49 protein-coding genes and 2 pseudogenes (1 of these 51 cut by a window edge) are annotated in these 57,178 nt (G+C 59.4%); 29 read left to right on the top strand and 22 right to left on the bottom strand.

Features of this window, described 5'->3' with window-relative positions; translation table 11 throughout:
* The 5 genes in view from AACY18_RS18300 to tssA are tightly spaced (at most 46 nt apart) and all read left to right on the top strand, a layout consistent with a single transcriptional unit that may run on beyond the window.
* Positions 1-246, top strand: partial view of a type VI secretion protein gene (locus AACY18_RS18300; protein ID WP_339432710.1) — the 3' portion only. Its footprint begins 201 nt before the window's first position; the window shows 246 of its 447 coding nt (coding positions 202-447); the start codon falls outside the window, past its left edge; it ends in the stop codon at positions 244-246.
* A gap of 46 nt (positions 247-292) precedes the next feature.
* Positions 293-1,624 (top strand): type VI secretion system baseplate subunit TssK, encoded by a 1,332-nt coding sequence (gene tssK, locus AACY18_RS18295; RefSeq protein WP_339432709.1) that lies wholly within the window; start codon positions 293-295, stop codon positions 1,622-1,624.
* Between the two features lie 18 nt (positions 1,625-1,642).
* On the top strand, positions 1,643-2,407 hold the full coding sequence (locus AACY18_RS18290; protein WP_339465612.1) for a DotU/TssL family secretion system protein: 765 nt from the start codon (positions 1,643-1,645) through the stop codon (positions 2,405-2,407).
* Positions 2,404-6,228 carry a type VI secretion system protein gene (locus AACY18_RS18285; RefSeq protein ID WP_339465611.1) on the top strand — a complete coding sequence of 1,275 codons (3,825 nt, stop codon included), beginning with the start codon at positions 2,404-2,406 and terminating at the stop codon, positions 6,226-6,228. Before AACY18_RS18290 ends, AACY18_RS18285 begins: the two co-directional genes overlap by 4 nt.
* Positions 6,225-7,307 (top strand): type VI secretion system protein TssA, encoded by a 1,083-nt coding sequence (tssA, locus tag AACY18_RS18280; protein WP_339432706.1) that lies wholly within the window; start codon positions 6,225-6,227, stop codon positions 7,305-7,307. The genes AACY18_RS18285 and tssA overlap by 4 nt, the downstream gene beginning before the upstream one ends.
* On the opposite strand, the gene AACY18_RS18275 is transcribed toward tssA, so the two are convergent.
* Both AACY18_RS18275 and AACY18_RS18270 read right to left on the bottom strand, forming a co-directional pair.
* Positions 7,304-8,272, bottom strand: coding sequence for a 2-hydroxyacid dehydrogenase (locus tag AACY18_RS18275; protein ID WP_339465610.1), 969 nt, complete (start codon positions 8,270-8,272; stop codon positions 7,304-7,306). The two genes, tssA and AACY18_RS18275, sit on opposite strands and share 4 nt — an antisense overlap.
* A gap of 259 nt (positions 8,273-8,531) precedes the next feature.
* Positions 8,532-9,056, bottom strand: a complete 525-nt coding sequence (locus tag AACY18_RS18270) for a cysteine hydrolase family protein (RefSeq protein ID WP_339465608.1) — start codon at positions 9,054-9,056, stop codon at positions 8,532-8,534.
* Positions 9,057-9,823: 767 nt separating this feature from the next.
* On the opposite strand from AACY18_RS18270, the gene AACY18_RS18265 reads away from it, so the two are divergent.
* The 3 genes from AACY18_RS18265 to AACY18_RS18255 all read left to right on the top strand — a co-directional run bounded on the left by AACY18_RS18265 (position 9,824) and on the right by AACY18_RS18255 (position 13,678).
* Positions 9,824-10,189: a DUF6124 family protein gene (locus AACY18_RS18265; protein ID WP_339465606.1), complete on the top strand. Its 366-nt coding sequence runs from the start codon at positions 9,824-9,826 to the stop codon at positions 10,187-10,189.
* A gap of 487 nt (positions 10,190-10,676) precedes the next feature.
* Positions 10,677-11,954, top strand: coding sequence for an HAAAP family serine/threonine permease (locus tag AACY18_RS18260; RefSeq protein WP_339465642.1), 1,278 nt, complete (start codon positions 10,677-10,679; stop codon positions 11,952-11,954).
* 80 nt (positions 11,955-12,034) lie between these two features.
* The gene (locus tag AACY18_RS18255; protein WP_339465605.1) at positions 12,035-13,678 is read left to right on the top strand and encodes a SulP family inorganic anion transporter; all 1,644 of its coding nucleotides are present in this window, start codon (positions 12,035-12,037) and stop codon (positions 13,676-13,678) included.
* Between the two features lie 77 nt (positions 13,679-13,755).
* Here the strand turns inward: AACY18_RS18255 and acnB are convergent, their stop codons facing one another.
* Positions 13,756-16,365: a bifunctional aconitate hydratase 2/2-methylisocitrate dehydratase gene (gene acnB / locus AACY18_RS18250; RefSeq protein ID WP_339432750.1), complete on the bottom strand. Its 2,610-nt coding sequence runs from the start codon at positions 16,363-16,365 to the stop codon at positions 13,756-13,758.
* 410 nt (positions 16,366-16,775) lie between these two features.
* Here acnB and AACY18_RS18245 point away from each other — a divergent pair, with 410 nt between their 5' ends.
* Positions 16,776-17,246, top strand: a complete 471-nt coding sequence (locus tag AACY18_RS18245; protein ID WP_221732659.1) for a DUF1289 domain-containing protein — start codon at positions 16,776-16,778, stop codon at positions 17,244-17,246.
* Between the two features lie 102 nt (positions 17,247-17,348).
* Here the strand turns inward: AACY18_RS18245 and AACY18_RS18240 are convergent, their stop codons facing one another.
* Positions 17,349-18,212 carry a universal stress protein gene (locus tag AACY18_RS18240; RefSeq protein WP_339432702.1) on the bottom strand — a complete coding sequence of 288 codons (864 nt, stop codon included), beginning with the start codon at positions 18,210-18,212 and terminating at the stop codon, positions 17,349-17,351.
* 158 nt (positions 18,213-18,370) lie between these two features.
* On the opposite strand from AACY18_RS18240, the gene AACY18_RS18235 reads away from it, so the two are divergent.
* From AACY18_RS18235 to AACY18_RS18225, 3 genes are all read left to right on the top strand, one after another.
* A complete protein-coding gene (locus tag AACY18_RS18235) occupies positions 18,371-18,979 on the top strand; it encodes a tRNA-(ms[2]io[6]A)-hydroxylase (protein WP_339432701.1) in 609 nt (202 codons plus the stop codon).
* Between the two features lie 160 nt (positions 18,980-19,139).
* Entirely contained in the window at positions 19,140-20,048 is a 909-nt protein-coding gene (gene glsB, locus AACY18_RS18230) for a glutaminase B (RefSeq protein ID WP_339432700.1), read from the top strand.
* A 96-nt stretch (positions 20,049-20,144) separates the two neighbouring features.
* The gene (locus AACY18_RS18225; RefSeq protein ID WP_339465603.1) at positions 20,145-21,647 is read left to right on the top strand and encodes an aldehyde dehydrogenase family protein; all 1,503 of its coding nucleotides are present in this window, start codon (positions 20,145-20,147) and stop codon (positions 21,645-21,647) included.
* Between the two features lie 52 nt (positions 21,648-21,699).
* Here AACY18_RS18225 and AACY18_RS18220 read toward each other — a convergent pair whose 3' ends face one another.
* Both AACY18_RS18220 and cynS read right to left on the bottom strand, forming a co-directional pair.
* On the bottom strand, positions 21,700-22,359 hold the full coding sequence (locus AACY18_RS18220) for a carbonic anhydrase (RefSeq protein WP_339432698.1): 660 nt from the start codon (positions 22,357-22,359) through the stop codon (positions 21,700-21,702).
* 60 nt (positions 22,360-22,419) lie between these two features.
* Positions 22,420-22,887 (bottom strand): cyanase, encoded by a 468-nt coding sequence (gene cynS, locus AACY18_RS18215; RefSeq protein WP_339432697.1) that lies wholly within the window; start codon positions 22,885-22,887, stop codon positions 22,420-22,422.
* A 122-nt stretch (positions 22,888-23,009) separates the two neighbouring features.
* Here cynS and cynR point away from each other — a divergent pair, with 122 nt between their 5' ends.
* A complete protein-coding gene (gene cynR, locus AACY18_RS18210) occupies positions 23,010-23,888 on the top strand; it encodes a transcriptional regulator CynR (protein ID WP_339465602.1) in 879 nt (292 codons plus the stop codon).
* A 65-nt stretch (positions 23,889-23,953) separates the two neighbouring features.
* Here the strand turns inward: cynR and AACY18_RS18205 are convergent, their stop codons facing one another.
* The 4 genes from AACY18_RS18205 to AACY18_RS18190 form a co-directional block, all read right to left on the bottom strand.
* Positions 23,954-24,283, bottom strand: coding sequence for a hypothetical protein (locus AACY18_RS18205; RefSeq protein ID WP_339465601.1), 330 nt, complete (start codon positions 24,281-24,283; stop codon positions 23,954-23,956).
* 175 nt (positions 24,284-24,458) lie between these two features.
* The gene (locus AACY18_RS18200; RefSeq protein WP_339465600.1) at positions 24,459-24,749 is read right to left on the bottom strand and encodes a hypothetical protein; all 291 of its coding nucleotides are present in this window, start codon (positions 24,747-24,749) and stop codon (positions 24,459-24,461) included.
* A 45-nt stretch (positions 24,750-24,794) separates the two neighbouring features.
* Positions 24,795-25,298, bottom strand: coding sequence for a GNAT family N-acetyltransferase (locus AACY18_RS18195; protein ID WP_339432693.1), 504 nt, complete (start codon positions 25,296-25,298; stop codon positions 24,795-24,797).
* A gap of 48 nt (positions 25,299-25,346) precedes the next feature.
* Positions 25,347-27,293, bottom strand: coding sequence for a DNA topoisomerase III (locus tag AACY18_RS18190; RefSeq protein ID WP_339465599.1), 1,947 nt, complete (start codon positions 27,291-27,293; stop codon positions 25,347-25,349).
* A gap of 281 nt (positions 27,294-27,574) precedes the next feature.
* Between AACY18_RS18190 and AACY18_RS18185 the strand changes: the two genes are divergently transcribed.
* Together AACY18_RS18185 and AACY18_RS18180 are read left to right on the top strand one after the other, a co-directional pair.
* Complete coding sequence (locus AACY18_RS18185) at positions 27,575-28,981, top strand: serralysin family metalloprotease (RefSeq protein ID WP_339465598.1); 1,407 nt, start codon at positions 27,575-27,577, stop codon at positions 28,979-28,981.
* 145 nt (positions 28,982-29,126) lie between these two features.
* The gene (locus AACY18_RS18180; protein ID WP_339432690.1) at positions 29,127-29,495 is read left to right on the top strand and encodes a DUF427 domain-containing protein; all 369 of its coding nucleotides are present in this window, start codon (positions 29,127-29,129) and stop codon (positions 29,493-29,495) included.
* Positions 29,496-29,539: 44 nt separating this feature from the next.
* On the opposite strand, the gene AACY18_RS18175 is transcribed toward AACY18_RS18180, so the two are convergent.
* The 3 genes from AACY18_RS18175 to AACY18_RS18165 all read right to left on the bottom strand — a co-directional run bounded on the left by AACY18_RS18175 (position 29,540) and on the right by AACY18_RS18165 (position 34,514).
* Positions 29,540-30,763 (bottom strand): SGNH/GDSL hydrolase family protein, encoded by a 1,224-nt coding sequence (locus tag AACY18_RS18175; RefSeq protein ID WP_339465597.1) that lies wholly within the window; start codon positions 30,761-30,763, stop codon positions 29,540-29,542.
* Positions 30,764-31,092: 329 nt separating this feature from the next.
* Positions 31,093-32,715: an MFS transporter gene (locus AACY18_RS18170; protein WP_339432688.1), complete on the bottom strand. Its 1,623-nt coding sequence runs from the start codon at positions 32,713-32,715 to the stop codon at positions 31,093-31,095.
* A gap of 149 nt (positions 32,716-32,864) precedes the next feature.
* Positions 32,865-34,514: a GMC family oxidoreductase gene (locus AACY18_RS18165; protein WP_339465595.1), complete on the bottom strand. Its 1,650-nt coding sequence runs from the start codon at positions 34,512-34,514 to the stop codon at positions 32,865-32,867.
* Positions 34,515-34,647: 133 nt separating this feature from the next.
* Here AACY18_RS18165 and AACY18_RS18160 point away from each other — a divergent pair, with 133 nt between their 5' ends.
* From AACY18_RS18160 to arsH, 4 genes are all read left to right on the top strand, one after another.
* On the top strand, positions 34,648-35,532 hold the full coding sequence (locus AACY18_RS18160; protein ID WP_339465594.1) for a LysR family transcriptional regulator: 885 nt from the start codon (positions 34,648-34,650) through the stop codon (positions 35,530-35,532).
* 106 nt (positions 35,533-35,638) lie between these two features.
* On the top strand, positions 35,639-35,986 hold the full coding sequence (locus AACY18_RS18155) for a metalloregulator ArsR/SmtB family transcription factor (protein ID WP_339432685.1): 348 nt from the start codon (positions 35,639-35,641) through the stop codon (positions 35,984-35,986).
* A 26-nt stretch (positions 35,987-36,012) separates the two neighbouring features.
* On the top strand, positions 36,013-36,483 hold the full coding sequence (locus AACY18_RS18150; protein ID WP_339465593.1) for an arsenate reductase ArsC: 471 nt from the start codon (positions 36,013-36,015) through the stop codon (positions 36,481-36,483).
* Between the two features lie 12 nt (positions 36,484-36,495).
* Positions 36,496-37,197 carry an arsenical resistance protein ArsH gene (arsH, locus tag AACY18_RS18145; protein WP_221732639.1) on the top strand — a complete coding sequence of 234 codons (702 nt, stop codon included), beginning with the start codon at positions 36,496-36,498 and terminating at the stop codon, positions 37,195-37,197.
* A 29-nt stretch (positions 37,198-37,226) separates the two neighbouring features.
* Here the strand turns inward: arsH and AACY18_RS18140 are convergent, their stop codons facing one another.
* Complete coding sequence (locus AACY18_RS18140) at positions 37,227-37,790, bottom strand: GNAT family N-acetyltransferase (RefSeq protein WP_339432683.1); 564 nt, start codon at positions 37,788-37,790, stop codon at positions 37,227-37,229.
* A 351-nt stretch (positions 37,791-38,141) separates the two neighbouring features.
* On the opposite strand from AACY18_RS18140, the gene AACY18_RS18135 reads away from it, so the two are divergent.
* The 4 genes from AACY18_RS18135 to AACY18_RS18120 all read left to right on the top strand — a co-directional run bounded on the left by AACY18_RS18135 (position 38,142) and on the right by AACY18_RS18120 (position 46,619).
* Positions 38,142-39,266, top strand: coding sequence for an HDOD domain-containing protein (locus AACY18_RS18135; protein WP_339432682.1), 1,125 nt, complete (start codon positions 38,142-38,144; stop codon positions 39,264-39,266).
* 86 nt (positions 39,267-39,352) lie between these two features.
* Positions 39,353-41,062 carry a two-component system response regulator gene (locus tag AACY18_RS18130; protein ID WP_339432681.1) on the top strand — a complete coding sequence of 570 codons (1,710 nt, stop codon included), beginning with the start codon at positions 39,353-39,355 and terminating at the stop codon, positions 41,060-41,062.
* Between the two features lie 74 nt (positions 41,063-41,136).
* Positions 41,137-45,681 carry a PAS domain-containing hybrid sensor histidine kinase/response regulator gene (locus AACY18_RS18125; RefSeq protein ID WP_339465592.1) on the top strand — a complete coding sequence of 1,515 codons (4,545 nt, stop codon included), beginning with the start codon at positions 41,137-41,139 and terminating at the stop codon, positions 45,679-45,681.
* Positions 45,681-46,619, top strand: a complete 939-nt coding sequence (locus AACY18_RS18120; protein ID WP_339465591.1) for a diguanylate cyclase — start codon at positions 45,681-45,683, stop codon at positions 46,617-46,619. Before AACY18_RS18125 ends, AACY18_RS18120 begins: the two co-directional genes overlap by 1 nt.
* Before the next feature lie 72 nt (positions 46,620-46,691).
* On the opposite strand, the gene AACY18_RS18115 is transcribed toward AACY18_RS18120, so the two are convergent.
* Genes AACY18_RS18115 through AACY18_RS18085 form a run of 7 tightly spaced genes read right to left on the bottom strand, consistent with a single transcriptional unit; the run spans position 46,692 to position 52,989 of the window.
* Positions 46,692-48,062, bottom strand: a complete 1,371-nt coding sequence (locus AACY18_RS18115) for an ATP-binding protein (protein ID WP_339465590.1) — start codon at positions 48,060-48,062, stop codon at positions 46,692-46,694.
* Entirely contained in the window at positions 48,059-48,721 is a 663-nt protein-coding gene (locus AACY18_RS18110) for a response regulator (protein WP_221732632.1), read from the bottom strand. The genes AACY18_RS18115 and AACY18_RS18110 overlap by 4 nt, the downstream gene beginning before the upstream one ends.
* Positions 48,722-48,732: 11 nt before the next feature.
* Complete coding sequence (locus AACY18_RS18105; RefSeq protein WP_221732631.1) at positions 48,733-49,377, bottom strand: tetratricopeptide repeat protein; 645 nt, start codon at positions 49,375-49,377, stop codon at positions 48,733-48,735.
* The gene (locus AACY18_RS18100; protein ID WP_339432677.1) at positions 49,374-50,183 is read right to left on the bottom strand and encodes an SDR family oxidoreductase; all 810 of its coding nucleotides are present in this window, start codon (positions 50,181-50,183) and stop codon (positions 49,374-49,376) included. Before AACY18_RS18100 ends, AACY18_RS18105 begins: the two co-directional genes overlap by 4 nt.
* Entirely contained in the window at positions 50,170-50,844 is a 675-nt protein-coding gene (locus AACY18_RS18095) for a TenA family transcriptional regulator (protein WP_221732629.1), read from the bottom strand. The genes AACY18_RS18100 and AACY18_RS18095 overlap by 14 nt, the downstream gene beginning before the upstream one ends.
* Positions 50,841-52,322, bottom strand: coding sequence for an AMP-binding protein (locus AACY18_RS18090; protein ID WP_339465589.1), 1,482 nt, complete (start codon positions 52,320-52,322; stop codon positions 50,841-50,843). The genes AACY18_RS18095 and AACY18_RS18090 overlap by 4 nt, the downstream gene beginning before the upstream one ends.
* Positions 52,312-52,989, bottom strand: a complete 678-nt coding sequence (locus AACY18_RS18085; protein WP_339432675.1) for a thermostable hemolysin — start codon at positions 52,987-52,989, stop codon at positions 52,312-52,314. Before AACY18_RS18085 ends, AACY18_RS18090 begins: the two co-directional genes overlap by 11 nt.
* A gap of 208 nt (positions 52,990-53,197) precedes the next feature.
* On the opposite strand from AACY18_RS18085, the gene AACY18_RS18080 reads away from it, so the two are divergent.
* The 4 genes and pseudogenes from AACY18_RS18080 (at position 53,198) to dapF (ending at position 55,379) form a co-directional block, all read left to right on the top strand.
* A complete protein-coding gene (locus AACY18_RS18080) occupies positions 53,198-53,752 on the top strand; it encodes a cytochrome b (protein ID WP_339432674.1) in 555 nt (184 codons plus the stop codon).
* 70 nt (positions 53,753-53,822) lie between these two features.
* Positions 53,823-53,924, top strand: a pseudogene (locus AACY18_RS18075) (cytochrome B); the annotation flags it as partial.
* Between the two features lie 230 nt (positions 53,925-54,154).
* Positions 54,155-54,370 carry a DUF4287 domain-containing protein gene (locus AACY18_RS18070; protein WP_339465588.1) on the top strand — a complete coding sequence of 72 codons (216 nt, stop codon included), beginning with the start codon at positions 54,155-54,157 and terminating at the stop codon, positions 54,368-54,370.
* Between the two features lie 187 nt (positions 54,371-54,557).
* Positions 54,558-55,379: a diaminopimelate epimerase gene (gene dapF / locus AACY18_RS18065; RefSeq protein WP_339465587.1), complete on the top strand. Its 822-nt coding sequence runs from the start codon at positions 54,558-54,560 to the stop codon at positions 55,377-55,379.
* Between the two features lie 4 nt (positions 55,380-55,383).
* Here dapF and AACY18_RS18060 read toward each other — a convergent pair whose 3' ends face one another.
* On the bottom strand, positions 55,384-55,923 hold the full coding sequence (locus AACY18_RS18060; protein WP_339432673.1) for an acyl-CoA thioesterase: 540 nt from the start codon (positions 55,921-55,923) through the stop codon (positions 55,384-55,386).
* Between the two features lie 522 nt (positions 55,924-56,445).
* On the opposite strand from AACY18_RS18060, the gene AACY18_RS18055 reads away from it, so the two are divergent.
* Positions 56,446-56,808 carry a DUF6124 family protein gene (locus tag AACY18_RS18055; RefSeq protein ID WP_339432672.1) on the top strand — a complete coding sequence of 121 codons (363 nt, stop codon included), beginning with the start codon at positions 56,446-56,448 and terminating at the stop codon, positions 56,806-56,808.
* A 108-nt stretch (positions 56,809-56,916) separates the two neighbouring features.
* Positions 56,917-57,178: pseudogene (locus tag AACY18_RS28155) on the top strand (hypothetical protein); the annotation flags it as partial.

Raw genomic sequence — 57,178 nt, 5'->3', positions numbered from 1 at the left:
TTTGCCGAGCGCGAACAGTACCAGCGCGACTATCGTCAGTTGATGAGTGTGTGGGGGCTGGAGTTGGTGCCGGGGCAATTTATCGACCACCAACCCTTCCCGCTGGGGGGCAAGAAGGCGGCTGGACTTTTGGTCTTCGCCAGCTATAACACTCCCGGAGCGCACCGCTTGCGCCTCGATGATCAGCGTCGAGCGTGGCTGAAGTTCGACAGTCGCGAGATGAGCCTGGTCAGTCAGGAAAACTGAAACACACCGCCCGCCGCCGGATCGCGGCGAGGTCGAAGGGAGTCGTATGAGTTTGCTACCTGACGCGGTTTGCTGGCATGAAGGCATGCAATTGCTGCCGCAGCATTTTCAGTTGCAGGGGCTGCGGGCCGAAGCACTCGGCGCGCATCTGGCGCATGCGTGTAACCCGTGGTTCTGGGGCGTCAGCCACATGGAGTTTGACCCGTCGGCACTGAGCGCCGGCGTGGTGCGGGTGGTGTCGCTGCAAGGGACGATGCCCGACGGCTTGCCGGTGGATGTGCAGGCGGGTGTGGGCCCAGTGCTGGAACTGGATGTCAGCGCGGCGATCAACGCCACTGACGACGCCACCGTCACTGTGTTCCTGGCGATCAGCCCGATGTGGCGCGCCGGACAATTGCTGCCGCTCAAGGGCCGTTTGCAATCGGTCGTCGGCGAGGCGCTGCCGGATCTCACCAGCGGCCAATTCCCTGAATCGATCACGGTGTGGCGACCCAATCCACGCCTGTGCACACAACTGAACAAAGCCGACTCGATCTGCCTGCCGCTGCTGAAAATCCGCAAGGAGGGCGGAGGCTTCCTGGCGCTGGGTTATACGCCGCCAACGCCGAACCTGTTGCCCGAATCTGTGCTCGGTCGACGCATCGCCGGGCTCTGCGCGCGGGCTCGGGAGAAGTGTCTGTTTCTGGGCGGGCGCTTGCGTCAGGCGCAACAGGCCGGCAATCAGGATGATGCGCTGGAAATCCGTCGGCAGTTGACCGCGCTATGGGCACGCCTGCCGGAAGTCGAAGGTTCACTGAACAGCCGCATTGCCCAGCCGCAAAGGCTCTATGTGCAACTGCTCGGAATGGCCGGTGCATGGTCGGCGCTTGATCCGCTGGCCGGTGTGCCGGCGTTTGCGCCGCTGGATTTTCTCGAATTGCAGCGTGGTTACGACGCGGTGCTTCAGTGGCTGGAAACCACCCTCGAACTGATCCGCGCCGGCTATCGCAGCCTGCCGTTCGAACGCAGCGAGCAGAGTTTTTCCATTCAGTTGCCCGATGAGCAACCGAGCCAGCGTCTGGTCATTGGCTTGCGCATGCCAAACGGCGCCAGCGAGCAAGCCGCGATTGACTGGTTGCGCGGCGCGATCATCGCCTCGGCACCACACATCTCGCTGCTCGGTCGCCAGCGCATGAGCGGTCTGCCCCATCAAGTGATGAACCGCAGCGAGCAGGTGGCCTACAGCGTGGGCGAGGACACGCGCCTGTTTGTCATCACCGCCGAAGGCGCGTGGTTCGACGCGCAACTGCCGCTGGTGATCGCCGCCCCCGCCGCGAAGCTGACCAGCAGTCCATGGCAAGTGGTGCTGTTTGTCGCCCAGAACAGTGAAAGTGCCTGATCACACAAGGAACGCCGTATGTCGCAAGGAAGTGCCGCAAGCCTGGGGTTGCAGGACGCACCGTTGAGCAGCGCGTTCCGGCAGACGTGGCAGCAATGGCAACAGGATTGGGTGCAATTGCCCAAGGACAGCGACGACGAAGCGGCGCTGGTGGAGACGGTGGTCGAGCTGTCGACGCAGGCTTCGCAACGGCTCTGGCGCACGGCGTATTCGCGGGTCGGTGATTCGGCGACGGATCAGGTCAAGGCACTGGTTTACGCGTTTGTTGCACTGGTCGATGAAACCCTGTTGTTTACGCCGTGGCCGGGGCAAGCGGCGTGGCAGGAAAAACCGCTGGAGTCGCGGTTGTACGCCAGCCGTCAGGCGGGCGAGCAAGTGCCGGCGGCCATTCAAACCCTTCTCGATGAACAACAACCGACCACCCGCGATCTGGCCAACGTGTACTTGCAGTGCCTGATTCTCGGCTTCCACGGACGCCTGCGCGGTGAGCACACTCAGGCGCAACGGGAGAAATGGCGGCTGGCCCTGTTCAACTTTGCCTGGCAGGACGAAGCCACGTATGACGATGTCAGCCAGCGACTGGTGCAACCTTCACTGGTGGCGCCGTTGCAGTTGCCCGTGCGCACCGCGCTGCCGGACGGCTTTCGTCTGGCGTTGGGTATTCTCGCGATGGTGTTGTTGCTGACCGGACTTGGCCAGTTCCTGTGGCGTGACATTCGTTCCGAGCTCGATCCGGTGCTGCAAATGACCGATTCAGTGGCCGCGCCGGAGCAAGACTCATGAGCCCCCTGACGATTGTCGCGTGGGTCGTCGCACTGCTGGTGTTGCTGGTCATCATCGCCGTGGCCGTGTGGTGGCTACGGACCCAGAGCGGCGCGGCGATCCGCAGTTTTTATGCGTCCGTGCGCCATATGGAGCAGGAGCAGGGCAGTCACGATCGTTATCAGATGCCGTGGATGTTGATGCTCGGCGATGAAACTCAAGGCACGCAATTGGTCACCGAGTGGCGATTGCAGCCGACCGATAAACCGGCGTGGTTTGGCCGCTGGTGGTCGGACCCCGAAGGCGCTGTGCTGGTGGTGCCGCAGGCATTGTTTCTGCCGGACGACGGCATGCATTTGCAGCGCGGTGGCTGGTGGCGACTGCTTGGGTTGATCCTGCGCATGCGCAGCAAGCGGCCGCTGGACGGCGTGATCTGGACGGTGCCGGTCAGCCACCTGAGCAATCTTGAGCAGGCTGCCAGCCTTGGTCTGGCCGCACGCCGACGCTTTATCGATCTGCTGCAACGCTTTGGCTTGAGCGTGCCGGTGTACGTGATCGTCACCGGACTGGAAGAGTTGCCGGGGTTTCAGGAGCTGATCAGCGCCTTGCCCGAGGAGGCCCGTGAACGCACCTTGGGCTGGTCGTCGCCCTACGCGCGCGATGCCGTGTGGCAAGGGCAGTGGAGTGATCAGGCGCTGGATCGAATCCACCGCGCCATGGCCGAAGCCGTGATCGAAATCGGCACGTTGTCGGGGCAGTTGAGCGCCGACCTGTACGCCTTGCCGGAGCGTCTGGAGACGTTGCGCCGTGGACTTCAGAGCGTGCTCGAACCGGTTTTTCAGGGCAACGCGCAGGGCGAAGCACCGTGTTTTCGCGGTGTGTATTTCACCGCCAATGAAGCTTCAGAGGACGCCAAGGACGGCTTTTGCGCCGATGACAGCGGCTTGCAGCAGAGCGTGTTCGTGCGCCAGTTGTGGCGTCAGCGCCTGGTCGGCGAACACGGACTGGCCCAAGGCGTGCCGCGTCTGTTGCGTTTGCGTCAGCGTTGGCAGCGGCTGACAGCCGGGGTGGCGTTGGTGGTCGCAGTGGTCTGGGCGGTAGCGATGCTGTGGGTCTGGCACCAGTCGGTCAAGGATGCCCACGAACTGGCGCGGCTGATGCAGGGCGCGCAAAAGAGTTACGTGGCGGTCACCGATGAGGCGCATCGAATTGAACCGACCCGGCGCAATGTGCAGGGTTTCTGGCGGGTGCTGGAGCGAGCACCGCAATGGCGCTACGTTTCGCTGGCATTTCCGTCCTCTTGGTTTTCATCCCTGGACACCCTGCTTGAGCAGGAGCTGTTCCGCTCAGCTCAGGGTCAAATGCTCGTGCCGCTGCATGAACTGCTGGTCGCTGAACTGGCGAAAATCAAAACGATCCGCGCCACTGATCGGCGCAGCAGCATTGAAAGTGAAGACCCGGCGCAGTGGAAAAACTATCAAAAGGCCACGGATCTGGTGGACCGGGCATTACGTCTGGAGCAGCAGAACCAATTGTTTGGCGAAGTGCAGAACAATCAGCGGGCACCGCTGGACGATCTGGTGCAACTGAGCAACAGCGCTCTATCACTGAACCTCAATGCCGCGACATTGCCCCATGCCGCGTATTACAACCGGTTGTTGGCGGCGGGTGATGGCGGCAATTTGCAGGCGTTGGATTTGAGCGTCGAGCAGCCGCTGATACTGAGCAACTTCAACGGGTTGATGGAACTCTGGCTCAATCAGTATTTCCTTGCCGACAACTTTGTCAGCAAGGCCGGTTACCTCAAGTTGCACCTGGAACAACTGGAGGCCGGCAGCGGCAACAGCCTCGGTGAACTGGAAGAACTGCGCGCACTGATTGATGGCCTGCAAGCAGCGATTTCCATGACCAACGCGGCGTGGGGACGCGGCAAGGGCCAGGAACTGGTGCCCGGCTATCGCGCTTTTCTCGACAAGGTGCACAAGAGTTCATTGCTGGGGCCAACCGTGGAGCAACAACTGGAAAACCAGGCCAGCAAATTGCAGCAGAGTTTTCGTGACCAATGGATCGCCCGCGCAGGTTCACGGGACAACTTGCTGGTGCAGCAAGGCAGTGGACAACTGGCGCTGCAGGAACACGTGATCAAACTCGATAACGCCCTGCAGTCGCTATTCAAACGCGATTTTCTGGCCGTTGCCTTGCGCGCCAATCAAGACAATGGGGGCATGCAAGGCCAGACCGTGGACGGCGATGACTTCAACCTGTCGTTGAGCTATTTCGCCAGTTACAAAAGCTACGTGGCTGAAGAGCTGCCCCGGATCCCGCCGGCCTATCGCGGCGCGGTGTTGCAAGCCGCCGAAAACGCCGCCGCCCAGGCGATGTGGCTCAGCCTCAGGGATCACGACGACCGGACTCAATCGTACGCAGTGTTCAACGTGCGCGCCGAGCAGGCCATGGCCCTGCAAAAAGCCTTTGTGGAACTGCGTCGCAGTGATCTGGCGGCACGTTTGCAAGGCGGGTTGAACCGTCGGGCGATGGCGCAGATTGTCAGTGGCCTGAATGAAATCAGCGACCAGCCGCTGTTTGGCGGGCGCACTGAAGTCAGTCAGTGGGACGGCTCGAAAAACCTCGGTCTGCAACTGTACGGCGCCAGTGATGTGCAGGACTTGAAACTGAGCCTCAAGCAGCAGTTCAACACCATGCTCGGCATCACCGAACGGCGCACCTCGGCGTTGCAATGGCTGATGACTCAACAGGGCAGTCTGTCGGCGCTGGATTACGAGCGGGTGACACAGTTCAGCGCGCTCAACGACGACTTGCTCAAGTACAAGGATTCGAACCCGGCCAGCTCACCGGCGCAGATCGAGCAACTGGTCAGCCGCGATTTCATCGAGATGGATACCGCCTCGTGCGAACACGTATTACAGACCGCCAATGTTGCTCCCGGACGCAGCACGCTGGCGATGCGTGCCGTGGAACTGCAACAGTCCGCCATGCAGCGTTGCCAGTCCCTGCAACAGCAACAGGCCGCAGCGGCATGGAATGAACTGGCCAACTATTTCAATCAATACCTGGCCGATCGCTTTCCCTTCGCCAATGGCGTGCAAGCGCAGGATGCCGACCCGGCACGGGTTCAGTATTTCCTCGACATCATCGACAAACGCTTGCCGGTGGCGCAGGCCGGACTGGTCCTGAGCCAGACACCGGAACGCTTGGCGGCGGAAGATTTTCTCAATCGCCTGAAGCAGGCGAGCGTCTGGCTCAAGCCGCTGTTCGTGCGCGACAAGAGCGGCATTCTCGGCGTTGAACTGGACGTGCGTTGGCGTACCGATCGCGATGATGAAAAGGGCGCCGATAAGGTGATTGCCTGGAGCCTGCTCGCCGGCCGTCAGGAGATCAACTACCCGGCAGCCGAAGAGCCGAATCTGCGCTGGAGGGTTGGCCAGCCTATTCGCCTGACCCTGCGCTGGGCGCGTAACGGCAAGGAACGTCCGGTCAACGATCCGCTGCAACCGAACCTGGTGGTGCGCGATCTGGAGGCAGGCTGGGAGTACGGCGGGCCGTGGTCGCTGCTGCGCCTGATGCGTGCGCATTTCTCGGTGCAGCGCCAGCCGAGCATGGATTACACCGATTTCCCGCTGGCCCTGCGTTTGCCGGTGACCGGGGCGCCCGACAGCGTTACCAGTGAATTCGCACGGATGTACGTGCGCCTGTCGTTGATGAGTCAGGGCTCGAAACTGCCGCTGTCGATTGCACCGTTGCCCACGCGCGCACCGCACTCACCGTTTCAGTTCATCGGCACGACGACGGCCGCCATTGAATCGCAGAAGGAGGGATTGTGAATCTGCCATCGACCCCGTTGCCGGATCTGATTGATCAGTTGCTTGCGCCGATCAGCGCAGAAGCGCCGTGCGGCGTCGATCTGCGCTATGAACGCGAGTTCGACCAGTTGCGCGACCTGCGCCGCGAAGACGACGCCAGCCTGCCGACCGGCGTGTGGCAGTCGACGCTGAAGCGGGCGAACTGGCCGCAAGTCGAAAAGCTCACGACCACGTTGTTGCTGGAACGCAGCAAGGACCTGATGCTCAGCGCCTGGCTCGGCGAAGCGTGGCTGCACCAACAGGCGCTGGACGGTTTACCCGGTAGCCTGGCGCTGATTGCCGGTTTGTGTGAGCGTTTTCCCGACCAGTTGCACCCGCAAGCCGAGGACGGCGACCAGTCATGGCGGGTTATTCCTCTGGAATGGCTGGTGCGTCGATACAGCGAGGTGTTGCTCACCCGGGTGCCGCTGTTCGGCAGTCGCAACAGCGATTTCGAGGCCTATACCCTTGAAGTCTGGCGGCGTTTGCAGGTTCAGCAGGTGCAGGCCAACGACAGCAAGAATGCCAAGACATCGGCGCAAACCGCGAGCAATGAACAGAAGAAACTCAACGATCAGATCCGCGTTACGCCGCTGGCGTTCTGGCTACGCACCCAAGGCAATCTGCTGCTGAGCCTGCAACACCTGCAACGGCTCGACACCTGGAGCGAGGCTTATCTGGGCGATCAGGGCCCGGGGTTACGCCCGTTGCAGGACATCATTGAAGCGCTGCTGAAGCTGGTTCAGGAGTTTATCGCCATGCACCCACAACAACCGGCGTCGTCCGCGCCAATGCCCGACGTACCCGCCGCCGTGGCGCCATCGACTGAAGAAACCCCAGTGGCTCAGGTGTTTAGCGAACCGGCCAGCCGCGAAGAGGCCTACCGCCAATTGCTGCTGATCGCCGAATACCTGGCGCGCACCGAGCCCCATAGCCCGGTGCCGTATCTCATCCGGCGTGGAGTCGAGTGGGGCAACAAACCGCTGAGCGAGCTGCTTGGCGAGTTGATCTCGGCAGATGCCGAGTCACGACGTTTATGGACGTTGCTCGGGGTGCTTTAGTGCACGCGCTGATTGCCGGTTCTCGACGGCAGTTGAATCGGTGTGAGTACCGGTTGGCCTGAAAAAAACGCCACGAGGTTTTTGCCCACCAACTCGACGGTACCTCGAATGGCTTCCGGTGACAGACCGGCGACGTGTGGCGTGAGCAGCACATTGCTGAGGGCTTTCAGCGCCTCCGGCACTTGTGGTTCGTGGTCGAATACATCCAGCGCGGCACCGGCGATTCGGCGTTGTTCAAGGGCCGTGATCAGGTCCGCGGTGGCGATCACACTCGCCCGCGCAATATTGACGATGAAACCTTTGGGCCCCAGCGCATCAAGTACCGGGCGGGTTACCAGGTGCTGAGTGCCGATGCCGCCGGGTGTGGCGACGATGAGAAAGTCCGACGCCCGAGCCAATTCGGTCGGCGTCGAGCAGAACGCGTAAGGCACGTCATTGCGTACCTGACGGCTGTGATAGCTGATCGGCATGTCGAAGCCCAGGCCTGCGCGTTTGGCAATCGCCATGCCCACAGATCCCAAGCCGAGAATCCCCAAATGTTTGCCGGCCAGCGACGGACGCATGATCTTCGGCCATTCACCCCGACGCACGGCCGCATCGCAACGTGGAATGTCACGCACCAACGCCAGCAGCATGGCCATCGCGTGATCAGCCACCGACGAGGCGTTGACCCCGGCGCCATTGGTCACAGTGATCCCGCGATCACTGGCGGCTTGCAAGTCGACGTGTTCGTAACCGGCACCAATCACGGTGATGATTTTCAGCGTGGGCAGGGCGGCGATTTCGTCGGCGGTCAGGCCTAAGGGGCCACGGGTGAGCACAGCGTCGATGCGGCTGCCATGGGTGGCGATCGCTTGAGCGCGTTCGGCGGGTGTCGGCGCCAGAATCAGGTGGAAGCCCTGATGTTCAAGAATCGGCAAATAGTCATTGATGGTTTCAACCAGTACCAGAACGGATGCGGGCATTGCGCGGCTCCTGTGATCGTCGGTGTCGAGGGCATCAAATGAGTTTCAGAGTGCTGATAGCAAGGCAGCATGGCAATGTTCGACATTCAAGCATGGGTGCTTTGATTCTGGACGGCTTCGCGCAAGAAGCAAGGGCCGCAGCACACCGGCTATCCAGTGCGCTCAAGGTTGGCGACTGATCGTGTTTGAGCGGGACGGTCAGCAGTCTCGTATCGACGCCGCAGTACGGCGCAGCGGCATCGATTCGCGAGGCGCCCCGTCAGAATGTCACATCGGCACTGTTGATTAACCGTGCGAAGGCTGCACCGAGGGTTGCGTTGTGATGGTCGATGATGGCTTGGGCGGCCAACAGCGGAGTGTCCATGCAAGTGTGGGCATCGGCCACCAGCACGGGTTTGAGACCCAGATCGGCGGCGGCGCGACAGGTGCTGTCGATGCAGAACTGAGTCTTCATGCCTACGATGTAAAGCTCTCCGATTTTTTCGGTTTTGAGTTGTTGCGCCAGTTCAGTTCCGTGGAAGGCATTAGGGCGGGATTTGTCAAAGAGAATGTCGATTTCAGCGTCCAGTTCAAGCGCTGGCAGCAATTGCCAGAATGGGCTGCCCGCGGCAATCGGCGAACCTTGTGGGCCAGTGTGGCGCACGGCGAAGATCGGAACGTTTTGTTGACGCGCCTTTTTGATCAAGTGCTGGATGTTGGCGAGCACCCGTTCGCCGTCGTGGGGGGCTTGCGGACCCTGGAACAGACCGACCTGCATATCGATAATCAACAGTGCTGCGCACATGTGTTTCTCCTTGAGTGACAAAAATTGCCGCACGGACGGGAGAAACAACAAGGCCCCGTCCATTGCTGGCGGGGCCTTGGGTTTGCTGCGCTGGGGTTACCTCAGGCACAAACACCACGACCCGCCGGTGGCGGTCGTGGTGGTACGGGTGAGGTGCAGCGCGCGAAGGTTCATGGGGCTGATCATGCTGGCCGTGTTGCCGGGCTGTCAATGACCGAATCAGGTGAAGTATTGAGCGGCGCCGTTCTCTTTTTTGACTTCCACGCGGTTGATGTACACGCCTTTGCGAGCAAGCCCGCGCGCAGTTGTGTGCGATACACCCCACCATTTACTAATAGGTCCAAACCTGAGTCGCACGTTGGTTACCTGCAATCTGTCAGATATTTCGTCAGCTTTTGTAGCTGATAAACGCGATTCTTGGCTTCCGTGTAAAGACATCCGTAGTTACGTGCCAATGCCCACAAATTCTTGCGTCGTTGCCTACGCGTGCGCCAGAATCCGCCGGCTTGTGCGCCTGGAGGGCGGTCGGTAACTTGGTTCGCATCACTGATTTCCAGTGATCGGGCTTAGCGGTCCGAATAAACGACATCGGTTGTACAAGCGACATTCAGTCAGGCACCCCTTCGCCTGCACTCTATGGTGGCTGTGCGCATGGCGCCCTCGGGCGCACCGGTTTTTGTTGCTTATCCGGTCCGCTAACTTGCGCACAGCTGCCACCCTTTCGCTTAGCGGCGAAATCGTTGCGGCCTCTTATAGAGAAAGCGACTATGTTCAAGGTAACGCCAAACCCGCCGAATCCCGATCCGGCATCCCCCTACGAATCCCCTGGCTCCAAGAAATTCCACGAAGCCGCCGAGCGCGCCCTCGACCACTACCTGGATCCGCCAGCCGCCAAAGTCATGGCCGCGCCCTACGCACCCAATCGCCTGTACATGGCCAACCCCGCCGCCGGCAACGAACCCCTGCTGGCCGATGCGAGCGAAACCCTCGGTTCGGCCAACGTCATGCTCAACAACTTCGCCGCCCTGCTGGAAGGCACCCATCGCCAGACCGCATTAGGCATCGCCCAGAACGTGATGCTGGCTGAACTGGCGGTCAATCAGGTGCTCGATAATCTGGTGCCCACGGAATAAGCCAAACGCTGCGGCGGGGTCATTCGCCTCGCCGCAGTCTCTGTCATTGCGTTGTATGAGGCGGCCTGCTCGACTCCCGGATTTTGCCTGCGAAACCCTCGGATCCATCCGCTTTCCGGCAAGCGATGAGCGCGAAATCATGAGGACACAATGCAGTCTGAGCAGCCACTGCCAACAGCCAAGGAAGGCCAGTTTTGCATTTCACTTGGATTCATATTGGGTCGATCGGTCTGATCAAGTTTTTTCGGTCACATGTGGCACTGAAACATGCCTAAAAACGACAGTTAACCTTTCCATGGCCGACATATATTTTGCCAAAAGCGACATTCAATAATCTGATCCGTACAACCATTGCTCAGCTAAGTCTTTGCTTCTGTTGATTTATCACGGAGAATCGTGCCCCTGTTTCGGCCGGAGCATGTCTGTCGGTTTTTTCCGACGCGTCCTGACCGAGTGGCAAGTGACCGGAATGCGGAGATCCGACCGGATGAATGAGCAGGCCAATAGCGTCAACGAACGCTATGAAGCAGCACCAGCCGAGCTGTCGAGCTGGAGTCGCCAGGACACCACCTGGATGTTGGGACTGTTTGGGACGGCGATTGGCGCCGGTACCCTGTTTTTGCCAATCAATGCGGGGCTGGGCGGCTTCTGGCCGCTGGTGATTCTCGCGCTGCTGGCGTTCCCGATGACGTTCTACGCACACCGTGGCCTGACCCGTTTTGTGCTCTCCGGTCGCGAAGGCGCCGACATCACTGAAGTGGTCGAGCAGCATTTCGGCATCAAGGCCGGGGCGCTGATCACATTGCTGTACTTTTTCGCCATTTTCCCGATTCTGCTGATCTATAGCGTGGGCCTGACCAACACGGTTGCCAGTTTCCTCGAACACCAACTGCACATTACGCCGCCACCGCGGGTGATTTTGTCGTTTGTGCTGATCCTCGGTCTGCTGGCGGTGGTACGTTGCGGCGAGCAGGTGATCGTCAAGGCGATGAGCCTGATGGTTTACCCGTTTATCGTCGCGCTGCTGTTTCTGGCGGTGTACCTGATCCCGCACTGGAATGGCGGCATCCTCGCCACCGCTTCGCACGTACCGGCGCCATCCGCGTTGCTGCATACGCTGTGGCTGGCCATTCCGGTGATGGTGTTCTCGTTCAACCACTCGCCGATCATTTCCGCGTTTGCGGTCGATCAGAAGCGTCGTTACGGCGTTCACGCACAAGAGCGCAGTTCGCAGATCCTGTCCCGCGCTCATGCGTTGATGGTGCTGATGGTGCTGTTCTTCGTGTTCAGTTGCGTGCTGACGCTGTCGCCCGCGCAACTGGCTGAAGCGAAGGCGCAGAACCTGTCGATCCTGTCGTACCTGGCCAACCACTTCAGCAACCCGACCATCGCCTTCGCGGCGCCGTTGATTGCATTTGTGGCGATTTCCAAGTCGTTCCTCGGTCATTACATCGGTGCCAGCGAAGGTCTGAAAGGTCTGATCGTCAAGAGCGGCAAGCGTCCGGGGGCGAAAGCGCTGGATCGCATTGTGGCGGCGTTCATGCTGGTCATCTGCTGGATCGTGGCGACGCTGAACCCGAGCATTCTGGGCATGATTGAAACCATCGGCGGCCCGGTGATTGCGGCCATTCTGTTTTTGATGCCGATGTACGCGATTCGTAAAGTGCCGGCGATGGCGCGCTATCGTGGGCAGGCGTCGAACGTGTTTGTCACGGCTGTGGGGCTGGTGGCGATTTCGGCGTTGATTTATTCGCTGACGGCGTAGGCCAAAGCGCCGGATACTCAGCTACAGTGGCCGCTGTGCGTGATGCGCACAGCGGCTTTTTTTCGTCTGGAGACAGTGGATTGTCGAGCGCCCCGCAACCTGTTGAACCCACCCACCGCTGGCAGGACGTACTCGCCGGCCTGTCGATTGCCGGGCTTCTGTTGCCTGAAGCCGTCGCGTATTCGACCATCGCCGCGCTGGCGCCGCAGGCCGGAGTCATCGCGCTGTTTGCCGGTTTGCTCTGTTACGGGTTGTTCGGCACCAGTCGCTTTGCGATTGTTTCGGCCACCTCGTCATCCGCGGCGGTGCTGGCGGCGGCGACGGCGACGCTGGCTCAGGGTGATCCACAATTACGCTCGACCTTGGCGGTCGGCTTGGTGCTGGTCACCGGGGCGCTGTTTTTTCTGGCCGGGATCTTTCGTTTCGGCAGCGTCACCGCGTTCATCGCCAAACCGGTGTTGCGCGGATTTGCCTTTGGTCTGGCGCTGACGATCATTCTCAAACAGGTTGCCAGCGTCGTCGGTGTGCATCTGAGCGACGCCAATCTGGTGCGCTTCGCCCCGCAACTGCTGGAGCAACTGCCGCAATGGAACTGGCCGGCGGCGGGCGTCGCCGCTGTGGCGCTGGTGTTGCTGGGGCTGTTCTCACGCTTTCCACGGGTGCCGGGTGGCTTGCTGGTGGTGGTGATCGGCATTGTGGCCGGGCAATGGCTGAACCTGCCGGCGTATGGCGTGAAGATGATCGGACTCATCGATCTGAGCCTGGAAGTGCCGACTCTGCCAGTGCTGCCATTTGCTGATTGGCTGCGGTTGGGGGAGGTGGGGTTTGCGCTGGTGATGATTCTGTATGCGGAGTCTTTCGGCTCGATCAGTTCGTTTGCGCTCAAGCATGGCGATCGGGTGACTTCCAATCGCGATCTGCTGGCATTGGGGGCGTCGAACCTGTTGTCCGGGTTGTTTCATGGCATGCCGGCAGGGGCAGGGTATTCGGCGACATCGGCGAATGAGGCGGCGGGTGCGACTTCACGCTGGGCGGGTGGGGTTGCGGCGATGGTGGTGTTGCTGATCGTGCTGACGGTGTTGCCATGGATCGCCCTGACGCCGGAGCCGATTCTTGCCGCCATCGTCATGCATGCGCTGGGCAGGGGCTTGAGCTTGCAGCCGCTGGGTCGCTACTTCATTTGGCGCCGGGATCGGGTATTGGTGCTCTGTGCTGTGGGCGCGGTGCTGGTATTGGGCGTGCTGGATGGTTTGCTGGTGTCGGTGGCAATCAGTGTATTGCTGATGCTCAAGCAGATGTCGGCGGCGGATATTCAGGTACTGGGGCGGATTGACGGCGGGCATGATTTCGTCGACTTGCAGCGTCATCCGAGCGCGACAACGGAGTCGGGTGTGTTGATTGTGCGGCCCAGTGAGGCGTTGTTCTTTGCCAATGTCGAACGGATTCTCGGCGCGGCGTTGCATTTGGTCCGCCATTCGCCGGTGCCGGTGCACACGGTGATCCTCAGCCTGGAGGAAACGCCCAACCTGGATGGCACCAGCATCGAGGCCATGCAGGAGTTTTTTCTGCGGGTGGATCAGGAGGGTAAGCGACTGATCCTGGCGCGGCTCAAACATGAGGCCAAGAGTGCCTTGGCGAAGCTGCCGGAGGTTTCTGCCAATGACGTGATTCTCAGCGGGCTAAGTGTCGATGGCGCTGTCCAGCAAGCCCAATCCCACAGGTAATTTGAGTCCGATTGTTTGGGGTATAAAAAAACGCCGCTCATCTCACGATGGGCGGCGTTTTTCATTGCGTTGCAGCGTTAGGCTTGAACGACCGGGATGTTGGCGTTCGCAGCCGCTTCACGGAACTCGGCAATCTGGTCGAAGGACAGGTAGCGGTAGATATCGGCCGCCATGCTGTCGATCTTGCCAGCGTATTCCATGTACTCCTCGACGGTCGGCAGGCGACCCAGGATCGAAGCAACGGACGCCAGCTCGGCCGAAGCCAGGTAGACGTTCGCGCCGTCGCCCAGACGGTTCGGGAAGTTACGGGTGGAGGTCGACACCACGGTGCTGTTCGGCTCAACGCGTGCCTGGTTACCCATGCACAGCGAGCAGCCTGGCATTTCCATGCGAGCACCAGCCTTGCCGTAGATGCCGTAGTAGCCTTCTTCGGTCAGTTGGTGAGCGTCCATTTTGGTCGGCGGCGACAGCCACAGACGGGTTGGCAGCTGACCCTTGACCTGGTCCAGCAGTTTACCGGCAGCGCGGAAGTGACCGATGTTGGTCATGCACGAACCGATGAACACTTCGTCGATCTTCTCGCCAGCAACGCTGGACAGCAGACGGGCGTCGTCCGGATCGTTCGGCGCGCAGAGCACAGGCTCGTTGACGTCGGCCAGATCGATTTCGATGACTTCGGCGTATTCGGCGTCGGCATCGGCTTCCATCAGCTCAGGGTTGGCAACCCAGGCTTCCATTGCTTGCGCGCGACGTTCCAGGGTACGTGCATCGCCGTAGCCTTCGCCGATCATCCAGCGCAGCAGGGTGATGTTGGAGTTCAGGTACTCGGTGATCGACTCTTTCGACAGCTTGATGGTGCAACCGGCAGCCGAACGTTCGGCCGAGGCGTCGGACAGCTCGAAAGCCTGTTCCAGCGTCAGACCTTCCAGGCCTTCGATTTCCAGGATGCGTCCGGAGAAGGCGTTCTTCTTGCCTTTCTTCTCGACGGTCAGCAGACCGTTCTGAATGGCGAAGTAAGGAATGGCATGAACCAGGTCACGCAGGGTGATGCCGGGTTTCATTTTGCCTTTGAAGCGCACCAGGATCGATTCCGGCATGTCCAGCGGCATGACGCCGGTGGCAGCGGCGAACGCGACCAGACCGGAACCGGCCGGGAACGAGATGCCCATCGGGAAACGGGTGTGCGAGTCACCACCGGTACCGACGGTGTCCGGCAGCAGCATGCGGTTGAGCCACGAGTGGATGATGCCGTCGCCCGGACGCAGGGAAACGCCGCCACGGGTCATGATGAAGTCAGGCAGGGTGTGGTGGGTGGTCACGTCGATCGGCTTTGGATAAGCCGCGGTGTGGCAGAAGGACTGCATCACCAGATCAGCGGAGAAGCCCAGGCATGCCAGGTCTTTCAGTTCGTCACGGGTCATTGGACCGGTGGTGTCCTGAGAGCCGACGGTGGTCATCTTCGGTTCGCAGTAGGTGCCAGGACGAACGCCTTGGCCTTCTGCCAGACCGCAAGCCTTGCCGACCATTTTCTGCGCCAGGGTGAAGCCCTTGGTGCTTTCAGCCGGTGCTTCAGGCTTCTTGAACAGGTCGAACGCAGGCAGACCCAGTTCGGCGCGCGCCTTCTCGGTCAGGCCGCGGCCGATGATCAGCGGAATACGACCGCCGGCACGGACTTCGTCCAGCAGCACAGGGGTCTTCATTTCGAAGGTGGTGATGACTTCGTCGGTACCGTGCTTGCAGACTTTGCCGGCGTGCGGGTACAGGTCGATCACGTCGCCCATGTTCATGTTCGAGACGTCGAACTCGATTGGCAGTGCGCCGGCATCTTCCATGGTGTTGTAGAAGATCGGAGCGATTTTGCTGCCGAAGCAGAAACCGCCAGCGCGCTTGTTCGGCACGTAAGGAACGTCGTCACCGAAGAACCACAGCACCGAGTTGGTGGCCGATTTACGCGAGGATCCGGTACCGACCACGTCACCGACGTAGGCGATCGGGAAGCCTTGACCGCGCATTTCTTCGATCTGCTTCATCGGGCCGATGGCGCCCTGCTGATCAGGAACGATGCCGTCGCGAGCCATTTTCAGCATGGCCAGCGCGTGCAGCGGGATGTCTGGACGCGACCAGGCATCAGGGGCAGGGGACAGGTCGTCGGTGTTGGTTTCGCCGGTGACCTTGAACACGCGCAGGCTGATCTTGTCGGCCAGGGTCGGGCGGTTCTTGAACCACTCGCCGTCAGCCCAGGATTGCAGCACGGCTTGGGCGTGAGCATTGCCGTTCTTGGCTTTTTCGGCCACGTCGTGGAACGCATCGAACATCAGCAGGGTGTGCTTGAGTTGCGCGGCAGCGACGGGCGCCAGTTCGGCGTCGTCCAGCAGGTCAACCAGGGTCACGATGTTGTAGCCGCCCTGCATGGTGCCGAGCAGTTCTACAGCGCGTTTTTTGTCCAGCAGAGGGGAGGCAACTTCGCCCTTGGCCAGTGCAGACAGGAAGCCGGCTTTAACGTAAGCCGCTTCGTCCACGCCAGGTGGAATGCGATTGGTGATCAGGTCAACGAGAAATTCTTCTTCGCCAGCCGGAGGGTTCTTCAGCAGCTCGACCAGGCCTGCTGTTTGTTCGGCGTTAAGCGGCTGGGGAACGATACCCAGGGCTGCACGCTCTTCGATATGTTTGCGGTAGGCTTCAAGCACAGTTATTACCCTCATCAGTGGTCCCAAATGGGTGTCCGGGACGCTCATCCCGAAATGGCCGTACTCATGCACCTCGCGACGTTGTGGGTCGCTTGGCCAGAATTACCGGCTATTCCTTACAGAAGCTGCTTTCAAAGTTTTACGCCTGCAGAACGGGGAGCTGATGAGGGTTGGCGTTGAGTTTTTCCCCGCTGGAAAAACCCTTCGCCAACACCGCTCTGAAGGAACGACTGTGCTCGTGACGCTTTGAAAACAGCTTCTAACGGACATTGGCGCCTTAAAAGGCTGGCTGATTCTACGGCAAAAAAAAATTAAAGGTAAGTTAGGCCCTCAAGTTTGAGGGGTGATCAATGTTAGACAAAGGGCTAACATGCCGACCTGTTCCGCGTTTCAGTGCCTTTGCCAACCTTATGCCCAATCAGACCATCAAGACCCCCTGCGTCGGCCTCTGCTCCACTGTTTACGGTGATCTGGTGTGCCGTGGCTGCAAGCGTTTCCATCACGAAGTGATCAACTGGAATGGTTACAACGAGGAGGAAAAACGTGCGGTGTGGCTGCGTCTGGAGCAATTGCTGTCACAAGTGATGGCGGCCAAGGTCGAGATCTTTGATTCGGCGCGTCTGCGTCAGCAACTGGAGCAGCGCAAGATCCGCTTTGTGCCCCATCAGTCCGAGTATTGCTGGGCGTATCAGCTGATTGCCCGAGGGGCGCGGGTGATCATTAATCTGGAAGCCTACGGGATGGTGCTGCTGCCGGAGTTTCGCGACTGGAACCTGCCGGAACTGCGCGATGCCATTGATCGGGAATTCTTCCTGTTATCGGAAGCGCACTATCAGCGCTACATCGCACCGGGCTTTCTCAAAGACGCGTTTGGCGCCTGAAGGTCAAAAGTTTCGCGAGCAAGCCCGCTCCCACACGGGAATGCATTTCAAACCGTGGGAGCGGGCTTGCTCGCGAAGAGGCCCTGTGTGACGCCGCAAAACTTAATGCTTCACCGCCAATTCCAGCAAATGATCCTCAACCTCCTGCGGCTTGAGCACCAACACATCGCTTTCCAGCGTATCGAGCACCACCTCCGCCGTATTGCCGATCAACGCACCTGACAATCCGGTACGCGCCACGGTGCCGATTACGGTCACGGCTGCTTGCAGTTTGTGCGCCATGAACGGAATCAACACATCCGCTGGGCCTTCCTCGATGTGCAGATGCTCGTCATCGACATCGAACTCCGCCTGGAACGCCCTGCATTGCTCGCGATACTTCGCCTCGATTGTCGATTTGAGCTGGAAGGTCGGGTCGGCTGCCGACAGCATCGGCGACGGATGGGCGCTGATCACATGCAGATGCCCTTTGGCCAGGCTGGCAATATCAAACCCATGATCAATGATCGTGGTATGCAGATGGCGGTGTTCACCGTCGGCATTGCCGACATCGACCGCCGCCAGAATGACTCTGTCTTTCCAGGGCGTAGAGGTTTTCACCAGCAGCACCGGGGTCGGGCAGTGGCGCAACAGCTTCCAGTCCGCCGGGGTCAGCAGGGCTTTTTTCAACGAGCTGTCAGGGAAGTGCTGTTTGATCACCAGCCCGCAACCCTCGGCCTGCTGCACGTCGGTGATGGTTTCATGCAGGCTCTCGTTCCAGGCCTGTTCGGTGGTGACGCTGTAACCGTCCGCCAGCAGGGCGGCTTTGAGCACGCCGAGCATGCCGGCATGGTCGTGCTTCTTGTCGCACACCAGCAGGTGCAGATGGGCCTGGGTCACACCTGCGATCAACTTGGCGCGCTTGAGCGCCAGGCTCTCCGAATGTTCGGGTTCGATGACCACCAGAATGCTGCGAATGGCTTGCATGAGCGGAGTCTCCAGCGAGTAAAGGGCACGGCGTTGCACAACTATAGTTGCTGCGCCAGCACCTGCGACTTGATGCATATCAACGCCAGCCGCTGGTGGTCTTCGGGCAGGCCGGTATAATCGGCGCCCTTCGCTCGAACACCTTGACCGTGAGCCCCATGATCCTTCCCGAAATCCACGAATTCCTTGGCTGCCGCACACCCGATGCCTGGGTTCAGGCCGCACTGGCCGATCAGGAAACCCTGCTGATCGACCACAAGAACTGCGAGTTCAAGGCTGCCAGCACCGCGCTGAGCCTGATTGCCAAGTATCACTCCCACGTCGACCTGATCAACATGATGTCGCGTCTGGCCCGGGAAGAACTGGTGCACCACGAGCAAGTCATGCGCCTGATGAAACGCCGCAAGATCGAGTTGCGTCAACTGCATGCCGGCCGATACGCCTCGGGCCTGCGTAAAGTGGTGCGCAGCCACGAGCCAGTGAAACTGGTGGATACGCTGGTGGTCGGTGCATTCATCGAAGCGCGCAGTTGTGAGCGGTTCGAAGCACTGGTGCCACATTTGGACGAAGAACTCGGCAAGTTTTACTTCGGCCTGTTGAAAAGCGAAGCCCGGCATTTTCAAGGGTATCTGAAGCTGGCTTATCAGTATGGTGAGGCCAGGGATGTGGCTCAGGTGATCGATAAGGTGCGTGCGGCCGAACAGGAACTGATCGAATCGCCGGACGCCGAATTCCGTTTCCACAGCGGTGTGCCGGCGCTAGCCTGAAGCTCAAACTGTCGCAGCCTTCGGGGACTCTCCGATTGCCAGGGGTGCGATTGAGCCAAGAATATTCTGCATGATGCCTGCCGGTGTGATTCGATGCATGCCGCCAGCGTCTAGCCTCAGTGTCCCCGCAATCCCACGGGGCGAGACTTCGGAACCCGGCATGCAAGCGCTGTTGAACGAGATCCTTGATGCTGTCCGGCCCCTGATCGGGCAGGGCAAAGTGGCTGACTACATTCCTGCCCTCGGCACCGTGGCGCCCAACCAGTTGGGCATCGCTGTGTACGGTAACGACGGCGAGATGTATTGCGCCGGCGACGCCGAGACGCTGTTCTCGGTGCAGAGTATTTCCAAGGTGTTCAGCCTGGTGCAGGCCATTGAACATTCCGGTGAGGCGATCTGGGAGCGTCTGGGCCATGAGCCGTCCGGTCAGCCGTTCAACTCGTTGGTGCAGCTGGAATTCGAACGCGGTCGCCCGCGCAATCCGTTCATCAACGCCGGCGCGCTGGTGATCTGCGACATCAACCAGTCGCGCTTTGCCGCACCGACCTTGTCGATGCGTGACTTCGTCCGGCGTCTGTCGGGCAATCCGCAGATCATGATCGATGGCAAAGTCGCCGACTCTGAATACCAGCACCGTGCACGCAACGCGGCAATGGCGTACCTGATGCAATCGTTCGGCAACTTCCACAACGACGTCGAATCAGTGTTGCGCAGTTACTTCAGCCACTGCGCGCTGCGCATGAACTGCATCGATCTGGCCCGGGCCTTTTGCTTTCTGGCCAATGACGGCTACTGCAAGCACAGCGGCGAACAGATTCTGACGCGACGCCAGACCCAGCAGGTTAACTCGATCATGGCCACCAGCGGTTTGTATGACGAGGCGGGCAACTTCGCCTATCGCGTCGGCCTGCCGGGCAAGAGTGGCGTCGGCGGCGGGATTGTCGCGGTGGTGCCTGGGCAGTTCACGGTTTGCGTGTGGTCGCCGGAATTGAATGCTGCCGGTAATTCGCTGGCGGGCATGGCGGCGCTGGAGATGCTCAGTTCGCGCATTGGCTGGTCGGTGTTCTGACCCGATTAGCCAGGCTCTGCAAACCTTGTGGGAGTGTTATTCCGGCGAAGAATCCGCTACATTTTCCGGCCGCCCTCTGCATGGTGAATCTGCTTCATGTCTCTTGCGCTCGAACGTCTAGTCGCTGGCACGCCGATCCCTTTCGCTGGTAACCGCGTCACCGTGGTCAGCCCCGAACTGGCCGCGCGCTTTCAGCCCGGTGACCACCTGCTGGTGGAGCAGGTGAGTGGCGAGTTGTTGCTGATTCCGGTGGCCGATCAACAAGCGGCCGCCGTGGCGATTGAACGTGCGGCGGCGGCTTTTATCGCGTTGTCTGCGGTCAGCGACGAAGCGATCAGTCAGTTCTTCGATTTGTTCGCACTGCGCCTGCAAACCCCTGAGTGCTGGGCGCAGATCGAGGCAGCCAACCTTGCCGACATCGAACGGGCGAAGGCTCGCGGGCGCTCCACCACACGCTTGCTGGCCGATGAGCGCATGCGCCGCGACATGATTGCCGGCCTGCGCGCCTGGCGTGATGCCGCACCGACGCGCGGCAAAGTCATCAGCAGCGTCGAGCACGATGGCTGGAAGGTCGAGCAAGTGGTCTCGCCACTGGGTATCGTCGCTTTCGTCTTTGAAGGTCGGCCGAATGTGTTCGCCGATGCCGCCGGCGTCTTGCGCACCGGCAACACCGCTGTGCTGCGTATCGGCAGCGATGCGTTGGGCACGGCGCAGGCCATTGTTGCTCACGCGTTGAACCCGGCGCTGGCTGCGGCCGGTCTGCCCGTGGGCGCGGTGTCGCTGGTGGAGAGTGTCAATCACGCCGCCGGTTGGGCGATGTTTGCTGATCGACGTCTGTCGTTGGCGGTGGCTCGTGGGTCAGGACGTGCAGTCAGTCAATTGGGCAGCATTGCCCAGCAGGCGGGCACGGCGGTCAGCCTGCATGGCACTGGGGGGGCATGGCTGATAGCCGATCGTGAGGCTGACGCAAAACGCTTTGCGGCGGTGGTGCGCAACTCGCTGGATCGCAAGGTCTGCAACACCCTGAATGTCTGCCTGATTCAGCGCGAACGTGCCGATGAACTGGTGCCGCTGTTCCTCGACGCGCTGCAACAGGCCGGTACCGCACGCGGCCAGGGCTGCAAATTGCACATCGTCGAGGGCAGCGAACGTTGTCTGCCAGGCGAGTGGCAGAACGCGACGGTCGAGGTCTATCGTGCCGAGGGTTATCAGACCGAAGCACTGGCTGAACCGTTGGCGCAGGCGGATTTGGGGCGCGAGTGGGAATGGGAAGAAACCCCGGAAGTCAGCTTGATGATCGTCGACGATCTGGATCAGGCGATTGCATTGTTCAACCGCTATAGCCCGCAATTTACCGTGTCGTTGATCAGTGAGGATGCCGCTGTTCAGGAGCGCTTCTATAACGCGGTCAACGCACCGTTCGTGGGTAATGGCATTACCCGCTGGGTCGATGGCCAGTACGCGCTGAACAAGCCGGAGCTGGGGCTTTCGAACTGGGAGAACGGACGGTTGTTTGCGCGCAGTGCGATTCTTTCGGGCGATGGTGTGTTTACCGTGCGTAGCCGCATGACCCAGATTGATCTGGGTGTAAAGCGCTGAAAGAACCTGTGGTGGGGGAGCAGGCTCCCTCGCCACAGGGGCGCAATGTAATTCAGGCTGCTGCGCTGGTGTTTGCGTGAACGGCGCAAGTAGCCGGTTGTTCGGCCAGCGGCACAAAGGTGCGGCGGTCCGAGGACAGCGCATCGATCGAGCCGGTCTCGATGTCATACACCCAACCATGCAGATTCAGCAGGCCTTTCTCCTGTGCCAGGCGCACGCTCGGATGGGTCTGGATATTCGCCAGTTGCGCGATCACGTTTTCGCGCACCATCGAACTCAATTTTGCCGCGTCATTGGCATGTGGCCGGGCTTCGTTCACCACTTTCGCTGACTCGGCATGCTGCAACCAACCGCTGACGGCCGGCAGATGATCCATGCATTTGCATTTGGCAATCGCCGTCATCGCGCCGCAATCGGAATGGCCGCAGATCACAATGTCGGTCACACCAAGCACCGCCACCGCATATTCCACTGTCGCCGAAACCCCGCCCGGATGCGGACTGTAGGACGGCACGATATTGCCGGCGTTGCGGATCACGAACAGTTCGCCGGGTTCTTGCTGGGTCAGCAGTTCCGGGACTACACGGCTGTCGGAGCAGGTGATAAACAAGGTGCCGGGCTGCTGGGTGGTTGCCAGGTGTTTGAACAGTTCGGTGCGTTGCGGAAAGGCTTCGTTCTGGAATTTCAGGAAACCGTCGATCAGGGCTTTCATGTGCATGTCCTCGTTGAAGGGAGATCGGATGGCCCGCACGCAAAGTGCGGGCCGGGCACATCAGAACGGACGCAGGGGCAGGAACTTGCCGTCCAGGGTGACCACGGCGCGGGAGCCGCCTTCCGGGTCTTCGACTTTCTTGATGTCGAGTTTGAAGTTGATTGCGCTGATGATGCCGTCGCCGAACTGCTCGTGAACCAGTGCTTTGAGGGTGGTGCCGTAGATCTGGATCATTTCATGGAAGCGATAGATGGTCGGGTCGGTCGGCACGCCGCTGAGGCTGCCACGCAGCGGGATGATTTGCAGGGCCGCGACAGCGTCGGCGTCCAGCTCAAGCTTGTCGCCCACCACTTGGGCGGCGGTTTCCGACAGCGGATGTTGGCCGAGCAGGGCGGCGGTGACGTACGCCAGGCTGAGGCCGGTGCCGTCGGCGAGATCCTGCCACGACAGATTCTTGCGTGCCTTGATGTCCAGAATGCGGGTGGTCAGGGCCAGGCTGGTGTCGTTGTAGGCGTGGGACTGTTGCATGGTGTCACTCCTTTCAGGGGTTGGCTTGCTGTGTGGGATTGATTTTCTGCCGATTTATCCATAGCGTCCAAGACCGATATACAATGCTTTGCATAAGCCCTGCCTATAGATGGTGCTCCCACATGCTGCTGCGACATTTGCGTTACCTGCTGGCCGTTGCCGATCACGGCGGCTTCACTCGCGCGGCCGAGGCGCTGCATGTGTCGCAGCCAACCTTGTCGCAGCAGATTCGCCAACTGGAAGAAACACTGGGGGTGAGCCTGTTTGATCGAACTTCACGTACGGTCAAAGCCACCGATGCCGGCGAGGCTTACATTGAATGTGCGCGTCGGGTGCTGGTGGAGTTGGAGGCGGGCAAGCGCGCACTGCATGACGTGAAGGACCTGACCCGCGGTACGTTGCGCCTGGCGATGACGCCAACGTTTATGGCGTATCTGGTCGGGCCGCTGGTGCGCGACTACGCGGCGCGATATCCGGGGATTCATCTGGAAATCTTCGAGTTGTCGATGGACGACGTCGAGGCCGGTCTGGCGGATGACTCGCTGGACATTGCGATTGCGTTCACCCCGGTACGCAGCCCGGACATCGAGTGCATTCCGGCGTTTACCGAGACCCTGGGTGTCATGGTCGGGCGCGAGCATCCGTTGTATGAAAGTGATTCAGTGCTGACGCCTGACGATATCGCGCAGTTGGATTTCGCCTTGCTGGCGTCGGATTTCATCACGCGCTTGTCGGTCGATGAGTATTTTCGTCAGCACGGGATCACGCCGCAGGTGCGCATTGAGGTGAATTCGGTGAGTACGTTGCTGGAGGTGGTGCGGCATTCGCCGATGGCGACGATGCTGCCGGAAGCGATTGCGACGTCCGATCGGGCATTGCGCAGGCTGCGGGTCGAGAGCGAAGCGCCGCAGCGTGGGGCCGCGTTGTTGCGGCGGCGCAATAACTATCACAGTGCGGCGGCGGTGGCATTTATGAATCTAATCCTGGAGCCCCCGCTCTGAACTGGAACGCAATAAAAAGGGCCTGCTTCTTATTGGAAGCAGGCCCTTTTTATTGAAGTTGTAAATCAGCAGAACCGATCAATCACCCGAACTTCGTTCTTGTTCTGCATCGCGTCCCACGCCTGTTTCAGCGTTTGCAGAACATTACCGATGAAGTCCTTGTCGGCTGCGGCTTTTTTGCCGACATAGCCGTGGCCGCGACGGTACATCTTCAGGCGGGCCAACAGGTTCTGGTTGTTCTGCTCGAACTCTTCTTCGCCAGCGTGGGGCGACAGGCAGTCGATATGCACCTGCCCCGACTTGCTGATCCACAGAATATGGCTGTCGTGGCTGTCTTTTTGCGCAGCGAACATACGAGCCAGTTCTTCGATAGTAGGTTGGTTGTTCAGATTCATGATGTTGCCCCTTGACCAGTTTGGTGATCTTTCAAAGTTGATTCGCTAATACAGGTAGCCCATCGGTTAGTTGATCCCTGGCACCGAAACCAGGACGTCAGCGCTCGCCCGTTTGAAGTACGGGGTCGTGCATCTGTTGCATGTAGTCGTGTTGAATAACTGCTACGCAATAGCGTCACAACGAAGAGAAGCAGCGAAAACCGGGAGGCCCCTTGCCGACGTTTTCAGGGTCGACCACAAGCGTCTTGAGAATTTTCGCCAGCGCTTCTCGTCCTTGTACTGGACGTTCAGGCCAGGTCAGCTTCTTCAATCTGCCTTGTGGGCAGCGTGTATCCGGAAAAAACAACTCGGCGGTCAGACGAGTTTGCTCAAGCGTGTTACCAAATGTTCCCGATCGGGGAACGTCTTCATCATGCAAAAGCAAAACGATGCCGTCAACGGTTTTGTAGTGTTTGTTTTTGGGCACTACATATTGTCGGACAAAGCAGTTTTGGAATGAGAAAGGATCCGTTCAGGCAACGGAAAAAGGTGTGTGAAGGGCGTAGAACGTGCACGGGTAACCGTCCATTTCACGCTGGTGCAAGGTGAAAGCGCCACCGGTCAATTCCGGGATCAGCTTGGTCCAGAAGCGCTGTGCCGGCAGGTTGGCGTCGATATGGAAAATTTGCCATTGACCGGGGATGCGGCTCAAGAGGGCAGAGACGACAAACTGCGCGACGCCTTGGCCACGAAAGCGCCGGGCGAGGAAGAAGTAGCCGATGTTGTGTTCGGCACCCTCGATATGTGTTTCGTTATCAACGGTCACGAAGCCGGCGAGTTCGTCGTCGACCCGTATCAGGAACGGTTGGGTTGCCGGGTGACGCCAGTATTCGGATTTCGATTGGATAGGGAAGAAGCCATGTGCAGCGAGTTTCAGCGGCAACCACTGGCTGAAGTCGTACATGTAGAACTGCATCAGGTTTTCGAGGGTTTCGAGTTCATCGCGTTGGGCCGGGTGCAGTTCTAGGGTGGGCATGCTTTGGGTTCCTGAAAGTGATGGGCCTCTCGGAAACAGTAGCGTGTTTTATTTTTTGGCTGCCGGTTTTGCTTTGCGTTTCGTAGCGACGGCGGTGTTGCTCCGCGTCGATTTGCGCTTTTTCTTCCAGGGGGTGGCAGCTTTGCCGGCGGGCGGTGGGCCGCTGATGGTCAGGCTCAGATGGGAGCAGCGTGTCACTTGTTTGCTCATCCATGCCGCCTGTTTGGTGACGAACTCTTCCAGACTCATCTCGCCGCTCTGCACCATGTCCAGCGCTTGTTCCCAAATCGCTGTGGTGCCGGGGTCGGCAATGGCGCGGGGCACGGCGTCAATCAGGCTGAACGCGGCGGGTGTGGCGGCCAGCGCCTTGCCGTTTTTCACCAGATAACCGCGATCCAGCAAGCCCTGAATGATCGACGCACGGGTGGCTTCAGTACCAATGCCCGTGGTGTCCTTGAGTTTCTGCTTGAGCAGTGGATCTTCCACCAGTTTGGCGACATTCTTCATCGCCTTGATCAAATCGCCCTCGGTGTAGGGTTTGGGTGGTTGTGTCCACAGATCCTTGAGCGTCACGTTCGCAACGGCGCACTCGATGCCCTGAGATAACGCTGGCAAGGTTTGCGGCACCGGTGCCTCACGCCCCTTGGCCGGCGCGAGCGCTTCGGGTAAGGCGCGTTTCCAGCCCGGCTCGATGATCTGTTTGCCGACGGCGCGTAACGCTTGAGCGCCGCAATCGAAATCAGCCTGGGTGCGATCGTATTCATGATTGGGCAGGAACTGCGCCAGATACCGTGCGCGGATCAGTGTATAGACCGCCCGGTGTTTGCCGCTCAGGCGTTCCAGATTCTTCGCGGCAGCGGTGGGAATGATGCCATGGTGGGCGCTGACTTTGGCGTCGTTCCACGCCCGGGATTTTCGCTGAGGTTCAAGAAAACTCTGCAGCGCTTCAAGGCTTGGGTCAGCCTGACGCAACGCCGCGAGAATCCCCGGCGCCTCACTGTGCTGGCTCAGCGGCAGAAACCCGCAATCGCTGCGTGGGTAGGTGATGACTTTGTAGGTTTCGTACAGTGCCTGGGCGATGTCGAGGGTTTCCTGCGCGCCGAGGCCGAGTTTCTTCGAGCAGACTTCCTGCAAGGTGCCGAGGTCGAAGGGCAGGGGCGCCACTTCGCGCATGCGCTCGGTACGCAACTTCACCACCCCGGCACTGGCTGCACCCCTGATCGCAGCGGCAGCTTGCTGCGCCAGCGCCTGATTCAGGCAGCGATCCTGATCATCACAAACATCCGACGGGGCGCGCCATTGCGCGGTAAACGGTGTGCCGTTGTGCAGCAGTTGCACATCGATCGCCCAAAACGGCACCGGTACGAAATCGGCAATGCTGCGGTCGCGATCCACCACCAACCGCAAGGTTGGCGTTTGCACCCGACCGACCGGCAACACACCTTGATAGCCCGACTGACGGCCTAGCAGGGTGAACAGGCGGCTCATGTTCATGCCAATCAGCCAGTCTGCCCGCGAGCGACCCAGCGCCGAGTGATACAGGCTGAACGTTTCGGCCCCCGGTTTCAGCGCGGCCAAAGCCTTGCGGATTGATGCCTCATCCAGCGCTGACAGCCACAATCGGCGGATCGGCCCGCGATAGCGGCAATGCTCGACCAGTTCCCGGGCGATCATCTCGCCCTCACGGTCGGCGTCGGTGGCGATGATCAGCTCGCTGGCTTCGCCCAGCAAGCGTTTTACCGCTTTGTACTGGCTGGCGGTACGCGGCTTGACGGTCATTTTCCACTTGTCCGGGATGATCGGCAGATCCGCCAGCACCCAACGCTTGTAGCGGGCGTCGTAGGCATCCGGCGGGGCCGTTTCCAGCAAGTGGCCGATGCACCAGGTCACCGTGACGTCTGTTCCCAGCCAGCAGCCGTCGCCCCGGCGTTTTGCACCGAGTACGGCCGCAATGTCTTTGGCCTGGGAAGGTTTTTCACAGAGGTACAGCCGCATATCCACCATCGTCGATCAATGTCCGAACAGGCGCACAGAATGGCCGGAGTTAGCGTCAGGGGCAACTTTTATCTGTATGGATATACAGATGAAAAGGATTGCCGAACATGACGGGCTTTCACGGGACATGCCCGGCGCTATCGAGAAATTGAGTAGCGCCGCGTGGGTGGCTGTGTCAGGTTTTTCGCGCCTTAAAGAAAAACGCGAGCGACAGGACGGTCTCGCCAGGAGATCGCCGTGGTCTGTCGGACACTGACTCTTTTGCAACAAGGACGTAACTCATGTCTCAAGCATCTTTCCAGGCCAGCAGCGCCTACTCCGCCGTGGACACGTTCAGCCACCTGTATGACCGTGGTGTCGGGCTGGTCAACGGCAAACCCTCGTTCACTGCCGATCAGGCCGCCGACGAAATCCTGCGCAAGGGCCTGTCGTGGGGCGATAAAAATGCCGATGGCAAGATCTCCCTCAGCTACAGCTTTCTGACCGACAAACCGGCCAACTACAACCCCAAACTCGGCAACTTCAGCGAATTCAGCGCCCAGCAAAAAGCTCAAGCGGTGCTCGCCATGCAATCCTGGGCCGACGTCGCCAACGTCACTTTCACCGAGGGCAAGGGCGGCGACGGTCACATGACGTTCGGCAATTACGACGTCAGCACCGGCGGCGCAGCGTTCGCGTATTTGCCGAGCGGCGGCAGCTATGATGGCCAATCGTGGTACTTGATCAACGATCAATATCAGGTCAACAAGACCCCGGACACCAACAACTACGGGCGCCAGACCCTGACGCATGAAATCGGTCACACACTCGGCCTGTCGCACCCTGGCGCCTACAACGCGGGCAACGGCAGCCCGACTTACGCCGACGCCAAGTACGCCGAAGACACTCGCGGTTACAGCCTGATGAGTTATTGGAGCGAAGCCAACACTGACCAGAACTTCAGCAAGGGCGGCAGCGGGGCTTACGCCTCGGCACCGTTGCTGGACGACATTGTTGCGGTGCAGAAACTCTACGGTGCCAACTACGAGACCCGCGCCGAGGACACGAGGTACGGCTTCAATTCCAACACTGACCGCGATTATTACAGCGCGACTTCGGCGTCGTCCAAAGTGGTGTTTTCGGTGTGGGACGGTGGTGGTAATGACTGGCTGGATTTCTCCGGATTCACCCAGAACCAGAAGATCAACCTCAACGAGGGTTCCTTCTCCGACGTCGGCGGTCTGGTCGGCAACGTCTCCATCGCCTATGGCGTGACCATGGAGAATGCCGTGGGCGGATCAGGCAATGACCTGCTGATCGGCAACGGGGCGGTCAATCACCTGTTTGGCGGGGCCGGCAACGACATCCTCTACGGTGGTGGCGGCGCAGATGTGCTGTGGGGCGGTGAGGGCGCGGATACCTTCGTGTTCGGCGCAGCCAGCGACTCGACCAATAACCAGCCGGACTGGATCATGGATTTCCAGAGCGGTCTGGACAAGATAGATCTGTCGGGCATTACCGCGTTTGCCACGGGGGCGGCGTCGCTGAATTTCGTCAGCAGTTTCACCGGCCATGCGGGCGATGCGATTCTGACTTACTACGCGCAGCACGGTCAGACCGGGCTGCTGGTCGATCTGACCGGGCAGGGGCAGGTCGACTTTGCCGTGGGTGTGGTAGGGCAGGCGGTGGCGACCGATATTGTTGCTTGATGCCCTGAGAAAGCGGCCCTCTCTCACCGGGAGAGGGTTGGGCGGCGTTTAGATGAGGAGCTTTTTGGCCGTTCGGCTGTGAGTCCGCCGTGAAGGAAGTCCTTGCGCTATACCTGAGCTTTCACCGCCGTCTCAGGAGAAACCCATGAAAACCCCAGGCCCCAGTCCAGTCATCGCCCTCGTAGAACTCTCAGGTTGCCTGGTAGTGAAATTCCATGGCATCCAGGTCGCCGCGTCCTCCCATGTGCTGGTTCTCAACGAGGCCAACTACCCGCCGGTCTTCTACGTCCCGCGTGAAGACATCGACGAGAAGTATTTCGCCCGCACCGACCATACCAGCTACTGCCCGTATAAAGGCGATGCCAATTATTTCAGCTTGCAGGTGCCGGGGCATGAGGGGGCGAATGCGGTGTGGACTTACGAGCATCCGAAAATATCGGTTGATCAGATCAAAAACCATGTCGCGTTTTATCCTGATCAGGTGAAGTTCGAGGTGATCGAAGCGGATGTTTAGTCCAGGAGGTGCCCGCCGCCGGGTGTGCGGTGGCGGGCTGATACTTACTTGGCCTTGCGTTTTGTCGCCGTTTTGCCTTTTGTCGGCGCAACCTGACGAGACCGCGGTGTGCGCTTGACCGCAGGTGGCGCTTGCACAGGCGCCCACTGATTCTGTACGGGCACCTGGATGCCCGCTTGAACCGTTGCAAGGGATTGTTCGAGTCTATTGAATGCCTCCAACGCGGTGGTCTTGGCCTGGGCTTTGATTAGCGCCTGTTTTGACGTCAACAGTGAATCCATCTTGTCCTCAAATTGCTTGGCCATACGCTTGTAAGCCAAGGCGTTCAGGTGCAGTTCGTTGATCCAGTCGTCGTCGTTGATCAGATTTCGCAGATCAATGAAATAGACATCGGGATGAGCGTCGGCAACAGACTTGAGCATGGTATTGAGCTGATCAATAAAGTCCGTGACGATTTGGCGTTGAACCTGCGGGTTCATGATGTTCTTGCGCGTCAGCGATGGGCGCAGCCATGGGCCGATGAAGCGGTAGTTACCAATGTTGACCACGCCTTTGCCTGTCGGAATAGCACGCCCGTAACCATGGAAAATGATCTTGATTTTCGGGTGAGCGGCTTTTACTCGTTTGATCATGTCTTCATAGGCGTTACGAAAGACCCGGTCAACGGTGTCATTGACATAATCGGTTCGCACCAGTGAGGCGGGCGAGGCATCGGCATGGTTCAGGAAAGACGCGAATTCGTCACCGGCAATGTCATTGCCAGCACCGGAAAACAGAAAAAATGCCGGTTTGATCCGTTTGATTTCCGCCAGTACATCCTCAAACTCGGGCCGCGGTCGGGTCCAGGCTCCGTCTTTGATTTCTGTCCCGTAAACCATGTTTTCCAGCGTGTCGCCACCCGAAGCGAAACTCTTGATCTTGTAGCCGGACGTCAGCTTCAGCCACTTGATGATGTCCACGCCGGGCAAATAGTCGAACCAGGAGTCTCCCTGTGCCACGACGTCTACGCCGTTGGAACCGAAGAAGAATCCAGTGACACCCTCAACCTGCTTTTGCGCTGGCTGATCGTGTTGCCATATTGCCAGATCTATTTTTGCTAACGCGTCTTCACTTTCATAGTTCATGTCGGCAGTCCTTTTTTCGGTAAACCCAGTGGAACCAATGTTTTCGCGGTTCCGTTCATTGAGTCCGAACGACGTCATGAGGGTGCTGCTACGTCCAGACTGTTCAGCACTACTGTTTTTCGCCACGCCGGATGCATCCGGCATGCTGCGAGCGATTGTTAACGATGAGACTCGTCCGGGGTTGAACACTCGGGCAGGCGTCGACTGGAGGGGAGATGTGCACGAGGGTGCGTCGTGTGGCGTACATGGAAGGATCCTCGATCCAGGAGGTTCGATCCCCCACGTCACGAACGCTTTTCTGCGTCGCAGGGCTTTGCTCTGAAATTATCGTAGACGAGTTTTGGCCAATGCAAAGGGCAACCCCCAGAGAAGTTTTCGGCACGGCCTCGACGCGCCGGGGCAACTGCGGTATTTCAATCCTCCAGTGGCGGGAGGGCTTGCCCCATCCACTGAAGGCGTGCTGGAGGGCCTGTTCAGTTCTTGTCGAGATCGATATTCTTCGTCTCACGCAAACAGATCATCCCCACCACCAGACTGACCCCGGTAATCAACACCGGGTACCACAGCCCGTAGAAAATATCCCCGGTGTACACCACCAGCGCAAACGACACGGTCGGCAGGAAACCGCCAAACCAGCCATTGCCAATGTGGTACGGCAGGGACATCGAGGTGTAGCGGATGCGGGTCGGGAACAGTTCGACCATCAGCGCCGCCAGCGGCCCGTAGCACATGGCCGAGATAATGATCAGGGCGACGATCAGGGCGACGATCATCGGTTTGTTGATTTGCTGCAGGTCGGCCTGTTGCGGATACCCGGCCAACGTCACGGCACCGCGCAGGGCCGCTTCGTCGTAGCCGTCGATCTTCACGTCGCCGATGCTCACCTGCACGCCGCTGCCGGTCGGTGCGGCGACACTGGAATAGGGCAGGCCTTGTTTGACCAGGAAGGTTTTGACCTTGTCGCACGGGCTGTCGAATTTGGCCTTGCCCACCGGATCGAACTGGAAGGTGCAGGTCGCTGGGTCGGCCAGCACGGTGATCGGTGCCTGACGACTGGCCTGGTCAATCGCCGGGTTGGCGTAGTGGGCCAGGGATTTGAAGATCGGGAAGTACAGCACGGTGGCCAGCAACAGGCCGAGCATCAGCACTGGTTTACGTCCGACTTTGTCCGACAGCCAGCCGAAAATAATGAAAAACGGCGCACCGATCACCACGCTGATGATCAGCAGCGTGTTGGCCACCGCCGGGTCCATTTTCAAGAACTGCGTGAGGAAGAACAGTACATAAAACTGCGCCGCGTAGAAGGTCACCGCTTGCCCGGCATTGATGCTGAACAGGGCGATCAGCACGACTTTGAGGTTTTCCCATTTGCCGAAGGATTCGCGGATCGGCGCCTTCGAGGTTTTGCCTTCCTTTTTCATTTTCAGATAGGCCGGCGATTCGTGCAGGCTCAGGCGGATCCAGGTGGAGATGCCCAGCAGCACAACCGACAGCAGGAACGGAATCCGCCAGCCCCAGACTTCGAACTGATCGCCCGTGAAGTAGCGGCAACCGAGTACCACCAGCAGTGATAGCAGCAAACCGAGGGTGGCGGTGGACTGAATCCAGCTGGTGTGCAAACCGCGTTTGCCGATGGGCGCGTGTTCTGCGACATAGGTTGCCGCGCCGCCGTATTCACCGCCGAGCGCCAAGCCTTGAAGCATGCGCAACAACACCAGAATGATCGGTGCGGCGATGCCGATGCTGGCGTAGTTCGGCAGCAAACCCACGCAGAAGGTCGCGATACCCATCAAAATGATGGTCGCCAGAAACGTGTACTTGCGCCCGATCATGTCACCCAACCGACCGAACACCAGCGCCCCGAACGGCCGTACGACAAATCCCGCCGCAAATGCCATTAGCGCAAAGATGAAGGCAGTCGTGTCATTGACCCCGGCGAAAAACTGCTTGCTGATCACCGCCGCGAGGGCGCCGTAGAGGAAGAAGTCATACCATTCGAACACCGTCCCCAGGGACGAGGCGAAGATGACTTTCTGCGTGGCATTGCTGGTGCTGGCGCCGCTCGCGGCATCCAGCGGCTGAACGTGTTCTGACATATCGGTATCCCTCACAGTGATTGTTTTTGTTGTTCCACTGGTGTTGCGTGTCCTGGTGATGCGCGATGCCCATGAATCAAACGCCAATCTCCTTGTGGGAGCGGGTTTGCTCGCGATAGCGGTGCTTCAGCCAACTTCAATGTTGAATGTCATACCGTCATCGCGGGCAAGCCCGCTCCCACAGGGTGGGTGTTTAGTGTTGGTTTGAGGATCAGTTGTGCGGCCTTCTCGGCAATCATCAGCGTCGGCGAACAGGTGTTGCCCGAGGTGATGCGCGGCATGATCGAGGCGTCGGCAATGCGCAAACCCGGCACACCATGCACGCGCAACTGCGCATCGACCACCGCATCGGCGTCATTGCCCATTCGACAGGTACCGACCGGGTGAAAAATCGTCGTGCCGATTTTCGCCGCCGCTTCGTGCAACGCTTCCTCGCTCTGCAGGCTGTCGCCCGGCAGATACTCGACCGGTTTATACGCTTGCAGGGCAGGGGCGCTGACGATGCGTCGGGTCAGGCGAATCGCATCCGCCGCCACGCGCAGGTCTTCAGGATGGCTCAGGTAATTGGGCTGAATCAGCGGTGCGTCTTGTGGGTTGGCGGAGCGAATGTCGATGCGGCCACGGCTCTGCGGGCGCAGATCGCACACCGAAGCGGTGAACGCCGGAAAACTGTGCAACGGCTCGCCAAAGCGCTCCAGAGACAACGGCTGTACGTGATATTCAAGGTTGGCTGATGTCTGCTCCGGCCCTGAGCGTGCAAAGGCGCCCAACTGACTCGGCGCCATCGACAATGGCCCGCTGCGGTCATACAGATAACGCAGGCCCATGCCCATCTTGCCCCACACGCTGCCAGCGATCTGGTTAAGGGTGCGGGCGTTTTCCAGTTTGTAGATCAGGCGCAATTGCAGGTGATCCTGCAGATTGCCGCCCACCCCGGGCAGTTCATGTAGCACGCCGATCCCCAGTCGCTCCAACAACCCACGCGGACCGATGCCCGAACGCTGGAGAATATTCGGCGACCCAACGGCGCCTGCGCACAGGACGATTTCCTTGCGCGCCTTGAAGCGTTTGACCTGACCCTCGTGACGCGCACTGACTGCCGTCGCGCGACCGTCCGTAAGCAATACCCGATCGACCTCAACCCCGGTCAGCACCGTCAGGTTCACGCGATTGCGCAGCGGTTTGAGAAAGGCCTTGGCCGCGTTCCAGCGCACGCCGGCCTTCTGGTTGACCTGAAAGTAACCGCAACCTTCGTTATCGCCCTGATTGAAGTCATCGATGCTGGCAATGCCGCTTTGTTCGGCAGCGCTGCGAAATGCATCCAGAATGGGCCAGGACAGCCGCTGTTGCTCAACCCGCCATTCGCCCTTGGCGCCGTGAAACTCAGCTGCGCCGGCAAAGTGGTTTTCGCTTTGTTTGAACAGCGCCAGCACATCGTTCCAGGCCCAGCCCGGATTGCCTTCGGCCGCCCAGCCGTCGTAGTCGTTGGCCTGGCCGCGCATGTAGATCATGCCGTTGATGGAAGAACAGCCGCCCAGTACCTTGCCGCGCGGATAGCTCAGTGCGCGGCCGTTGAGGCCCGGTTGTTCTTCGGTTTTGAAGCACCAGTCGGTGCGCGGGTTGCCGATGCAGAAGAGGTAACCGACAGGAATGTGAATCCACGCATAGTTGTCGCGCCCGCCGGCTTCGAGCAACAGCACGCGCTGCTGTGGATCGGCCGACAGTCGATTGGCCAGCAAACACCCGGCAGGGCCGGCGCCGACCACGATGTAGTCGTATTCATCGAGGGAAGTCTGCATTCCCTGACCTCGCTTTTTGTTTTTATTGTCGGACACTCTAGTTGTTAGCTTTCGTTAAAAGAATGTTAGTTTTTGCGCAGCCGCTGTGCGTTTTTAAACAGCCTTGAATGACGATCGCTGACAAGGACACCCCATGTTCGACTGGAACGACCTGCGGTTTTTTCTTGAGTTGCAACGCAGCGGCCGGCTGCTCACCGCCGCCCGCCGGCTGAACACGACCCATGCCACCGTTGCCCGCCACATCGAAGCCATCGAAAAAAGCCTCGGCACCGCGCTGTTCGTCCAGCACGCCCAAGGTTACGAAATGACCCCGGCGGGGGAGGCGTTGCTCAAACACGCCGAAGCCATGGAAAACGTCGCACTGCTGGCCCAGGAAGAAATCACCCAGTCCACGGCGCCGCTGGGCAAGATCCGCGTCGGTGTGACCGAAGGCCTGGGCATCAAATTCCTCGCCAGTCGCATGATCGGCCTGTTCGAACGCTACCCGGGGCTGGAAGTGGAACTGGTGGCTGTGCCGCGCTTTGTCAGCATCCTCAACCGAGAAGCGGAAATCAGCATCCACCTGGAGCGCCCGGCGGCCGACATGCTGGTCACGCGCAAACTCACCGATTACCGCCTCGCGCTCTATGCCAGCCAGCGCTATCTCGCCAACGCGCCGGCGTTGCGCAGTCGCGAAGATCTTGGGCGGCACGCGTGGATTGGTTATGTCGATGATTTGTTGTTCAGTCAGGAACTGATGTTTCTCAACAGTTTCTGTCGCAGCCCTCGGGTGGTGTTTCACAGCACCAGCGTCATCGCCCAGCAGGAGGCGGCGCGCTCGGGATTGGGGATTGCCGTGTTGCCGTGCTACATGGCCGCCGCCGATCCGGACCTGGTCGCGTTGCTGCCCGATGAAAGCATCGAGCGCAGTTACTGGATCAGCACGCGGCGCGAGTTGCACAAATCGGTGAGGCTGCGGGTGGTTTGGGACTATGTGGTGGGGTTGTGTGAAGCCGAGCAGGGGCTCTTACGCGGTTAACCCAGCTAACACCCATCCACAGGGGGGCTTCGATGTGCTTGGGGCCGGGGTTGATTAATATATGGATATCCGTATATTCAATTTTCCGTATGTATGGTGCGTCCAGATGATCACCCCCCCTGAACTCTTCAAAAGCCTGGCCGACGAGACCCGAGTGCGTGCCACGCTGTTGATCGCCGACCAAGGCGAATTGTGCGTCTGCGAGCTGATGTGCGCTCTCGACGACAGCCAGCCGAAAATCAGCCGCCACCTCGCGCAACTGCGCAGTAACGGGCTGTTGCTCGATCGCCGTCAGGGCCAATGGGTTTATTACCGGCTCAACCCGGATCTGCCCGAGTGGGTCCGCGACATCCTGCAAGTGACTGCAAAGGCCAACGCCGATTGGCTCAAGGACAACGCCGCCCGTCTGCGCAACATGGATGGACGTCCCGTGCGCGATAGCGCGTGTTGCTGAATCCCCACACTTTTTAGGAGCACTCCATGCGAGTTTTGTTCATGTGCACGGCCAACAGTTGCCGCAGCATTTTGTCTGAAGCGATGTTCAATCACTTGGCCCCGTCGACACACGAGGCGGTAAGTTCCGGCAGCTTCCCCAAAGGCCAGGTGCTGCCGCGCAGTTTGTCGACCTTGCAGCAGGCCGGCATCAGCATCGATGGCTTGTACAGCAAGGGCAACGACGCTTTCGAAGACCACCTGCCAGACATCGTCATTACCGTTTGCGATAAGGCCGCCGGCGAAAGCTGCCCGGTGTATTTCGGCCCGGCGCTGAAAGCCCATTGGGGCCTTGAAGATCCCTCCGACGTGGCCGGCGACGACGCGACGGTCGAGGCGGCGTTTCGCTCGACGTTGGGGCGCATCGAACGGCGTTGCCAGGCCTTTCTCGACCTTCCCTTTGACCGACTCAACCGCGATGAACTCAAGCGCGAGCTGGATCGGATCGGCACCCTTTAAGCAGGATTCCCCATGTCTGAACAACTGCCCAATCTTGACCTGAGCCTGTTCGAAAGCGAGCAGCATCCGAAGCCGCCAAGCACGCACAAGCCAAGGATTTTGTTGCTCTACGGATCGACCCGCGAACGCTCCTTCAGCCGTCTGTTGGTCGAAGAGGCCGCGCGCCTGCTCGAGCACTTCGGCGCCGAGACGCGCATTTTCAATCCTTCAGAGTTGCCCCTGCCCGACGATGTCCCTGTCGAACACCCCAAAGTGCAGGAACTGCGCGATCTGGTGCTGTGGTCGGAAGGCCAGGTCTGGTGCTCGCCGGAGCGCCACGGCGCGATGTCGGCAGTGTTCAAGGCGCAAATCGACTGGATCCCCCTGGCGCTCGGCGCCGTTCGTCCCACTCAGGGCAAAACGCTGGCGGTGATGCAGGTCTGCGGCGGTTCACAGTCGTTCAATGTGGTCAATCAGTTGCGCGTGCTGGGGCGCTGGATGCGCATGTTCACCATCCCCAATCAATCCTCGATCCCCAAGGCGTTCATGGAGTTCGACGAGGCGGGGCGGATGAAACCCTCGCCGTTCTATGACCGCGTCGTCGATGTGATGGAAGAATTGGTGAAGTTCACCGTGTTGCTGCGCGACAGTCAGGCCTATCTGGTCGATCGTTATTCAGAGCGCAAGGAGTCGGCCGAGCAACTGATGGCTCGGGTCAACCAGCGTTCGATCTGACGCCCTGGTTGCCAGTGCGCGACGTGGCGCTACAAATGCAGGCGATGGATGACCTGGCGGCTATCGTCGGGATCCGTGTGGGTTTCAAAGCCCAGGGCTCTGGCCAGGTCGCGCATGGCCGTGTTGTTGGCCGAGTCCACCGAGTACAGGTGCGTGAAACCGTTTTTGCCAGCCGCTTTGATCAGATGCTCCATCAGTAAGGTACCCAGGCCCAGATGCGCCCACTCATCGGCGACAGTCACGGCGCATTCACCTTCCTGCTCGCCCGTGGCGGCGTAGCGGCTGACACCGATTTCGATCAATTCGCCGTTTTCGTGAACCAGGGCAATGAAAGCGGCGCGTTGCTTTTGATCAATGTCCATCAACTGATCGAGCAGCGCCGTGCCCGGCTCGCTGATCTGCGCCAGAAAGCGCATGTGGCGGGACTCGGGGGACAAACGCTGGATAAATGTGTACTCGCGTTCGCGGTCGTTGTCCGCCAGTGGCCGGATCAACACATGCCGGCCGTCCTTGAGCGATTCGATCCAGTATTCACCGGTGTGTGCGGCGTAAGCGGCCGTCGCCCGGTCATTGTGGTCTTTGACAGTGAGCATGATGTGAACCTCCAGCGAGGGAAAGAGCAACGCGCGGTTGTACTGCGCTCATTCCTTTCTACACTGTTAACGACGCTGGCGTCTGATCTGATTCAAACCGACGCTAAACGTACCCCGTCGCTCGACTTCCAACCCTGTCAGGCCAATCGGAGGATGCAGCCGGACTTTGTTGTTTGTGAAAAACTCGCGCAGGTCAATTGAGTTGCAGATGAGCGCCACAGTGAGCCACCACGTCTTGCGTTGATAACGACCGGATCCCACGATCTACGCCCAACGACTACTATTGCTGCGGATGGTCGATAGTTTGTTACACGTCGTAAAGCAGGCCGTCGATCCGGTGAGGAATACCGAATGCGAGTGATGATTCTGGATGATGACCCTTGGATTTCAGATCTTTTAAAACAACTGGTGTTGAGTATTCGCCCGGCGGCACAGGTCGATTGCTATATCGACGTTGCTAGCGCTTTGGCTGCCTGGCACCCAGGTACCTATCAACTGGTCATCGCGGACTGGAATCTGCCAGATGCGCCGGGCGTTGACCTGCTGCACAGCATTCGCCAAAAAGATCACGACATGCCGCTGATCATCATCACCGGGCGCGCCGACCGAGACAGCGTGCTGGCGGTGAAATCGCTGAGGGTCAGCGCATTTTTTACCAAGCCCTTTCAGGTTTCACGCCTTGTCGAGCGCCTGGAGGCACTGCTTCCGCCGGATGACCCGCTGCGCCCCCCCACGATCAATACTGAAGACTTACCCAGCTATCTCGGCAGTTTGACTGCGGACGAACTGGACTTGCCTTTACTCGCCTCGGTAAAGGAAAAGCTTCAGCTTGGCTATGGCGGCGCCGTACTGGATCTGCGCGAACTCGCCAATGATTGGCAGTATGACCCGGCCTTGTGCGCCCATTTGATCGCTGCCGCCAACAGCGCCGCGTATCTCGGCCAGGGCCAGCCGTGCACGAACCTGAAAGCGGCACTCACCCGGTTAGGCGGGTTGACCAGCGTCAACCTGGCGATCAGCCAGGCGTTGCGACAGAGCGCAACGCACCCCGGCGCTATGCTCATGCCAGGGGTTCAGGCACTTCTGGATGATTCCGAGCGGTTGGCTGAAAGAGTTGTGCTTCTGGCCCAGCAGTGCGGGCTTGATCCTGCGCCGATGCAAACGGCCGCACTGTTGCACCGCATGGGCGAACTCTGTGTGTATTACCAGACCCAGAAATGGGAGAACCTGGGCAATAGCGTTAGTGAAGAGGCACTCTTGCACGCTGTCCGCGATTTTGCGGCGCCTTTTGCCGTTCGATTGAAAGCAAACTGGGGTCTGCCGATGGTTTTGCGTGAGCTGATTGGTGCTATTTATGTCTTGCCGACCCTGCAAGTACGTCGTGAACAGGTCGTGATGCGTTTGGCCGCCGCCATGAGTAATGGCGAACCCGAAGCAGACGTTGAAAGGCTTCAACGGTTGGCCGGTCTGGCCTGAGCGTGTCTGGTAGTGCGAGGGTGGAGCAGGGCGCGGACTCAGGGTTGTCGGTTATTCAATGCAAGGAATTTGCGAGGAGCAACGGAATGCGCAATCAGCCGTTTAGTCTCAAACCGGTCCTCCTGATCGTTGATGACCAGATTACCGCCTTGAGAACACTGAGCAGTGCCGTGTCTGACCTGGCTGAAGTCCATACGGCCCAAAGTGGTCAGCAAGCCCTCGATATCGCCCGTCAATGCCGGCCCGATGTGGTCTTGCTTGATATCGAAATGCCCGGTATGAACGGTTTCGAGGTGTGTCGGATACTCAAGTCTGACCCGGAACTGTTTAGCGTCGCGGTCATTTTTGTCAGCGCTCATACGCAAACAAGCGCTGAATTACTGGCGATGGAGTGCGGTGGCGTGGACTTCATTCAAAAACCGTTGAATATTCCGGTTGCCAGAGCCCATATCAAAGCTCACATCGCCTTGCGCGTAGAGGCCAAGAGGCTGGCCAATCACGATGCTCTGACGGGCCTGCCCAACCGGATCCTGTTGCAGGACCGCACCGAGCAGGCCTTGCAAAAGGCCCGTCGCAGGCAGGGGCGTGTGGCGATGCTCCTGATTGATCTGGACAACTTCAAGGTCATAAACGATTCGATGGGCCACTCGGTCGGTGATCTGGTGCTGCGGGAGGTTGCAGCGCGAATATCGGGTTCCCTGCGCATGGAGGACACTGTCAGCCGGCAAGGGGGAGACGAGTTCATCCTGCTCCTGCCAGAGGTGGTCGGGTTCGATGCCATGGGGGACTTCGCGCAAAGGCTGCTCGAGATCATCGCCAGTCCTTTTTCAATTCAGGGTAACCGCTACGACCTGTCGGCGAGCATCGGCATCAGCGTGTTCCCTGAAGACAGCGACGACATGGAATCGCTGCACCGACATGCTGATGCGGCCATGTATCAGGCGAAACTTTCAGGGCGTAATCGCTACTGTTTTTTTTCCTCGCATATCGAGAGCAGCATGCGCGCCAGGCACCTGCTTGAACGCCACATGCGTAACGCTTTGGAAGAAGGCGTTTTTGAAGTTTTCTACCAGGCGAAGGTTGATGCCCGGCATAACCGCATCATTGGCATGGAGGCGCTGATCCGCTGGCGCAATCCTGAAGGGGGGCTGGTTTCTCCTGCCGATTTCATCCCGCTGGCAGAAGAAACCGGGCTGATCATCCCTATTGGTAAATACGTTTTGTTGCAGGCCTGCAGGGACACCAGGACACTTCGCGAACTGGGCCATGACATTTCCATCAGCGTGAATATCTCCGTCGTGCAATTTCGCGAGGCGTCCTTTCTGACCATGGTCGAAGACATCCTGCTTGAGTCTGGATTGGAGGGCAGATATGTGGAACTGGAGATCACCGAGGGGGTACTGGCACGGGACATTGAAAGCGCCCGAGAAACCCTCTTTCATCTCAAAACGCTCGGCGTTCGTATTTCGATCGACGATTTCGGCACCGGTTATTCAAGCCTGGCTTACCTGAAACGGTTTCCGATCGATGTTCTGAAAATAGATCAGAGTTTTGTGCGAGACATGATCACCGATAAAAGCGATTCGGCCATCATCGCAGCAATCATCAAGTTAGGTCAGGCGCTAGGTCTGGAGTTGGTGGCCGAAGGTGTCGAAACCCAGGAACAGGCTCATGCACTTCTGGAACTGGGTTGTCAGATCATGCAAGGCTATCTGTATTGCCGCCCGATCAATTTTGCGCAAATAAAGTCGTTTTTATCTGCTGGGCTAGACGTTACTGTTCCCACTTTGAGCTAAGTTGCAAACACTTCCCCGACAGGGTCGAACTTTAAATGTGAAGGCTGAAAGTCTTCTGCAGCAGGGCAAACCGGGTGAAGAAATCCAGATTTTTTACATTGAACTGGGGCGTCGCGATTACCCTGGTTGTGGGCCTGGGGGCAAGCGTTCTGGGTAGCTGGGTGCTTGACCGTATCAACGAGCGCCACGCTCAAGAAGCGATCGTTGCAGCTACAGCCGAGGCCGCTGAATTGGTTTTAAGTCGCCTCAATCTTTACCAGTACGGTTTGCGTGGTGCTCGCGGTGCAGTAGTGACAGCGGGGGAGCAGGGGATAAGTCGTGAACTGTTCAGTCGTTATCAGAAAACGCGTGACCTGGCCGTGGAGTTCCCCGGCGCAAGAGCTATCGGGTTTGTCAGGCGCGTACCGGAACGCGATGAAAGCGCGTTTATCAAGTCAGCCCGGGCCGATGGCGCCGCTGATTTTTCCATTCGTCAACTCTCGGCTCATCCTGGCGAGCGCTACGTTATCCAGTATGTCGAGCCTGTTGAAGGCAATCAGCCCGCCATTGGCCTGGACATAGCCTCGGAACCTGCTCGGCGCGAAGCTGCTCACTCTGCAATACAGAGCGGCATGACGCAGATAACAGCGCCCATCACCCTGGTACAGGCCATTGGCAAACCGCAGCAGTCGTTCTTGTTGTTGATGCCCATTTTTCGCAACGGCGTGACACCTGCGACGGCAGCCGAACGTGACGCCGCCGCGTTCGGCTGGAGCTATGCAGTCTTGCAGACCGAGCAGGTCCTCACGGGCCTGCGCATAGAAGACAAGGCCGTGCACCTGAAATTGAGGGACATCACTGTCCCGGGGCAAGAGACGTTGTTTTATGAGAGCGCCGACAACTCGGCCAGCTCTGCAACGCTGATCACTCATCAGGTGGAGCGCGAGGTTTACGGCCGGCGGTGGCAAATCGAACTTGGCGCCAATTCGCTGTTCATCCAGCGTTTGCGTCAGGTCTCACCGAAGGTGGTGCTGTTGCTGGGCGGTGTTCTCACCCTTCTTTTGGCGACTCTGGTGGGGGTCGGCAGTGTCAGTCGTCAACGTCGACGTCAGGTTATTGCCGAACAGGCAAGGCTAGCCGCCATTGTTGAAAGCTCGGCAGAGGCGATTATCGGTAAAACCCTTGATGGCGTTGTCACCAACTGGAACAAAGGGGCTGAGCATCTTTTTGGGTTTACCTCGCAAGAAGCCGTGGGCCACACACTGGCCAATCTGATTGTTCCCTCGGAGCTGGCCAGTGAGGAGTCGCACATCCTTGAGCGTGTAAGGGCGGGCGATCGTATCGATAGTTTTGATACTCAGCGCCGTCACAAAGACGGACAACTGATCGACGTCTCCGCGAGCATCTCTCCGATTTATGGCGAGGGTGGCCGCGTCGTCGGTGCCTCCAAGACAATCAGGGACATTTCGGCCAAAAAGGCTGCAGAGGCGCGGATTCTCGAACTCAATTCAAGCCTGGAAGAGCAGGTCGCACAGCGAACGTCAGAACTGCAGCACCTCAATGTGTTGTTGAATAGCGTGCTGCGCTCGGCCACTGAGGTGTCGATCATTGCGACAGATCTTGAAGGCGTCATTCGTGTCTTCAACAACGGCGCCGAGCATTTGTTGGGTTATGACGCCGAAGAGGTGCTGGGCAAGCACACGCCGGCGCTCTTCCATGTAGCCGATGAAGTCACTGCGCGGGGCCAGGAACTGAGCCAGGAGTATGGTCAGACCATTAATGGCATTGGTGTGTTTACCCATAAACCCGAGCATGAAAGCGCAGAAACTCGAGAGTGGACTTACGTACGCAAGGATGACTCACGGTTTCCTGTGACGCTGGTCGTTACCTCCATGCGCGATGACGATGGGAAATTGACTGGCTACCTGGGCATCGCCGTCGATATCACCGAACGTAAAGCGGCAGAAAAGGAGCTGGCGGCAAGCCTGGAAACGACACAGCGACAGCGTAGCGAACTGATGGCGGTGCATCATCAATTGCTGATGGCCGCGGAAGTGGCGGAACTGGGGATCTGGTCCTGGACGTTGTCGGATAATGCCTTGCAGTGGAATGACCGCATGTTCGAGTTTTACGGGCAGCCTTTGGCGTTGCGCGACAACGGCCTGAACTATATGCATTGGTACACCCGTGTTCACCCCGAGGATGTCGAGGCTGCGGCTGCAAGGCTCAGTGCCGCCGTCGATGGGGTGGATGAGTACGACACGGTATTCAGGGTGACAGGCCCGGACAGCCAGATTCGCTTTATCCATGCCGCCGCGCAGATCGAGCGCACGCCGACCGGGGCAGCGCTGCGTGTGACCGGTATCAACCGGGACATCACCTCCCAGCGCGAGCTGGAATCGCGCCTGCTTTACGCCAAAGAGCAGGCCGATCTGGCGAGTGCGGCGAAGTCGGCCTTTCTCGCCAACATGAGTCATGAGATTCGTACGCCGATGAACGCTGTGCTGGGCATGTTGCAGTTGGTGCAAAACACGCCGCTTGACGGGCGCCAGCTCGATTACGTGAGCAAAGCGCAGGGCGCCGCGAAATCGCTGCTGGGCTTGCTCAATGACATTCTCGATTATTCCAAGATCGAGGCGGACAAGTTGCAACTCGATGTGCACCCGTTCGAACTTGAGTCGTTGATGCGCGATCTTGCCGTCGTGCTGGCGGGCAACCAGGGTGAGAAAGAGGTTGAGGTCATGTTCGACCTGGACGCCAATCTGCCCAACGGCCTGATCGGCGATAGCCTGCGACTGCAACAAGTGCTGATCAACCTGGCGGGGAATGCGCTCAAGTTCACCCCGCAAGGCCAGATAGTCGTCAGCGTTGAACAACGCAAGCGCACGGAAAACGCCGTTGAATTGCGCATCGCTGTCTCTGATACCGGCATCGGCATCAGCCCGGAGCAACTTCAGCGCATTTTCGAAGGTTTTACCCAAGCCGAAGCGTCGACCTCCAGGCGCTTTGGTGGCACCGGTCTGGGGCTGGTGATCTGCAAGCGGTTGGTCGGTTTGATGGGGGGAGAGTTGCAAGTGGAGAGCCAGTACGGCGTCGGAAGTCGCTTCTGGTTCGATATCACCCTGAATGTCGCTCAGAAAGCACTGCTGCGATCCGACTGCCCAGGCGTTGATGTGCCGATGCGCCTACTGGTCGTCGACGACAACGCAATGGCGGGCGAACTGCTGTTACGAACCGTTCATGCGCTGGGATGGACCGCAGACTATGTGAGTGAAGGCGCGCAAGCGGTGGAACGGGTCAACAGCGCCCAGGCGCGCGGCGAGGCTTACGATGTCGTACTGATGGACTGGCGGATGTCGGGGATGGATGGCTTGAACGCTGCGCAATTGATCAAGCAGCAGAGCCGTGACGCGCCACCACCACTGATCATCATGATCACCGCCTACGGCCGTGAAGTGCTGACAGATGCCTATCTTGAAGGCGATGCTCCCTTTGCCGGGTTTCTCACCAAACCTGTCACTCCCAAGCAGTTGGCCGACTCGGTTCAGCGAGCCTTCGAGGGTAAAGACCCTCTGCAATCTGCGCGGGTGCAACCAGCGGGTGCCGGGTCACAACGCTTGGCGGGGCTGCGCTTATTGGTGGTCGAAGACAATATGCTCAATCGGCAGATTGCCAGTGAACTGCTGACCAGTGAAGGCGCTCAAGTGACGCTGGCTGAGTGTGGGTTGGAGGGTGTCAGCAAGGTGCTCAATGAGCGTGTGCCCTTCGACGCCGTATTGATGGATATCCAGATGCCGGATATCGATGGCCTGGAAGCAACCCGGCGCATTCGTGCCGACTCGCGTTTTGCGACGTTACCGATTGTGGCAATGACGGCCAATGCCTCCAGTGCAGACCGAGAAGCCTGCCTGGCGGCGGGGATGAATGAGCACGTCGGTAAACCGGTAGACCTGGAACAACTGGTCGTGACACTGCTCTGTCAAACCGGCCGCGAGGGCAGTCAAACATCGACAGACCTTGTCCAAACCGACAGGGATGAGGCCCTCATTGAGGACCGGCAGTCGATCATCAATCGCTTTGGCGGTAACCTCGAGTTGATCCGCAATGTATTGATGAACTTTGGCCCCGAGCTGGAAAAACAACTGGTGCAGTTGCATGATCAGATCCAGCGACAAGAGGCGTCGGGGGCTGTTTTCGTTCTCCACGCCATTAAAGGCAGCAGCGGCACCTTGGGGGCCAGGGCATTGTCACGGTTGGCCGGTGATCTGGAACACAAGCTTAAACACGAGGATGCTGAATCCGCAGCAAGGCTCTTGGCTGACCCCTCCTGGTTTGAGGAGCTTGGCAGGCTGCTGCAACAAAGCCTTTTACAGATGAATGTCGAATTTTCTCAGAGCCCATCAACAGAAATCCTTACCGATAGGGAAGTCATGGAATCTGCGCAATGGAAAGAGTCCCTTGAAGAGATTTTGCTCTTGCTGGAAACCGGTAATCTTCAAGCCATTGAACTGACAACTGGACTGCTGTCAAAAACGCCCCCGGCACTGCGCCCGCAATTCAACGAACTCGTTGTTATGGTGCAGTCGTTGGACTTTAGTGCTGCGATGCCCATAGGGCGTGAACTGTTGAGATCTGCCTGATGGAGCAATTGAAAAAGACTTGGCTACTTCAGCCGCACAAACGCCCAAAACTGCTTATTGTCGACGATCAACCGACCAATATCCGGGTCCTGCATGAGCTGTTTCGTGAGGACTGCGACGTGTTCATGGCCACCAGCGGCGAACAGGCAATCACGGTATGCCAGGCGCAAATTCCCGATCTGGTGCTACTGGATGTGGTCATGGATGGCGTGGACGGTCATGAAGTCTGTCGTCGCCTCAAGGCAGACCCGGCGACTCAAGACATTCCTGTCATCTTCGTTACGGCGAAACAGCAAGACTCTGATGAGGTGCTGGGCCTGGAACTGGGCGCGGTAGATTTCATCAGCAAACCCATCAACCCGATCGTGGTCAGGGCGCGGGTGCGAACACACCTGACTCTGAAACTGCAGAACGATCTGCTGCGCTCCATGGCGTTGCTGGATGGTCTGACGGGAGTGGCCAATCGGCGCAAATTCGATGAGGAGATATCAGCTGATTGGCGCCAGTGTTATCGAGAGCAAAAACCCCTGTCTTTGATCCTGGCCGATGTCGATTTTTTCAAACGCTACAACGACCAGTATGGCCATCAGGCTGGAGACAGTTGCCTGAGGTCTGTTGCTCAGGCGTTATCTGAAACGGTCAGACGCCCCTACGACCTGGTCGCTCGATACGGCGGCGAAGAGTTTGCCTGCCTTTTGCCCACGACCAGTTATGCGGGAGCCGTCGAGATTGCAGAAAAAATGCAAGCGAATGTTCGAGCGTTGGCCATCGAACATTCGACCTCCGATGCCGATCATGTGGTTACGGTCTCCCTCGGTGTGGCGACCGTGACCCCTACGGGCGTTCTTGCTTTCGAGGCCTTGATCGAAGCGGCGGACATGCAGCTCTACGAAGCGAAGAATGCCGGTCGGGCTCGGGTAGCCTCGGTGGAGCTGTAGGGCCGCGGCCTGCTGCTGGCAAGTGACCGCGATTGTCAGTGAGGTTCAACCTGATCCATCGACCGTCGCAGATCACTGCCTTGCGGGCATCGACAACGTCGCCCGCAATCCACCCTCAGCCCGGTTGACCAACGTAATCCGCCCACCCAGTCGCATGGCGATGGTGTTGACGATGGTCAGCCCCAATCCCGCACCCTGCGCGTTACCGCGGCTGTAGAACCGTTCGAACAAGCGCTCTTGATCTTCCTCATCAATGCCCGGCCCCTGATCTTCGACGCTCAAATGGCAGAAGCCGTCGGTTTGAGTCAGCGTCACGGTGATCACGCCGTGGTCCGGGGAGAAGTTGGCGGCGTTGGTGATCAGGTTGTTCAGGGCAATGTCGATGGCGGCGGTGCTGGCCAGGACATGGAGCGTTTGGGCGCCGTCTTCAAAGGCCAGTTCCAGCTGTTTACTCAGCAACCACGGGGTCAGTTGCACCAGGCTGTTGCGCACGGTTTCGCTGAGGTCGATATGTTGCAGAGGCGGCGGGTTGGGTTTGGGCTCCAGGCGGGCCATGGTCAGCAACTGATTGACCAGTCGGCTGGTGCGATCGACACCCGAAATCAGAAATTGCAGCGAGTCGCGGCGCTCCTGTTCGGTGCCGGCCTCCAGCAGGTTTTGCGCATGCACCCGCAGCACCGCCAGCGGTGTGCGCATTTCGTGGGCGGCGTCGGCGATGAAGCGGCGTTCACGGCCGAGCACTTCCTGGATCTGCGCGAGCATGCGGTTGAGCGCTGCTTGCATCGGTTCCAGCTCGCTGGGCAAGGGTGTCAGTTGCAAAGGTTCCAGCGAGCCGCTGTGGCGGGCGCGCAGGGTCGCCGCCATGTCCGCCAGCGGTTTGAGGCCCCAGCCGATGGCGAGCCAGACCATGGCCGCAAGGATCAGGCTACCGAGCACGTTCGGCCACAGTGTGTGACGGACGATGCGGTCGACCAGATCGGCGCGTACATCATCGCGCTCACCGACCCAGATGCGCAGGCCGTTCTGCTTGTCTTCCAGCATGAATGCGCGCCATTGGCGGTTTTTCAAATCCACGACATCGCTAAAGCCAGGCTGGGTTGGCGGGGAGGTGAAGGTGGGGGCGCTGGCGGTGTGTACCAGCACTTCATTCCTGGGGTCCCACACTTGAAAGGCCATTTTGCTTTCGTAAGGATGACCGTCGACGCGAGGCTCTGCTTCTCCCAGCGCAGTATTGAACGCCTGATACAGATCACTGTGCGCCTGACCATTGATCGGCATACGCATCACGCCTTGCAGTAACCGCGCGTTTTGCGCCAGTTGTGCGTCGTAGACTTCGGCGATTTCGTGGTTACTGTCGTGCAGATTGAACACGCTCAATACCGCTAAACCGGCGAGCATCAGGCCGATGATCAGCGTCAGCGTACGGCGACGAATCGAACTCATCGGCGCTCCTCCACCAGATAACCCACGCCACGGATGGTGCGGATCAGGTCGGTGGAGAACTTTTTGCGCAGGTGGTGGATATGCACTTCCAGGGTGTTGCTTTCTGCTTCTTCGTTCCAGCCGTACAACAACTGAATCAGTTGGTCGCGGGTCATGACGCGGCCCGGTGGCGAGAGCAATTCATGCAATAGCTGATATTCCTTGGGCGTCAGCGCCACGGGCTGGCCGTGATAGGTGACCTGCTGTGTGCCGGGGTTGAGGCTGATACCGGCGTGCTCGATCAGCGCTTGGGCGCGCCCGGCACTGCGTCGTAACAAGGCACGCAAACGCGCCTTGAGTTCGGCCAGATCGAACGGTTTGATCAGGTAATCGTCGGCGCCGGCATCGAGCCCGGCGATACGATCCTCGGTGGCATCGCGAGCGGTCAGGATCAGCACCGGCAGGTTCGAGCCACTGTCGCGCAGTCGACGCAGCACTTCGAGGCCGTCCATGCGCGGCAGACCCAGATCAAGCACCGCCAGGTCAAAGGTTTCACTGAGCAAGGCGTGCAGGGCGCTGCTGCCGTCCTTGAGCCAGTCGACGGTGTAGCCTTCGCGCCCCAACGCTTGATGAATACCCTCGCCGAGGGCCTCATCGTCCTCGATCAGTAATAAACGCACACGGACTCCTGTCATTCGAGTTTCTTGTTCACGTCCACCAGCAACGCGGCGATTTCTTTACGGCGCCCGGCATCGGCGGTTTCCCGGCCCGGGCGGGGCGCCGCTTGCAGGGCTTTTTGCAACGCAGCTTTGGCTTCAGCGTAGCGCTTCTGACGGTAGAGGTGATCGCCCCAGAAGTACAGGCTGTCGATGCCCTCGGGGTTGAGTTGCAGCGCCTGCTTGAGCAGTTGCTCAGCCTTGTCGCTGTCGCCAAAACCGATTGGCCAGCCCGGCACGCGATCATACAGGGCGGCGAGGCTGGTGTAGGCCGAACCTTGCAGGGCTTTGGGGTCCAGGCTCAGGGATTTTTCCAGGTCAGCCTTGGCGTCTTTGGCTTTGCCCAACGCACCGAGCCCACCCTGGGCACCGGCCCAACTGCTGGTGACGATACCTTTCCAGATCCACGCTTCGGCCACGGCCGGGCGTTGGCTGGTGAAGCTCGTCGTTTGCGCCGACAGTTGCTCGAAAGCGGCGGCGCGCTGTTTCTCCGGTGTTTCGTATTGAATGTGCGCCCAGCTCTGTTGAATGCCGGCCAGGCGTTGCTGATCGGCGGTGTCCAGCGCCCAAACACTTTGGCTCAGCGCGCCGAGCAGTAGACATGCGTAGATTTTCTTCATGGTTTTGGCGGCTCGTTGTCGGGTTTTTCACTCAGGCGACGGATCAGTGGCAACTGCTTGCGCAGGCCTCGATCCACCAGATGCGGCAGCAGGCTGTTGAGGCGCACGAAGAAGCGCTCCGGCCAGCCCAAATACAAATCGCGACGGTCGCCGGCAATCGCGTGGATCACCGCAGACGCCACGGCTTGCGGGTCATCGACGTTGGATTTCAGCGCATCGTTCAAGGCTTGCGCCGCCGCGCTGTTCATCGACGTGCGCGTAGCGCGGGGCGCGACGTAAAGCACGCTGACCCGGGTGTCGGCCAGTTCCCGGCGCAAGGCTTCGGAAAAACCGCGCAGGGCAAATTTGGTCGCGCAATAACTGGCATAACCGGGGTAGCCGATCGAGCCGTACGTGGAGCCAACGTTGACCACCATCGCACTGTCGGCGTCCTTGAGCAGCGGCAGCAGCAGTTTGGTCAGGCAGATCGGCGCACTGATGTTCACCGCCAGCATCGCGTTGATGTCGCTGTCATCGAGTTGCTCAAGCATGGCGAAGTGATTGACCCCGGCCGCGTTGATCAGCAGGTTGATGCCACCGATGGCTTCGGCGGCAGCCAGCACATTGCGCCGGTCGGCAAGGAAGGTCAGGTCAGCGGCCACCCAGCACAGGTTTTGCGGGTAGCGCTCGATCAGCGGCTGCAAGGCTTCCTGGTGGCGGGCCACGGCTAGCACCCGGGCGCCGGCGGCGCACAAGGCATTGGCGATGGCCATGCCGATGCCACCACTGGCGCCGGTCAATACCACACGCGCTTCACGCAGCTGCATGTTGAGCCTCCGCGTCACGCGGCAAGCCACGGAACATGTCGGTGTACAAGCGATAGACAACTTTCGAGGCGTGGATCACCGCGGCCTGGTCTTCTGGATCTTCCAACTGATTCATCAGTCGGCGATAGGTCTGCATATGCTCAACGTCCAGCGAACCGTGGGAGCTCAGGTAGCTGAATGCCGTCTCCGGCAGCGCCAGACGCTCGCGAATGCTGCCCGCTGCGTGGGTCGCCAGGGCAATGCTGGTGCCTTCGAGCACGTTGACCATGCCGAACAGCCCCACCGGGTTGCCGCGAGCGATCAGGTCATAAAGGAAACTGACCATCAACTCGATCGACAGCGACGGCTGACCATCACGCACCGCATCGCGGTCACCGCCACACGCGGCGATATCGTTGAGCACCCATTGTTCATGGCCGTACTCGTCCTCGATGTACTCGCACACCGCTTTGCGCAGCCATTCCAGACGCGTCGGCAAACGCGCACCGCAAGCCATCATCAAAGGCACGGTGTGGCGTACGTGGTAATAGGCCTGGGCGAGAAATGCGCGATAGCTTTCAAGGCTGACCTTGCCTTGCAGCGCATCAAGAATGATCGGCAGATTGAACAGCTCGTGACGTTCCTGTTGAGTGGCTTCTTGCAGTGTGTCGAAAAAATTCATGATGCGGATTCCTCAGAGACGGCGGATTCGGTCAGTTGTGTGTGGTACTGCGCGACGATGGCCTCGCGGCGCGGGCGGCCATTGGCGGTGAGCAAGCCATTGGCGGCGGTGAACGGTTGTGGCAGGCGCGTCCAGTTGTGTACCTGGGCGTAATCGGGCAGGGCGTCGTTGGCTTCGGCAACGGCAGCGGCCAGTTCCGCGTCGGTGCAATCCGGGCGATGTGGCCAGAGCAAGGCGTGGTTGTGCGGCATCGCCTCGCCATAGACGAACGCCTGGGCGATGTGGCGGCGCTGGGTCAGCTCGGACTCGACCCATTCCGGGTTGACGTTGCGCCCGAAACTGGTGACGAACTGATGCTTCTTGCGGCCCTTGAGGTAGAGAAACCCTTGCGAATCGAACTCGCCCAGATCGCCGCTTGGCCACCATTCTTCGGCGTACGGCGCATCCCCCAGATAACCCAACAGCGGCGAACCCTTGATCAGCACTTCGCCGTCCTCGGCCACGCGCACTTCAACGTGAGGCAGCGGCCTGCCGACGCTGCCCGGACGCCAGGCACCGGGGCGATTGAGGCAGACCACCGAGGCACACTCGGACAAGCCATAACCTTCATAAACCGGCAGGCCGACCCGTTGGGCGCGGTGCAGCAGATCCTCGGACACCCGCGCGCCACCCACCGCCGCAAAACGCAGAGTCTGGGGATCGAAGGCTTTCTGTTCGGCGGCGCCGACCAGCAATAGCAACAACTGCGGCACCAGAATCAGACTCTCCGGCGCACGGCTGGCCAGATAGCCCAGCAGGCGTGGCACATCCACGCCACTGGCGCCCTGAATGCCGAGGGTTTTCTGGCCAGGCAGACTCAGCGTCGCACCGGCATACAGCGCCGCATAACAGCCAAGGTTTTCCAGCAGAATCGCCAACGGCAAAAGCGCCAGGTGATGCTGAGGAGCGGTCGGTTCGCTGGCCTGATGCAGCTCGCGTGCAACCCGCAACAAACTGTCGGCGCTCAGGCAAACGCCTTTGGGCGTGCCGGTGGTGCCGGACGTGAAGGTTAGTTTGGCCGTGCCGGCGGGCATGTGGCTCGGACCACTGAAGGTACGGCACCAGAACTCGCCGCTTTTCACATAACCGCCTGCGAGCAACTCGGCCTCCAGTTCCGGCTCGGCGATCACCCGTTCGGCCTGACTCTGCTCCAGACAATGAGCACGTTGCGCCGAGCTGAAAAACGGCGGCAGCGTCACGCAGGTCAGGCCTTCGAACAGCACGGCCAAGTCCCAGAGCATCGCGTCGACGCCGTTGTCCAGCGCCAGTGCAATCACTTGCACGTTTTCATCGCGCAAACGCTCCTGGCGATACAGCACCTCGGCGTACAACGTGGCGTAATCGAGCCTTAGGGTGTCGCCCCACAGGGCAATCGTGTTGTCATTGCGCCCGGCATGGCTGCGCAGGGTTTCCTTGAAACGTTGCAGTTCAAGCGACATGGCAAGCTCCTTCAATCGAGGTTGGCAGACCCAGGCGCGTGAACAGACCGATATTGCGCAGATGGATAAAACCGGCGCGGATGTTGCCCACATGAACCCACGGTTTGCTTTCGTAATAACTGCCCCAGCTGTGACGGTCGTCCCCCAGGCGTGCCGGGTCGGCGGCGCACAACGTCACCGGTTTCAGGCCCAGACGATGGAAGCTGTTGACCAGCCCGATGTTGCCGGTGAACGTCACCCACTCCAGACCGCCCATGGCCAGCAAGTAAGTGATGGCGATAATGCTCAAGCGCGCACTGCCGGTGTCGCTGGCAGCAAGGTTGCCCACCTCGACGATCGCGTCGCGATCCACCGGGCGATCGGCTGCGGCGCTGATCAGCGGCTCGATCGGCTCATCCAGATAGCGCTCAAGAAACAACGGCTCCAGATGCGCGCGGCGCAGCCCGGCCACCGCACACAACTCACCGTCGCCGTTGTGCATACCGAACAGCTCGGGCATGAAGTGGCGGATGTCAGCGCCATGGGCCTTGCGAAAACGTTGCTGGATAAAGGCCTCGAACACCGGTCGCTGAACATCGTCCGGCAAGGCACTGGATAAGGTCATCTGCGGTGTTTCGGCTTGGCCGAAGTGCAGGGGCCGGGGGATGTTCCAGTGGAAATCGGGCATGGGCAGAACGCCTCCCTCAATGGTTTGAGCGAAGTATCCGAACCATTTCTTAACGAAGTCTGAAGGTAAAAAAAGGGTAATCTGCGGGCCGATCTTCAGACTGTCTTAAGACTGGGCGGGCAGGGTGATGCCGTCGGTTCGCCCGGCAACCGAATCGAGACCGTCGAATGAATCGACCGTCGCTCACGACAATCACGAGGCGCTTCTTATGACCCGCGACAACGCCGTAAACCGTTATGGAAAACTCTCAATCATGCTGCACTGGCTGATGCTGGCGCTGTTCGTCGGTGTTTATGCCTGCGTCGAGCTCAAAGGTTTCATGCCCAAGGGCAGCGAAGCGCGCGGCCTGCTGATGGGCTTTCACGGCCTGTTCGGCGCCAGCATCTTCGCCCTGGTGTGGATCCGCCTCATCGGCCGCCTGACCCCACGCCCACCGATCACCCCCAAACCACCGGCCTGGCAGACCGGCATCTCGCACCTGATGCACCTGGCCCTCTACGGCCTGATGATCGCCACCCCGATCCTCGCCTGGCTGATGCTTGCCGCCGGCGACAAACCGTTCCCATACTTCGGCTTCCACGTACCGGCCCCGGTCGCCATCGACCCGGACTTCGCCAAACGCCTCAAGTACTGGCACGAACTGATCGGCAGCGCCGGCTACTGGCTGATCGGCCTGCACGCCGCGGCAGGCTTGTTCCACCACTATTGGGTGCGGGATAACACGCTGGTGCGGATGCTGCCGGGCCGTTCTGATACACAATAAGCCCATTGACCTCAAACCCTGTGGGAGCGGGCTTGCTCGCCGCCGGCGACAAACCATTCCCCGACTTCGCGCACTGATCGGCCTGCACGCCGCGGCAGGCTTGTTCCACCACTATTGGGTGCGCGACAACACCCTCGTACGCATGCTGCCGGGCCGTTCTGATACGCAATAAGCCCATTCACCTCAAACTCTGTGGGAGCGGGCTTGCTCGCGAAAGCGTCTAACCAGTCGACATCTATGCTGACTGACCGGACGCTTTCGCGAGCAAGCCCGCTCCCACAGGATTTTGCGGCGTCCGGTAGCGCGGGGCAGTTGCCGGAACCGCACTTCGCGTCCACTCTTAGGCCTTGCCGACAAGGAGCGTGCGTCGACTCTCCGTCGCGACCCAATGGAGCGTGCAGCATGAGCGAAGACAACAAAGTAAAAGGCCCGGCGTCGTATTTCCCCTCCATCGAGAAAAAGTACGGCCAGCCGATCGACCAATGGCTGCACCTGCTCGCCAGCGTCGGCGATAAAAAACACATGGAGCTGGTGGCGTGGCTCAAAGATGAACATGGCATGGGCCACGGGCATGCCAATGCGCTGGTTGCGCATCATCTGGCCATCGGCAAAAAGTGAGGGCAGGGCAGCGATGAACTTCAGCCTCCGGCCCGTGCAAGCCGAAGACGTCAAAACCCCGTGCGGCTTTCCCAAGGCTCGCAAGAGTTCTACTTCATGTTCCCGAAAGCGCATTACCCGCTGACGGGGGACAACTGCACACCGCCGCCAGCCCTTATTCAAATGACGCGCAACAAAGGCCAAACGGATGCCGCTCACCTTTCATAAAATGCACGCCAACGGTGACGACTTCATCTTGGTGGACGCACGCAACACCGCCAACCCCATCACCGGCCACCTGGCCCGGTACCTGGGCGACCGTCACCGTGGCATCGGCTTCAATCAGCTCGCCGTGGTGCTCGATTGCGAAGACGCCGATGCGCGTGTGGAATTCTGGAACGCCGACGGCACTGCGCTCGATGTCTGCGGCAGCGCCACTCGCGGCGCCGCCGACCGACTGATGCGCGAAGCCAGTCGAACATCAATCACGTTGCGAACCCGTCGGGGGCTGCTCACCTGCAAACGCACAGTGTCCGGGACTATTTCGGTGGACATGGGCAAGCCACTTTTCGGTTGGTCAGACGTTCCGCTGGCGCGGGAACATGACACCCTCGCGCTACCTCTACCCGGCGAGCCCGCCGCATGCAGCATGGGCAACCCGCACTGCACCTATTTCGTAGATAACCTGAGCACCGTCGACGTCGCCACTCTCGGCCCGAGCCTCGAAACCGATCCGCTGTTTCCCCAGCGCACCAACGTGCATTTCGTCCAGATCATCGACCGCCAACACATCCGATTGCGCATATGGGAACGCGGCGGTGCCATACCGCTTGGCTCAGGGTCATGTTCCTGCGGGGCAGCGGTTAACGGCATACGCCGAGGTTTGCTCGACAACATCGTTGAGGTCGAATGCGACGGCGGCCCCGTAACCGTGCGGTGGGACGGGCAAGGCTCGGTATGGCTCAGCGGCCCGGTAGAGCCCAGCTTCTCAGGCACAATCGCTCTCGATTCGATAACCCTGAGCGGCTGACGACTCACTGCTCCTCGGCTCTGAGTTGGCCGCTCATGGCGTCACAGCTCATCGACCACGATGTCAACCACTGCGGCATCTCGGGTGATTGTTCGGGTAATCCCAGCGCCTGGACAAATTCGCTTGGCGCAACAGTCCCCTTTGCCGAACGAAACAGCCCGCGCATGACCACGACGCCGACCACCCTGCCATTGCTCACAAAACGGTGTTCCATGAAGCTCCATTTGTCGTCCCAGCCCAGCATCTTGCTGTGGATTTCGAACGCTTCAAACAGCTTGAGCTCACGTCGAAACTTACCCCAGGTATCCCCAACAATCGGCAGTGCTTTTGCGCGCAGTGCCACGCGGAAGGCGCCACTGCGCAAAACAAAATCCATGCGTGCAACGTCAGCCATCGTGAAATAGCGGCCATTGGTGACGTGTCGATTGAAGTCCAGATCCAATGGCCACACACGCATGCGGATGACGGTCGATGCCAGTGCATTGACCGGTTTGCGCCATGGTCGCCGTAGAAGCATGCAGAGCAGTCGAAACCAGAGATTCATAAGTACGCCCATCGTTTGAGGAGGGCTGCACTCTAGCGACGCAGACTTGAACGAGGTAGGTGCGTAAATGACTGTTTTGGCCTGAAAAGTACGTTCCGGTCATGACGGCTGACGAATCATCGAACAGCGTCAGTGGCTGAATCGTCAGTCATCACGAACAGTGGATAAACGGGAGATGACCGGGCTGTTTAACGGAGGTGTCCGGTAACCACTCAAACCCTACAACGTCTTGCGCCATCGCCTACGACTACGCCAGAATCCGCCGGCTTGTGCGTCTAGGTCGCGGGTTCTATCGTTTGTCGGTCACTGAAAAACAGTGATCGGGTTTGGTAGCCCGCCATAACTAGTCGCATCGCGCACCGTTTGCAGACCCGGTCGGGTATCTGCTCAATGGTGGCCATGCGCAGGACACCTTCGGGTGTGCCGGGTCCTAGTTACCGGTCTACCAACCCGCGTATGGCCGCCACCCTTCGTTTGGTAGCGAAGGTGAAGGCTCCTCTTTAATTAACTAGGAGTTTCACCATGTTCAAAGTAACGCCGAACCCGCCAGCCACCGACCCCACATCCCCCTACGAATCCCCCGATTCCAAGAAATTCCATGACGCCGCCGAACGCGCCCTCGACCACTACCTCAAACCCGCCGACCAGATCATGGCCAGCACCAACGAACCCGAGCGCATGTACCTCGCCAACCCGAAGTACGACACCGAATCGCTGCTGGCCAACGCCAGCGAAACCCTCGGCTCCGCCAGCGAAATGCTCAACAACTTCGCCGCCATACTCGACACCTCCCACCGCAAAACCGCGCTAGGCATTGCGCAAGTCGTGATGCTCAGCGAATTGGCGGTTAACCAGGCGCTAGATCGCGTGGAAATCTCCAAATAACCCAACCACCACGACGAGGGGAAACCCTCGTCACAATCCACTGTCTCCGCCGGACTTCAACTTAAGCGTCCGGTTAGTGGCAAGCTTTCGACGGTTTATCTCAAGGTGATGCATCAACTGGCCAAGGAAAAGGGTGTTCCCTTTACCGACATACCAGGAAGAAGCGAGTATGCCGTTCCCCAAGAATTGCAAGGTATGTGCGACAGGTTCCTTGCCGGCGACTTCAGCACCACCCAAGAAGAACGGCGTTTTTCAAGGTTGTTGTCGCGTCGCCGTCTAACTATGCCGCTCTTTTCTCGGTCTGCTGCTGCCGATCCGGGTTCAACATCACAGTGCCCATCGGCTCCCAGTTTCTTGTCTGGCCAGACCA

Origin of the sequence: Pseudomonas sp. EA_65y_Pfl2_P74, from assembly GCF_963970575.1 — a bacterium.
In the GTDB taxonomy this organism is placed as follows: domain Bacteria; phylum Pseudomonadota; class Gammaproteobacteria; order Pseudomonadales; family Pseudomonadaceae; genus Aquipseudomonas; species Aquipseudomonas baetica_A.
Note: the sequence above shows the minus strand (reverse complement) of the source record. Positions and strands in the feature narration are given on the sequence as shown.

Excerpts from the sequence above, each read along its gene's own strand:
- AACY18_RS18165 (WP_339465595.1), bottom strand. The coding sequence starts at position 34,514 with ATGCAGACTTCCCTCGATGAATACGACTACATCGTGGTCGGCGCCGGC.
- dapF (WP_339465587.1), top strand. The coding sequence starts at position 54,558 with ATGCCGCTCACCTTTCATAAAATGCACGCCAACGGTGACGACTTCATC.
- AACY18_RS18180 (WP_339432690.1), top strand. The coding sequence starts at position 29,127 with ATGAAAACCCCAGGCCCCAGTCCAGTCATCGCCCTCGTAGAACTCTCA.
- glsB (WP_339432700.1), top strand. The coding sequence starts at position 19,140 with ATGCAAGCGCTGTTGAACGAGATCCTTGATGCTGTCCGGCCCCTGATC.
- AACY18_RS18185 (WP_339465598.1), top strand. The coding sequence starts at position 27,575 with ATGTCTCAAGCATCTTTCCAGGCCAGCAGCGCCTACTCCGCCGTGGAC.
- AACY18_RS18130 (WP_339432681.1), top strand. The coding sequence starts at position 39,353 with ATGCGCAATCAGCCGTTTAGTCTCAAACCGGTCCTCCTGATCGTTGAT.
- AACY18_RS18275 (WP_339465610.1), bottom strand. The coding sequence starts at position 8,272 with ATGCCCGCATCCGTTCTGGTACTGGTTGAAACCATCAATGACTATTTG.
- AACY18_RS18160 (WP_339465594.1), top strand. The coding sequence starts at position 34,648 with ATGTTCGACTGGAACGACCTGCGGTTTTTTCTTGAGTTGCAACGCAGC.
- AACY18_RS18055 (WP_339432672.1), top strand. The coding sequence starts at position 56,446 with ATGTTCAAAGTAACGCCGAACCCGCCAGCCACCGACCCCACATCCCCC.
- AACY18_RS18260 (WP_339465642.1), top strand. The coding sequence starts at position 10,677 with ATGAATGAGCAGGCCAATAGCGTCAACGAACGCTATGAAGCAGCACCA.
- AACY18_RS18265 (WP_339465606.1), top strand. The coding sequence starts at position 9,824 with ATGTTCAAGGTAACGCCAAACCCGCCGAATCCCGATCCGGCATCCCCC.
- AACY18_RS18100 (WP_339432677.1), bottom strand. The coding sequence starts at position 50,183 with ATGCAGCTGCGTGAAGCGCGTGTGGTATTGACCGGCGCCAGTGGTGGC.
- AACY18_RS18225 (WP_339465603.1), top strand. The coding sequence starts at position 20,145 with ATGTCTCTTGCGCTCGAACGTCTAGTCGCTGGCACGCCGATCCCTTTC.
- AACY18_RS18220 (WP_339432698.1), bottom strand. The coding sequence starts at position 22,359 with ATGAAAGCCCTGATCGACGGTTTCCTGAAATTCCAGAACGAAGCCTTT.
- AACY18_RS18085 (WP_339432675.1), bottom strand. The coding sequence starts at position 52,989 with ATGCCCGATTTCCACTGGAACATCCCCCGGCCCCTGCACTTCGGCCAA.
- AACY18_RS18270 (WP_339465608.1), bottom strand. The coding sequence starts at position 9,056 with ATGTGCGCAGCACTGTTGATTATCGATATGCAGGTCGGTCTGTTCCAG.
- AACY18_RS18170 (WP_339432688.1), bottom strand. The coding sequence starts at position 32,715 with ATGTCAGAACACGTTCAGCCGCTGGATGCCGCGAGCGGCGCCAGCACC.
- AACY18_RS18205 (WP_339465601.1), bottom strand. The coding sequence starts at position 24,283 with ATGAATCTGAACAACCAACCTACTATCGAAGAACTGGCTCGTATGTTC.
- AACY18_RS18090 (WP_339465589.1), bottom strand. The coding sequence starts at position 52,322 with ATGTCGCTTGAACTGCAACGTTTCAAGGAAACCCTGCGCAGCCATGCC.
- AACY18_RS18115 (WP_339465590.1), bottom strand. The coding sequence starts at position 48,062 with ATGAGTTCGATTCGTCGCCGTACGCTGACGCTGATCATCGGCCTGATG.
- AACY18_RS18080 (WP_339432674.1), top strand. The coding sequence starts at position 53,198 with ATGACCCGCGACAACGCCGTAAACCGTTATGGAAAACTCTCAATCATG.
- AACY18_RS18135 (WP_339432682.1), top strand. The coding sequence starts at position 38,142 with ATGCGAGTGATGATTCTGGATGATGACCCTTGGATTTCAGATCTTTTA.
- AACY18_RS18060 (WP_339432673.1), bottom strand. The coding sequence starts at position 55,923 with ATGAATCTCTGGTTTCGACTGCTCTGCATGCTTCTACGGCGACCATGG.
- arsH (WP_221732639.1), top strand. The coding sequence starts at position 36,496 with ATGTCTGAACAACTGCCCAATCTTGACCTGAGCCTGTTCGAAAGCGAG.
- AACY18_RS18120 (WP_339465591.1), top strand. The coding sequence starts at position 45,681 with ATGGAGCAATTGAAAAAGACTTGGCTACTTCAGCCGCACAAACGCCCA.
- AACY18_RS18095 (WP_221732629.1), bottom strand. The coding sequence starts at position 50,844 with ATGAATTTTTTCGACACACTGCAAGAAGCCACTCAACAGGAACGTCAC.
- AACY18_RS18140 (WP_339432683.1), bottom strand. The coding sequence starts at position 37,790 with ATGCTCACTGTCAAAGACCACAATGACCGGGCGACGGCCGCTTACGCC.
- AACY18_RS18155 (WP_339432685.1), top strand. The coding sequence starts at position 35,639 with ATGATCACCCCCCCTGAACTCTTCAAAAGCCTGGCCGACGAGACCCGA.
- AACY18_RS18070 (WP_339465588.1), top strand. The coding sequence starts at position 54,155 with ATGAGCGAAGACAACAAAGTAAAAGGCCCGGCGTCGTATTTCCCCTCC.
- AACY18_RS18105 (WP_221732631.1), bottom strand. The coding sequence starts at position 49,377 with ATGAAGAAAATCTACGCATGTCTACTGCTCGGCGCGCTGAGCCAAAGT.
- AACY18_RS18285 (WP_339465611.1), top strand. The coding sequence starts at position 2,404 with ATGAGCCCCCTGACGATTGTCGCGTGGGTCGTCGCACTGCTGGTGTTG.
- AACY18_RS18290 (WP_339465612.1), top strand. The coding sequence starts at position 1,643 with ATGTCGCAAGGAAGTGCCGCAAGCCTGGGGTTGCAGGACGCACCGTTG.
- AACY18_RS18235 (WP_339432701.1), top strand. The coding sequence starts at position 18,371 with ATGATCCTTCCCGAAATCCACGAATTCCTTGGCTGCCGCACACCCGAT.
- AACY18_RS18175 (WP_339465597.1), bottom strand. The coding sequence starts at position 30,763 with ATGCCGGATGCATCCGGCGTGGCGAAAAACAGTAGTGCTGAACAGTCT.
- AACY18_RS18245 (WP_221732659.1), top strand. The coding sequence starts at position 16,776 with ATGCCCAATCAGACCATCAAGACCCCCTGCGTCGGCCTCTGCTCCACT.
- cynR (WP_339465602.1), top strand. The coding sequence starts at position 23,010 with ATGCTGCTGCGACATTTGCGTTACCTGCTGGCCGTTGCCGATCACGGC.
- AACY18_RS18240 (WP_339432702.1), bottom strand. The coding sequence starts at position 18,212 with ATGCAAGCCATTCGCAGCATTCTGGTGGTCATCGAACCCGAACATTCG.
- AACY18_RS18190 (WP_339465599.1), bottom strand. The coding sequence starts at position 27,293 with ATGCGGCTGTACCTCTGTGAAAAACCTTCCCAGGCCAAAGACATTGCG.
- cynS (WP_339432697.1), bottom strand. The coding sequence starts at position 22,887 with ATGCAACAGTCCCACGCCTACAACGACACCAGCCTGGCCCTGACCACC.
- AACY18_RS18195 (WP_339432693.1), bottom strand. The coding sequence starts at position 25,298 with ATGCCCACCCTAGAACTGCACCCGGCCCAACGCGATGAACTCGAAACC.
- tssK (WP_339432709.1), top strand. The coding sequence starts at position 293 with ATGAGTTTGCTACCTGACGCGGTTTGCTGGCATGAAGGCATGCAATTG.
- AACY18_RS18150 (WP_339465593.1), top strand. The coding sequence starts at position 36,013 with ATGCGAGTTTTGTTCATGTGCACGGCCAACAGTTGCCGCAGCATTTTG.